The organism is Pseudomonadota bacterium (assembly GCA_026388275.1).
Lineage (GTDB): Bacteria > Desulfobacterota > Syntrophorhabdia > Syntrophorhabdales > Syntrophorhabdaceae > JAPLKB01.
On the sequence record JAPLKB010000011.1, the window covers coordinates 1 to 57,671 of the forward strand.

Here is a 57,671-nt window from a genome sequence, read left to right on the forward strand (position 1 = left end):
GTCCATCTGACCCACGAACTGGCCATCTGATAATGACCGTTCACGCCTTGACCGACCTGACCACCCACACAACCTACCTTTTAAGAAACCTATCAAATTGTATTCCCTTTGTCTATTGGTGTCTTGTATAATAGTACGAGGTCTTGTTATTTGCACCAATGATGTTGTTCATAAAATAACGTTTCTTCCCGAAGTACTTTCTTCTGGGAAACCACGCAGTGTGTGCATTTGTACCTGCAGTTAATAATTCTTCATAAAAAATCCTATTATTAAACAGTTGGTACAGGGAGTTTAAGGTACATGCTTGCCCCATAGAAAAATCATAAAAATCTTGACACATTGTTTCTAAATTTCTACAATAAAAACAGCGTTAATGGGGACTCAAGACAGTGAATAGTTAAAAAGCAGTGAATAGTGAATAGTATATAGTGTACGGTTTAATCCCGCTTAATGCGGGACATAGTTAAAAAGACAGAAAATATGAGAAGGCAGTGAATAGTGGTAAAGGCGGTAAACGGGTTATGACTTTTGAGTATCCCAACTTTTTCTGTAAAGTTACTCCTTGATAAATCACCCCAGCAAGGGGGGGTGTTGCTACTCACTATTCACTGTTCACTAACGACTATGTCCCGCATTGAGCGGGATTAAACCGTACACTGCCTTTTAACTATTCACTGAATTTCAAAAAAGGGGGAATAATATGGCAACAAAAAAGATAAGCGTAAATCCTGAAGTTCTGTACATTCCCGTAGACAAGATTGTGGTAATGGAACAGGTGAGATCAAGCATCAGTATTGAAACGGACTCATTCAAATCACTTATGCAGTCCATCAAAGACAAAGGTATCTTAGAACCTCTTATTGTAACAGCTCAGGATGACGGGACATACCTCCTCATATGCGGGGAGAGGCGACTTGTAGCTGCCAGACAATTAGGCCTTGAATCCGTACCAATAAGAATTATTGAAGCAGGCAAAGAATTAGGTGAAACCGTAGCTCTTCAGCTCACTGAGAACTTGCAGAGAGAAGACTTAAATCCCATAGATCAGGCTAAAGGGATATTATTATATATACAAGCTAAACACCCTGATAAAGGGTATGATGTTGGTGGAGTGATGAGTGAATTGGTGAATGTCATGCGGACGCCAGATTATGCTTCAGAAGGATTTTCAGCAACTGTTGCTGAAACTCTTGAAATTGTCGGAAAGTCAATAAAGACGCTGTTTAACATAATTTCACTTTTAAAACTTTCTCCTGAAATTCAGGCCGAAATACGTACAGGAAATCTCCCTGTTTCCCAGGGTTATCTCTTCGCCGCAAACCTCGAATGCCCTGATCTTAAGAATATATTCGATGCTGTCATAAAGACACCGGTAACCAATGCTACATTGGAGCGGATGCTCACTGCATACAAAAAAGTCAAACCTGCTTCTGTTGATACAAAACCCATACCCGTAAAAAGACAGGTTAAAGATCTTGTATCCATAAAAACAAATTTTGATAAAGGCATTGGAACTTATATACGGGAAGATGTTGAAAAATATCTCTATGAACTGCAGGTTTTCTGTAATCATGTGCAACAACAGATGTTTATAACCCCATATGGAAAGAAAAGACCGCCGCAAGTATAAAAACAGTGAATAGTAAATAGTGAACAGTGAATAGTTAAAAAGGCAGAAAATGTGAGAAAGCCAGTGAAGTGAATAGTAGATAGTGTACGGTTTAATCCCGTTTAATGCGGGACATAGTAGAAGAGATAAGAGGACTTGTGAAGCGTGAAAAAATCCCCGCCAAGCGAGGACAGGCGCCTTTTCATTTTCCGGATTCACATAAGCGTATATGTGAATCCGGATTGAGTGGGCAGCGGCATGTCGGGGATTTTGCAGATGTGGATGGGCTGCAATATGTCAGTGACTTTGCAGATGTGGATGGGCTGGAAGCTTTGCAGGCCGCAGACGTACTGAACGCACGTCGGAGGATCGCAAGGCGAAGCAGACCGCCGCAGATCAATATCCCCGACATGCCGCTGCCCGACCAGGAGAAAAGAGCTAAAGATGCTCAATAAGAAATTAAAAAAGAGAGGAAATTATGAGTAGACTGGAAAAGGAAAAATCTGCTTACCTGCAACATGCAGCACAACATAAAATAGATTGGTATCCCTGGTCTGAGGAGGCATTTGAACGCGCGAAAAAGGAAGACAAGCCTGTATTCCTGAGTTCAGGTGCTATCTGGTGTCATTGGTGCCATGTTATGGCAAAGGAGAGCTTTGAAGACGAAGAGGTGGCAGCTCTGCTGAATGAATATTTTATTGCTGTCAAGATTGATCGGGACGAAAGACCGGACATTGACAGGAGGTATCAAAGGGCTCTTGCAGTAATGGGCTTAAGCGGCGGCTGGCCGCTGAGTATATTCCTGACTCCTGAAAAGAAACCTTTTTTCGGCGGTACATATTTTCCGCCTGTTGAGGGATTTGGAAGGCCCGGTTTTAAATCCCTCCTGAAGGCAATCGGAACTATGTATCAGCAGAAAAAAGAATCGGTGAATGAGAACAGCCAGGAAATTCTCCGTCATATGAAACAGGAGAAGCTTGAACCGGGTAATCTGGATTTATCGATGCTTGACGAGGCGAAAAAAAGCATCCTTTCAGATTTTGATCCAATTCATGGAGGATTCGGAAAGGCACCTAAATTCTCAATGCCCGGGGCAATGGAATTTCTCATCAGGAGGTATTCAACCGATAAAAACAGTGATCTTGAAAATACGATTAAGAAGACCCTTATATCTATGGCAAGGGGTGGTATTTATGACCAGCTTGCCGGCGGCTTTCACCGGTATTCGACGGATGAGGAATGGATTATCCCACATTTCGAGAAAATGGCCGATGATAATGCCTGGCTTTTACGGAATTATGTCCACGCATATAACCTTTTCGGCGATGAATCCTTTAAGGAGGTTTCGGAAGGCATAGTTGGTTTTTTATTAAACGAGCTTTCAAGCCCGGACGGAGGGTTTTTTTCGAGTCAGGATGCGGATATTACGCCTGATGATGAAGGCGGGTATTTTCTATGGAAAGATGACGATTTCAGGAGAATCCTGAATGACGATGAATACAGGATTCTGTCCCCTTATCTGCTTCACGAAAAGGGTGCCATGCGCCATGATGTTTTAAAAAGGGTGCTTTATATTACAGAAGAAATGGAGGGAATTGCCCGGAAAGACGGTATAGATATTGAAAAGGTAAGTAAAATTATTGAGATAGGAAAAACAAAACTGCTTTTGGAGCGCGAAAGGAGGGAGAAGCCTTTTGTGGACAAAGCTTTATATACGTCGCTCAATGGTATGCTTATTTCAGCTTTTTTTGAAGCATACAAAGCCTTTAAAGACGAAGAAATAAAGGAGTTTGCATTAAAAAGCCTTGAAAAGATTCTGGCTGTTAATTTTACTGACAAAGGACTTTTCCATGCTGAGGGCATCCATGCTCTCCTTGACGATTATGTCAATCTTATTGATGCATTCATAGGAGCGCATAAGGCCACCGGAAACATCGTATATCTCAATCAGGCAGATGAGTTCATGAAGGTATGCATCGCCAAATTCTGGGATGACGAAACAGGGGGTTTTTTTGACACCGAAGAAGATGTGATCGGCACAAGGCTCAAAGTACTGGAAGATTCCCCGCATCCTTCAGCCAATTCTGTGGGCATTATAAATCTCATTGAACTTTCTAAAATGCCGGGAAACGAAGAATATCTTAACTATGCGGAGAAGGCTCTGAAATGTTTTTCCATGATTGCCCAACCCATGGGAATTCATGGGGGTTATTACTACTGCGCGCTGGATATGTTCTTTCATGAAGGCAATTGAAATATTTGCTAAATCAACGGGTATTCAGGGGTTCGATTGCTGTATCAACTCTTCTAAAAACTTGCATATATTGAAAAAAATATTTATATGTTATAATTAATGTTTGTAATTCCAATGTCAGGAGGTAAACAAGACTTTTTTGGAAGAAAACACTGAAGAAGAGTATTTAAGACTGTCATTTGAAAATATAAATATAGCCCGTAATTTGTTTGGCACAAGAGATGAAAACATAAAGCACCTGAAAAAGTGTTTTAACATTAAAGTCAGCGTCAGAGGAAACCATCTTACTATCATCGGGAATAAAAGCGACCTCGAAAACGTTAACAAAGTTATAACAGAACTCCATGGCATAGCAAAGAGAGGTCATGCCGTAAAGCCTTCAGACATAGACCAGGCAGCGGGATATATTGCTAATAGGTATAGCGGCATCGATGAGCTCTACAAAGACCAGATTTATATATTTCCATCCAAAAAAACTATTGCTCCTAAGACAAAAAACCAGAAGACATATGTTGACGCCATAAAAAAACTTGACATGGTCATAGGCATAGGTCCGGCCGGTACAGGAAAAACATATCTTGCCATGGCAATGGCGCTCTCTTCCTTTTTTAAAAAGGAAGTGTCGAGGATAATCCTTACCAGACCAGCCATTGAAGCAGGAGAAAAACTCGGTTATCTTCCAGGGACCATGTATGAAAAGATAAATCCTTATCTAAGGCCGCTTTATGATGCGCTCTATGACATGGTGGATATGGAAAGGGCAACCAGGCTTGTAGAAAAGGGTGTTATAGAAATAGCACCCCTTGCATTTATGCGCGGGAGGACATTAAACGATGCCTTTGTCATTCTTGACGAAGCGCAGAATACCGGATCGGAGCAAATGAAAATGTTTCTCACCAGACTGGGTTTTTCTTCTAAGACGGTTATTACCGGTGATATTACCCAGATTGACCTGCCCGATAAAAAAACAAGCGGCCTTGTGGAAATTCAAAGCATTCTTAAGGGGGTTAAAGGAATACAATTCGTATATTTCACTGAAAAAGATGTGGTAAGGCACCCCCTGGTCCAGAAGATTATAAGGGCTTACGAAAAGAAGAAAATAACGGCAGAGGGCATAGACAATGCAGAACGGAAAGGGTAAACCTTCTACTTATTTAAAATACGGTAAGTTTGCTATTTTTCTTGTCCTTTCAATAGTTTTATCGTTGATTATCAGCATAAAAAGCCAATATGGCATAACCGAATACCAGTACGGCGATATAGCAAGAGAAAATATCAAATCCCCGGTTGATACTTATATACCAAAATTGGATATTACTATTAAAAAAGGGGAGATAATTATAAGAGAAGGTGAAAGGGTAGGGGAAGATCATCTGAATAAACTCTATGCCTTTAAAAACCTTGAAAAAGAAAAGCCTTCAAACCTTGCAAAAATTTTTTATCTCTCTCTATTGCTTTTCCTTTTCATGGTAATAATATACGAATATGCAGACAGAAATATCAAAAAATTCGCACTTTCAGAAAAGGACCTCATTTTTGGCGCAGTCCTGCTAATTTTTACAACAGCAATGGTAAAATTACCTTTTTTTGTTTTCGAGTATTTTACCCAGAAATATGCCCCTGATATTTTTTATATTGTGCCCATATTCCTGTTCGGAATAATAATGCGTGTTGCCCTGTTCTCAGAAGCAGCAATTGTATTCTCCATCTTTTTTGCAATTATTATGGGTTTTGCCTTTGAAAACAGTATGCCTATTTTCCTTTACACATTCATTGGAAACGTCCTTGCATCATATTTTTCAGGCAAGTGTGAGAACAGAAACACAATACTCAAGGCAGGTCTTTATACTGCATTTATTATGAGTTTTATCATGCTCCTTTTCAATCTTATTACCGGCCATGCCCTCTCCAATCTCCCTGCGAGAATTGCATTTATACTTCTCAGCGGCATCGGAAGCAGCTTCATTGCTCTGGGTCTTCTTCCAGTGATAGAGCATATATTCGATTATACTACAGACGTAAAATTATTAGAGCTTGCAAACCTTGAACACCCCCTTCTTGAAGATATGATGGTCAATGCTCCTGGAACATATCATCACAGCATAATTGTTGGTAATTTATCAAAGGCAGCAGCGGAAAGCATTGAAGCTCATCCCCTGCTTACAAGGGTTTCTTCCTATTACCATGATATCGGAAAGTTGAAAATGTCCCATTATTTTATCGAAAATCAGAAAGGCTTCGAAGATGCCCATAAAACATTGTCTCCGAATATGAGCGCTCTTATTATCCTTTCCCATGTGAAGGAAGGCGTGGAGCTTGCTGAAAAATACAGACTTGGAAAAAAAATAAAAGACATAATAAAGGAACATCACGGAACAAGCCTTGTAAGCTATTTCTATAACAGGGCAAAAGAAATGGAGGATCCGGAACTGCATATAATTGAAAAACAGGATTTCAGATATGCGGGTCCAAAACCGCAGACAAAAGAGGCCGGTATTGTAATGCTGGCAGATTCAGTGGAAGCATCTTCCCGAATGCTGGCCGATCCGACACCAAAAAGGATAGAAAACCATGTCCAGAATGTGATAGAGAATATCTTTCTTGACGGTCAGCTTGACGATTGCGAGCTGACATTAAAAGATTTACATGCAATACAAAAAAGCTTTATAACAATACTTTTGGGTATATTCCATCACAGGATCGAATATCCGGAAAAGGCAGAACATGATGATACTCATAAAAGACTCACAAAGGTCTCTGAAAACGGACAAAAGGCGCATAAAAAAGATCATGGAAGACCTGTTGATATCTTTAAAGCTGCAGGATAAATCCTTAAGCATCCTTTTTATTAACAATACTGCTATTAAAAAGCTTAACAAAAATTACTTCAATAAAGATAAACCTACAAATGTTATATCTTTTTCGTATATAGACGATCTCTCCTGTGGAATGAATCACCCCAATGCAAGCCTCAATATATCGACAAGGAATTTTGAACAGATTTGCTTTAATACCCAAGGAGCAATTATGGGGGATATTGCCATATCACTGGAAAGGGCGAGAGAAGAAGCTGAAGATATAAACTGCCATTTTTATGAAAGGGTTTTTGCCCTCATAGTACATGGTCTTCTTCATGTTTTAGGGTTTGATCATGAAAACGGGAAGAATGAAGCCCGAAAGATGAGATACAGAGAAAATAAACTAATGGATTATATCCGGTCACACAAGCTGTATAAAGAGCTTGTTTTCCAGTACCAGCCTTGAATAATAGATTATGCCTGATGATTTAAAAAAACAGGATGCGGTGTTTAAAATAAATTCAACATTCAACATTCAAAATTCAACATTGCAAACTTATCGGTTCCTGCCGATATTTTCCGGTATTCTTATAATACTCTGTCATCCTCCCATCTCCCTTTCCTCCATCGCATATATTTCTCTTATACCGTTGCTCTGTTCATTGAAAAAAGACAATTTCCGTCAGAACTTCATTTCAGGTTTTATCACAGGCATCGTTTCCTATCTCGGACTTATTTACTGGGTCGTTATTGCAATGAACAGTTATGGCGGGATAGATATATACACAAGCTTTTTAATACTGCTCCTTTTCGCTCTGTATCTGTCTTTTTACAATGCAATTTTTGCCGTTTCATTGCCCTACCTTGAAAGTAGATTGTCAATCCCTCTTTTTGTGTCCGCACCTGTTATCTGGGTGATCCTGGAATACTTAAGGGGTATTGTATTTAGCGGTTTCCCCTGGTATTTGTTGGCATATTCCCAGCATAAATTTCTTCCTTTTATACAGGTTGTGTCTGTTACGGGACCGTATTTTATATCGTTTCTGATAGTAGCTGTTAATTGTATTTTTTATCAAATTTTTGTCGGGAAGCAAGAAAAAGCTGAACAGATAAAAGGTCATGCTTTTTTTATATATATGCTTTTGATATCAGTACTATATACAGGAACGCTGGTCTATGGCTATGGAAGGATAAAATTTAACGATGAAGGGGATATGAAGGCTGCCATCATACAGGGCAACATATTACAGAATGTTAAATGGGACGAAGCCTTTAAAGCAAAGATTATCAGAACGTATTGCCTGAAAACACTTGAAGCAGGAAAGGATGTCGACCTTGTTATCTGGCCTGAAACTGCAATGCCTTTCGTTTTTAACGACGAAATATATGTAAAGAGGATTATCGGGGAACTGTCTGCTACCCTGAAGACCAACATTCTATTTGGAACAGTCTCAAGGAACAGTATGGGGAAATACTGTAATTCTGCATATGTTTACGACAAAACCGGTGGATTGACCGGAAGTTACAATAAGGTACATCTTGTACCTTACGGTGAATATACCCCTCTTTTGAAATATTTGCCTTTTCTTGCGAAGTTTACTGCAGCCGGTGGTGATTTTGTTTCGGGAGAAGCCCATAAACCGATTGAAACTGCGGTTGGAAAAATAGGTGTACTTATATGTTATGAGGGCACATTCCCTTATATAACCAATGATACGGTAAGAAGGGGGGGGCAGGTACTTATAAATATAACTAATGATGCATGGTTCGGGAAAACATCGGCCCCTTACCAGCACCTTGTTTTTTATGTATTCAGAGCCATTGAGACGGACAGGTATGTTCTGAGAGCTGCCAATACAGGAATAAGCGCAATTATAGATCCGAGAGGACATATAAAACAAAAGACGGACATATTTACTGAAGATGCTATAAGAGGTAAATTTTCTTTACGCAACGGACAGACATTTTATGTGAGATACGGAGATTACTTTGTCCTGATGGCATTCCTGTTTCTTACAGCTTTGTGTATAATAAAGTATTTAAAAAATAATAAAAAAGGAGCTAACGATTCATCATCTTTGCCATGATATGTAAACAGAGAATCACGGATGGGCTATGAACATATTCAGCCTTTTTTTAATTGGATTTATACTTGGACTGACCGGCGCAATGGCGCCCGGCCCTCTTTTAACAATAACCATAGGTGAATCTGCAAAACGCGGCGGCATAGTTGGCCCCATGGTTGTACTTGGCCATGGTATTCTTGAATTTTTTTTGCTTATTTTAATTATATTCGGCCTGGGGAGTATTCTCAATAATAAGATTATTTTTTCCATCATAGCCTTTGCAGGCGGCATTATCCTTATATATATGGGTTACAGCACTATTAAAGAACTCAAGAATTATCAATTATCGGCAACATCATCATCTTCACAAAAGGGGCTGCATCCTGTTATTTCAGGTATTGTTGTGAGTCTTTCAAATCCATACTGGTTTATATGGTGGATTACAATCGGCATGGGTTATGTGATGTTTGCAAGAGGCCTTGGCATCAAAGGCGTTCTCGCTTTTTTTGTCGGCCACATACTTTCCGATCTTGTTTGGTACAGCTTTATCTCCTATGGTATCCAGTTTGGAGGCAGGTTCTTCAGCATAAAAGTAATCAAGACCATCCTGCTGGTATGCAGTATATTTTTGATATGCTTCGGGGGTTACTTTATTGTTAAGGGCTGCGGATTACTATTACCTGGGCTTACGTCGCCCCCTCCGCCAGCCAAGCTGTCGGAGCCTCCCCTTCTCGCTCACCGTGTGAGCTATTTAGCACTTGGACGATTTGCTCATTTACCTGGGCTTACGTCGCCCCCTCCACCAGCCAAGCTGTCGGAGCCACCCCCTCTCACTCACCTTGTGAGCTATTTAGCTCTCGGACGATTTGCACATTTACCGGGACACCCACAAGCGGGTACCCGGTCGCCCCCTCTCTTTTCTGTATACACGAAGGATGTCCGCTCACTTATGTTCGCTTGGACGTCCGCTTGTGCTGGGACGCAAGTAAATGCATTTACGTCCTGCGTCCGAAGGAGTATAGCGACTGAACGTCCTTCGTCCGTCGGGTGGTAAATGGGAGCCTCCCGCACCCGCAAGCGGGTACCCGGCTCACCGTGTGAGCTGTGTAAATTCCGATGAGCAATTTAAGTAAGTACCTTGTTTAAAGTGTTTTTTGCTGGTTACCCGTTGGAATGCAGGCAGGGATTAAATTTGGAAGAGTTTTTTGGAAACAAATTTAAGTTAATTGGTTTTTGAAAGGAGAAAGTATAAATGGAAGATCAAAAACAATATTTTAAAGGAACTGTTCCGCCGCCGGTTATCTTTTTCGTATTTTTAATACTCGGTTATGCGGCAAACCGGATAATGCCTTTTGATTTCATATTTTCTGCATGGATTGTACGCCTGCTTGTCGGGACGCCGATACTTATAATATCCGGCATCATTGCTTTTGCTGCTGCAATAGTTATGATAAAAAACAAAACATCCATCAATTACAATAATCCCACAACAAAGTTCCTATCAAAAGGACCTTTCGGCTTTACAAGAAACCCTCTGTATCTGTCTCTCTTACTGCTTATGTGCGGAATTGCTGTCACCACAAATTCCTTATGGTATTTCATTTTTTTTATTATTATGTTTTTTATTTTTAATTTCGGCATAGTAGCACGCGAGGAACGTTATCTTACAAAATGTTTCGGAGATGAATATATTCAATATAAAAATAATGTCAGACGCTGGATTTAAAAAAACCTGAAGAAATGCTATATTTAGGTAGAGTTTATGATACCGACATTATATAGCGATGATTTCCTTATAGACTATCCGACGGTAGATTGCGAAAACCCCGACAGAGTTGGTGTGGTTATCCCCCAGATCAGCGATATCGCCCAAATTATTGAACCTGAACCATGCAGTGTCAATGATCTTCTCCTTTGTCACAGTGATTCCATAATAAAACTGGTGCAAAAAAACAGCAAAGTATACGATGTTGCCATAAAAGCTGTTGGAGGAGCGTTTCGTGCCGCTGAAATAGGTCTCGAAAAACCGGCATTTGCCCTCATCAGGCCGCCTGGTCACCACGCAGGATCTAACTTCAACGGCGGATTCTGTTTCTTTAACAACATGGCAATAGCAATCAAAAAGCTCCTTTCTCAGGGATGTATTAAAAAAGCCCTTATTGTCGATATTGATCTTCATTACGGAAACGGCACTGAAGATATCGTAAGAGAGGACAGCCGCATTACCTTCAGAAATATTGATTCCAACAGGAGGGAAGATTTCCTTGCCGATCTCGAAGAAGCTCTGAAAGATGCCGGGAATTTCGATATTGTAGGCTGTTCCGCAGGTTTTGATACTTATGTACACGATTGGGGCTCCATACTTCTTACGGAAGATTTTTTTAGTTCCGGCAAAATGTTCGTGAAAGCCAACCCCCGTTTTTTTGCCATACTCGAAGGAGGTTATTACATCACCGATCTCGGTAAAAATGTCCGGGCATTCTTCAGGGGTATGATGGAATCCTGTTCACCGGCTTAAGCCGGCGCAGGTTTTAAAAGCAACGATGAAGAGGAGGGATTTTTATGAGCGACGCAAAAGATCATAATTCCATGAATCGAAGGGATTTTCTGAAAATTGGAGTTGTAGGAGCTGCTGCAACGGCAGGCTTGGGTGGATTAAGCAAAATTGTGGAAGGCGTTACTGCCTCAAAACACGACATAATGCCGGTTTACCGTACATTGGGGAGGACAGGCCTCAAAGTGACGATTGTGAGCTTTGGCGCTATGCTTACCCCGGACCATGAACCAATGGAAGCTGCCTTTGACCTTGGCGTAAACTATGTTGATACTGCCCGTAGGTATATGAACGGCAGAAATGAAGAGATCGTTGGAAAAGCGCTCAAGGGTCGCAGGGACAAGGTCTATGTTGCTACAAAAAGTCTTCCGTCATCAACAACAAAAAAGGATATTCTTAATGATGTGGAGACGAGCCTCTCCAAGCTCCGGACAGATTATATCGATGTAATACAACTCCACAGCCTTACGAGCGGCGACCGTGCATTTATGCCTGAAATACGGGAAGTGCTTATGGAACTTCGTAAACAGGGCAAAGTCCGTTTTTTCGGCGTCACGACCCACACGAATCAAGCCGATGTTTTGAAGGCCATTGCAGATGACCCTGACAAGTTTTTTGATACGGCACTGGTATCGTACAATTTCAAGAGCGAAATGTCGGTAAAGAATGCCATTGCTCTTGCTGCAAAGAGCGGCATTGGTATTGTTGCTATGAAAACTCAGGCTGGAGGATATAAAACAGATGCACTCGGTCCAATTAGCCCCCATCAGGCAGCGCTTAAGTGGGTTCTTCAGGATACCAACGTGGCATGTGCCATTCCAGGCATGAAAGATATGACCATGCTTCAGGAGGCAACGGCGGTTATGGGGATGAAGATGACCCGCAGGGATGAACGCATCCTCGAACGTTATGCCGAAGCCATCACCCCGTACTACTGCCATCTATGCGCTCAATGTGAGCCTACATGCCCGCAGAACATTGCCATAAGCACCATTAACCGCTCCATCATGTACGCTGAAGGGTATGAGGACATGGAACTGGCCAGAGCAACTTATGATGAAATACCCCCTCATAAATCAGTCTATGCGTGTTCCAATTGCACAGAGTGCGTAGCGCGTTGCGTAAACGGTCTGAATATTGCCGCTAAAATACAGAAAGCTAAAACGTTATTTGCGTAAAAAATGAAGAGACATAATATGATCTTATGGTTTTTGGTTTTACTCGCATTCTTTGCTGTGGACACACATGCCTTGCCTGTCGATATATTGCCGGAAAATGTATTACCAATAACAGGTTTTTCAGAAGGCTGGGTTGTTGAAGGCAAAGTAAAGACATTCAACCCGGATGACCTTTATAAACACATTAACGGTGAAGCCGAACTTTATCTACCATACGGTTTTGAAATTCTCACGGCAGCCACCTATGTGAATAAAGATAATCCAAATAAGGCGCTTGCCGTGGATGTTTACAAGATGGGCTCGCCGCTCGACGCCTTTGGAATATTTTCACGTTACCGCGATCCTGATGCAGCAGAGGCAAAGATGGGGAACGGGAGTTTTATAAACGATTCTCAATTGATGTTCTATAAAGGCCGTTTTTTTGTTCAATTAGCTGCTTCAGGTTCTATGACCCCGGAAAGGAATGTATACACAGATTGTGCAAGGGAAATTTTAAAAAATATTACAGGAGAGCTTTTACGTCCAAAGGAACTTGATTTCCTGAATATTCCAGCTCTTATTCCCCAAACAGAAATGTACATTTCACAGAGTGTCCTCGGGTATGCATTCTTTAAGAAAGGACTGACGGCAAGGGCAAACATTGACGGCGAATCGGCGAGGATATTTGTTGTTTTTAATGAATCCGAAAAGGACGCACTGGATGCAATTGCCCGGTATATCGATTACCTGAAAAGGGCGGGTGTTGAGCCGCAATTTAGAAAAAATACAAAGGATATAAATCTCCTTGCTCTGGATCCGCTATATAAAGGTTTTGTCATTCGGCAATCCGGGCGTTATCTCATAGGTGTTACAAACCTTGCAGACCCTGCCAGGGGTATTACTTTTATAGAACAGATACAGTTACGTATCACCGAATAGCAAAAAATAGACAAAACCATTTAAGACAGCACCCGCTTTCCCGTTGAGAGTTCTTCAGGACTGCAAGTCGATTTGACAAAGTATATCAGATTGTTGTAAAGTGTCCTTTATGAAATTTAACCATAAAATTAAACTATTATCGATCAGCCTTGTTGTAATGATGTTTATACTTGTGTACGGTAGGTTTAATCCTGATTCCATGTTCTCATGGAGTAAGTCTGCCGGTCAGGAAAGGATCGTAAAAAAAATAACCGAATATATGGAGAAAGAAGATGCCACTGTTAGCGATGATGAATTAAAAGACGTGGCGACTATGATATACAAAGAATCCGGTCAAAACAACTTAGATTACAGACTTATTCTTGCCATCATGAAGATTGAGAGCAATTTCAAACACAAAGCCGTGTCTTCCAAAGGGGCAAGAGGACTCCTTCAGGTTAAACCATCACATGCAAAGTTTATTGCCCGTGATATGGGAATCGCGTGGCATGGGGCAAAGACCCTTGATGAGCCGGACAAAAACATAAAAATAGGTATCCATTTCTTCTCAGAGCTTATGGAAGATTTCGAAAATATCAATATGGCACTTCATGCGTACAATATGGGACCGACAAGGCTGAAGGAAATTATGTCGGAAAAGAGCAAACAGGAAAAGGGTTTTTCAAAACTCGTTTTGAGAGAATACAGGAAGAATATGATAATTCTGCCTGATCCGCAATAATCCGGCAAAACATATCCAGAATTTTATTTGATTAACCCGCAACATATAACTTATAACATTTACCATGTATCATCTTGATAGAAATGGTTTTATCTATATAACCGGCAAAATAGGTTCTTTTGTCTCTTTTCTCCTCTCGAACACCTGCAGAAAGACCTTACTGTTTTACGATACTGAGGATGAGGCGCTTTTAATAAAGGAAGAGATGGAATTTTTTACCAAAAAAGAAGTCCATCTTTTTCCTGTCTATACTGACAGGGTTTTTGAGAAAGAAGATGAAACAAAAAGGATCAGTTTTTTATATCATCTGGCTGCTGATGATACATTTACCGGTATATTCCCCTATAGTGCCATTACACGACCTTTGACAGCGCAGGGTTCCATACTTGCACATACAAAAGATCTGAATTTCGGCGATACGGTTTTCCAGGAAGAACTTGTTTCATATCTTGACGAAAATGGTTACGAAATTACTTCGCTGGTACGGGAAGAAGGCGAGTACGCAAAAAGGGGAAGCATTATTGACATCTTCCCTCCATCAAGCGATAAGCCTGTCAGAATTGAATTCCTCGGCGACCAGATATTTTCTCTGCGTATTTTCAACCCTGCAACACAGAGGTCTCACGATGAGATAGAAAAAATCAGCATCACACCGGCAAAAATTTTGAAGGATGAGAAGATTACCCTTCTGAACTATCTTAAAGAGGAGATGATTTTTGTCCATAACGGGCTTGATTCAATCCTGCGGATAGTACTGGACGATGCCAGGACAGCCTGGAATATCGAAAAGCATAAGGCTATTTTCCATTCAAGCCTCAACATAGATATATCTGGCGTTCAGGGTAATGAGGAGGGGGAAATTATAGAAGCAGTTTCAAATGAGGATTTGAAACACCTTTTCGAGACGAAAAAAACAGGAATATTCAAAACCTTCTCCGATAAAATCAAAAGTGATTGGAAGGAATACAGATTTATCTATGTATTTGCAAATAGCCTGCATCAGGGAGAAAGAATGCAGGAAATCCTCAAAAACTACGATATATTGCTGCCGATAATTCACGAAATAGCTGTTTCCGGCAAAGAAAGAGAATGGGCTGTTGTCATCGGGCCGTTAAGGCGTGGTTTCAGGACAGACAGCATTATTGTGCTTACTGAAGAAGATATAGTAGGACCCAAGAAAAGGATAGTAAAAAAAAGATGGGACGGTCTTGATGATTTGCTCAATTCATTCAAAGACCTGAATGTGGGGGAATGGGTAGTACACATTGACCATGGGATCGGGGTATATAAAGGTATTGTAAAATTGATGATAGACGGATCTGCCAAGGATTTTCTTCTCATCGAATACCAGGATGGAGACAAACTATATGTTCCGATCGACGACCTGCGACTTGTTCAAAAGTTTATGGGTGGCGAAAAACATAAGCCGAAAATAGACAAACTCGGTTCCCAATACTGGAAAAATACAAAAAGCAGGGTAAAAAAACATATTGAGGATATTGCAAAAGAGCTTATCGGGATATACGCGGAGAGGGAAATGGCTGAAGGCTATGCATATCCGCCTGAAGATGAAGCATTCAGAGAAATGGAGTCACGATTCGAGTACGAAGAAACAGACGGCCAATCCGAAGCAATCGAAAAGGTGCTTGATGATTTGAAGAGCACAAAGCCCATGGATAGGCTTGTCTGCGGAGATGTGGGTTTTGGAAAAACAGAGATTGCTATACGGGCGTCCTTTAAGGCGGTTATGGACAGTAAACAGGTTGTGCTCCTTGTTCCAACAACGATACTTGCACAACAGCATTACAAAACTTTTATTGACCGATACAGGGATTATCCCGTAAACATTGAAATGTTAAGCAGGTTCAGGACAAAGGAAGAACAGAAGCGGATAGTTGAAGCAGTAAAAAAAGGCTCAATTGACCTTGTTATCGGCACACACAGGCTGCTCCAGAAAGACCTGGCATTTAAAGATCTGGGACTGCTTATTATTGACGAGGAGCACAGGTTTGGAGTCAAACACAAAGAGGCATTGAAGCAGATCAAGAAAAACATTGACGTCCTTACTCTCAGTGCAACCCCTATCCCGAGAACGTTGTATATGGCAACAATGGGCATACGGGATTTGAGTGTTATAAATACACCCCCCCTTGATAGGCTTGCTGTAAAAACTTTTGTTGTTAAATCCAAAGATGAAACAATAAAAAAAGGTATCGCGAATGAACTGAACAGAGGTGGACAGGTCTTTTTCGTGCACAACTATATTTACAATATCGGCATAATATATGAACACCTGGAGAGACTCTTGCCTGATGCAAGGATAGCTGTTGCCCATGGAAGGATGGATGGAAAACAACTTGAAAAAATTATGCTCGATTTTATAGACAAAAAATATGACATCTTGCTTTCTACCAACATTATCGAATCAGGCCTTGATATTTCGAATGTCAATACTATATTTATCAATAACGCACACAGGATGGGCCTCGCCGATTTGTACCAGCTAAGGGGCAGGGTCGGCAGGAGCACAAAGCAAGCCTATGCTTATTTGCTTGTCCCGAGAGATGAAGCCCTTAATAAAGACGCAACCTTAAGATTAAAGATTATAGAAGAACTTGCCGATCTCGGCTCAGGTTTCCATATTGCTAATTACGATCTTGAAATAAGAGGTGCAGGGAATCTTCTTGGCAAGGAACAATCGGGCAATATAAACCTTATCGGGTTCGAGCTTTACTGCAACATGCTTGAAAATGCGGTAAATGAATTGAAAAATCAAACAGAAATTAAAGAAGAAGAGGTCATAACTGAAATAAATATTCCTATAGATGCATTCATCCCAGATGCTTACATCGAAGATCCTGCACAGAAGCTTCTTGTATACAAGAGACTTTCAAAAATAAAGGAAACATCGGAGCTCAATGAAATGGGAGAAGAGCTCAAAGACAGATATGGTGAGACACCGGAACCGTTAAATAATCTTCTTAAAATCATATCACTTAAAATTTTCCTTACAGGCCTGAAAATCAGAAAGCTGGAATATTCGGCAAAACGTATTATTATTCAAACCACTAATGATACACCCTTTAATATGAAAAAAATGCTGAGACTTATACAAGAAGGCCGGTACGGATTAAAGCTTTTGCCTGACGGGAAGATCATAATGCCAACCGACAAAAAAACAGAAGATATTATAAGTTCAGCAAGAAATGTCTTGAAGGAAATAATTTCAATATGATATAAGAGAATCAATATCCGGTTATCAGCAATCAGCATGCATTTGATTCGTGTAAACTTTTCAGTTATCTGATTAGGCACCGTATGCTGAAAACTGATCACTGAGAGTCTAAACCTAATGAGGTGATTTGATGAAAAAAATTTTCATTTGTATTTGTTTGCTCTTTTTTATTTTTTCCTGTTCAAAAAAGGAAAATGGCACAACCCTTGTAACTATCGATAATGACAGCATAACCCTCGAGGAATTCAATAAGGAACTTGATAAAATTCCAACAAATATGAAAATGCTTGTTGCCACCCAGACCGGCAAAAAAAATTATCTTGATAGATTAATCGTCAAAAAACTCCTTCTCAGGGAGGCAAAGAAAGAAAAGATTGACAGCGAAAAAGAGTTTCAAGACAGACTGATCGATATAAAAGATCAGCTTCTTATAGAATCTGTATTAAAAAAGAGATTAAATTCCGATACAAGTATAACAGATGCGGATCTGAAAAAATATTACGATACCAACAAAGAAAACTTTAAAAGGGATAGGGAAATAAATACCCGCCACATTCTTGTTAAAACGGAAGGAGAGGCAAATCAGATACAGGCAAAACTTCAAAAAGGTGAAGATTTTATAGAGCTTGCAAAGAAATATTCAATTGATCCTCAGGCCGGGGCAAACGGGGGAGAATTGGGGTATCATCCGAAAGGAACACTTGTGCCTGAATATGAAACAGCAGCTATGAAGCTTGCAAAGGTTGGCCAGGTGAGCGGGATTGTCAAAACTAAATTTGGCTTCCATATCATAAAACTGGAAGGTATAAAACCGCCGGCTTATGTTTCATTTGAAGAAGTAAAAGATTTCATAAAGCAGAAAATGGCCCAGGAAAAACAGGCGGAGCTTTTGGAAAAATACATAAATGGTTTGAAAAAAGAATCTAAAATTACAATAAAAGAAGAGCTTCTAAAAGAGGAAAAATCAGATTCAGCCGCCAAACCGGAAGCTGGAGCCAAACCTGAGGCCAAACCGGAAGCTGGAGCCAAACCTGAGGCCAAAACGGAAGCTGGAGCCAAACCTGAGACTCAGGAAAAAGTTGAAAAACAACAAACCAAAGAAATTGCACCAGCTAAAAAATGAATCGTTTTATTGTAACAATCCTTGTTGTTCTGACAATTATCTTTCCGTGTATTTCTAACTGCGAAGTAGTCGACAGGGTTATTGCCATCGTTAACGATGATATAATAACCCTGATGGAGTTGGAAAAATATGTTCATGTTGAGAAACACGGTAAATTTGTATCTGTAAATGAATATTTCAGGAACATCAAGATGCTTGAAAAGATAGACACACTGATAGAGAACCTGCTGATGAAACAGCAGGCAAAAAAATTGAAAATTGATGTGTCTAATAAAGAAATTGATTCCATAATAAATAATATTAAAAAACAGTATCTAATTACCGAAGATGAATTAAAAGAACAGCTTAAAAAAGACAATGTCAACTTTAAAGATTTTGTTGAAGGCATAAGATCAAGCACGCTTAGGACCAAAGTGCTTTCGCAGGTTATTTCTCCGGAGGTTCTTGTTACAGACAATGATTTGATAGAGTTTTACAACAAACATATAGCTGATTACAAAGAAGAAACATACCGGTTGAGACAGATATTTATTTCCAATAATCAAAGTAATCCGCAAGATAAGGCAATGACTGCATACAACCAGTTGAATGAAGGAAAGCCCTTTGAGTTGATTGCCAAAGAATTTTCTGATGATCCTTCCAGCCCTGAAGGTGGTGATATAGGATTTGTTAAAAGCGAAGACCTTATACCTGAATTGAGGGTAGCCGTAAGGACTCTCACGCCTGGGTCATATACCAATGTTGTAAGAACTCCCTACGGGTTTCTTATCCTGAAGCTTATCGAAACAAAAAAGGGCGACACCATCGCCTTTGAGGCAGTAAAAGATAAAATTCATGAAAGGATGATCCAGGAAGAAAGTGACAAAAGATACAAAGATTATATCAATAAACTACGAAAATCTTCTTATATTGAGGTTAAAATCTGAAAAGAATCGCAATAACCATGGGCGACCCCGCAGGAATAGGCGGGGAAGTTGCTTTGAAATCTCTCCTTAGTATCTGCAAAAACAGTATTCCTGTCCTGATAGGCGATAAAAAACATATTGACTATCTGTCAGAGCATTTTTTTGGCAACAGAGTTTTAAAATTTAAAAAGTTTAAGCAAGGTGTGTCCGGAGATATTGAACTTATTGACCTTGGCCTGATAGACAATGTCCGGTTCGGCATTATTGATGCGACATATGGCCATGCATCTTATCAATATATCATAGAGGCATTAAAGCACATTTTTTCGGGGGATGTATCGGCAATTGTTACGTGTCCGATTAATAAAATGTCTATCCGTTCCGCAGGTATTCCTTTTATAGGGCATACGGAACTCCTTGCTCATTTTGCAGGAGTTAAGGATTATGTTATGATGATGGCCAACAGGAAAATGCGTGTATCCCTTGCGACAATTCATATTCCTCTCAGGGATGTCCCCGGTTCTCTCAGCGTTGACAAAATATTTAAGTGTATATCCATTACTTCCCGTTCCCTGAAGGCGTATTTCAACATAAAAAAACCACGCATTAAAGTATGCGGCCTCAACCCCCATGCTGGCGAGCACGGCATTATGGGTGACGAAGAGATTGTGATCCATGAAGCAATTTCTATGGCAAGGGCTTTAAGCATAGATGTAGATGGCCCGTTTCCTGCGGATACATTATTTCATAAAGTAAATTGTGATGCCTATATTGCCATGTACCACGACCAGGGGCTTATCCCGGTAAAAACAACCGGTTTCGAAAAGACAGTGAATATTACGCTGGGATTGCCCTTTATTCGCACCTCGCCCGGACATGGGACAGGCTATGATATTGCCGGCAAAAGCGTTGCGGACCCATCAGGCTTAATCGAGGCATACAGGTTAGCCGAAGATATGATTAACTGATATTTACCGCACTCAACGATATAAATTTATTTGTGTTTTAATTAATACAATATTGCTTGACAGAAAAAAGGTATTTTGTTAATAGATTACCGGCATTATGGAAAAAGATAATGATGTTTAAAATGGTTTTGGCGGTGGCGGTAAAAGAAGATATTGCTGTGAAGCCGTAAACCAGGGCTATGTAAGGTTTTACACCATCCATAGCCCTTTATTGTTTATGTTGCTTTGCAAAGAGGTAATAATAATGCAGCTGGTTTATTGTATTATTTGCTGTAATTCCAGAAACTTCTTGACAAAAATCTGTCGATACAGTAGAAGTGCATTAAGGGGTAATATTTTTTTAGATACTATAGATAATGTATACAAAGTTGCTCTGGTCTGCCCACTCTTTAAGAGGGGTAATAAGACTGTTCAATCTTTATAGACAAGGGGGTATTTCATGAAAGTAAAATATTTTTTATTAATTTGTGCCGCATTTGTTCTCCTATCCGGTTTTTATGTTGCAACACCTAAGGAAGCATACAGCCAGGCTGTAATAACGCTTAAATATGCGAACTTCCCGCCTGCTCCGACTTTCCCTTGTGTCCAGATGGAAAGATGGGCGAAAGAAGTGGAAAAAAGGACTAACGGAAAGGTCAAGATACAAACCTTCCCCGGTGGAACATTGCTGCCTGCTAAAAACATATTTGACGGGGTTATTTCAGGAATGGCAGACATCGGGAACTTCGCGATGAGTTATCAGCCAGGCCGTTTCCCCATATCAGAGGCTATTGACCTGCCGGTTGGATTTTCCAGTGCAAAAGCAGCAAGCCTTGCTCTTCTTGATCTTATCGAAAAATATAATGCCAAAGAATTTGAAAAAGTAAAAATCCTTACAATGTTTACGTGTCCACCTGCAAATATCATGACAAAACTACCTGTCAAATCATTAAAAGATTTGAAAGGATTGGAATTGAGAGTAGGAGGAACTCAGGCAGATATAATAAAAAATCTGGGCGGCATACCGGTTGCTATGCCGCAATCTGATACACCGGAAGCAATTCAAAAGGGTGTAGTTAAGGGGCATGTATCTTCAATGGAAGTCCTTAAAGATTTTAATTATGCTGCTTATACTCCCAATGCAACAATAGCAAATCTGTGGGTTGTTACATTTGCCGTTGTTATGAACAAAGATAAATGGAACTCACTTCCTGCGGACGTGAAGAAGCTTTTTGATGATATGAAACGTGAGCAGGCAGAATGGACAGGCAAATATGTGGACGACCATGTACAGGAATCGCTTGCCTGGTCAAAAGAGAAATATAATCTTCAGATCTTTGAACTTCCGGCTGCTGATAAAGCACAGATTCCAAAGCTCCTGAATCCCATCATAGATGCATATGTAAAGAAGGTAAATGCCCTGGGTCTGCCCGGTGAGCAAATAATCAAAGATGTTCTGGCATTAAAGGCAAAATACGAAAAACAATATAAGTAACAGAAAACACAAAAAGGCGTCTGAACTTCGGGCGCCTTTTTGTGTCCCATGAACAATTGTATACAACTATATCAATCAGCGGAGGAAAACAATGAAATATCTTGAAAAGATAGAACGCTACCTTAACAAGATCATGCTGATTTTAGGTGGTATAGCGGTAATTTTACTCATGTCTATCGCCACGATTAATGTGACTTTGAGAATGTTCCATATCCCCTTCAGGGGTGCATATGAACTCGTGTCGTTTTTGGGAGCAATTGTAATAGCCTTTGCCCTTGGTTACACCCAGAAGAGAAAGGACAATATCCTTGTGGATATATTGACAGAGCGGTTCCCGAAAAAAGTAAACAGGATACTTGACGGCGTGAACTATTTTATTACTATGATATTCTTTGCTGTCGTTTCCTGGCAAATATTGGTATGGGGCATGAAGATATGGGAATCTCATGAGGTCTCAGAAACTCTGAAAATTATTTACCATCCTTTTATTTTTTCTGTATCGTTGGGGTTTGCGGTTTTATCCCTTACCCTTATTGTTGATTTTCTCAAGACCCTACTAAATCCAAAGGAGCGCTGAGCATGGAAGGTCCTATTGTCGGAGTATATGGCATTGTTATCATGTTTGCTGTTCTGTTTCTACTCAAGATACCCGCGGCCTTTACCATGGCGCTGATAGGTTTTCTTGGGGTGGCGTATGTGACATCCATGGAGGCTGCCCTTGGAATGATAGGCATAGACCTGTGGAATATTTTCTCGAGTTATGGGCTTACAGTTATCCCGATGTTTATCCTGGTCGGTGAATTTGCCCATTATGGCGGGTACAATACGAGCCTGTACAGTGCCACGCACAAGTGGTTCGGTCATTACAAGGGCGGTCTTGCAATAACAACAATCATGGCGTGCGCCATCTTTTCGGCCATAAGCGGTTCGAATACAGCAACAGCCGCAACTATGAGCACTGTCGCAATACCGGAGATGAAAAAGTATAACTACCACCCTCAACTAAGTGCCGGCTCTGTTGCTGCCGGCGCAACTTTGGGTGTTCTTATACCTCCAAGTATAGTGCTTGTTGTGTATGGAATTTACACGGGTCAGTCTATAGGCAAGCTCTTTTTTGGAAATGTGATACCAAGTGCTATACTTACTGTTTTAATAGCGGCAACGGTTATTTATATTTGCTGGCGACATCCTGATTGGGGCCCAAAAGGACCTAAGAGCACATGGCTTCAAAGAATAAAAGCTATTCCTGATCTGCTCGACATTTTTATTCTTTTTGCCCTCATCATGTATGCCCTCTTTACGGGCGTTGTTACTGCCACAGAAGCAGCAGCTGCAAGCTGTGCAGTTGCCCTGGTTTTGTGCCTTATAAGGAGAAAGCTCTCCTGGAAAGGCTTTCTTGCATCTATAGTAGATACGTTGCGTATCTCGTGTCTCGTATTTATGATAGTTGCCGGCGCTGTGGTGTTCAGTCGTTTCCTTGCTGTCACAAGACTGCCCTTTGAGGCAGCAAACCTGATTAGCTCTTTGGCGTTACCAAACTGGGTTCTCTTCTGGATAATTATGCTGTGCTATATCATAGGTGGATGCGTAATGGATGCACTTGCTTTTCTACTCGTATCCCTTCCCATATTCTATCCGATTGTTATGGCAATGGGTTATGACCCAATATGGTTTGGACAGGTCATCTGTATTGTAACGACAATGGGCTCGATCATGCCGCCTATCGGCATCTGTTGTTATGTTGTGGCAGGCATGGCAAAGGACATCCCTCTTGGAACAGTTTTTAGAGGAAGTTTGTACTATTTACCTTCATATATCATTTCAATAATAATCCTGATGCTTTTCCCTTACGCAACTGTGCTGATTCTGTCAAACCTTGTGAAGTGAAAAATAGTTAGCCACAAAAAGTTTGCAAGTCTGTATCGGGAAAGGGGATTAATTGTAATCCTCTTTTTCTGCTTTATTTTACCGGTGTTTTCCTATAGAATTATAAGATTATGTTATCTTTAAGAAAATATTTTAATAAGTTACTTCTGGTTTATTTCATTATAATGATAGTTTGCTTAGCTGTCTTATACACCACTGGTTTTCTTTTTGCGCAGGAAAATCCGATAGGGATTTTTGTGGAAAAACTGGCAATTGATAAAGAAACAAGGAAAATTGATAAATGCAAGTATTGCGGCAAGTTTATAAAGTTTGGAAAGATACACACAGATGCAAATATAGTTGTAGGCAACCAGATAGGAGAAGAACTGGATTACAGGAAAATACAATATGAATGGGGCAGGGGAAAAAATAAATATCTTCATGTTTATATATACAGATTTGAGGAAAGAAAGGGCGGCAATTTTGCTGTTGAGAAACCTGCCGGTGTTGGTTTCCATATGCATGTTATAGAAAATGGCATTATAAAACGCATTTTTGTTTTTGATGAGGATCAGCGTTCGTTAAGCGAAAACGTTCTTGATGTAGGAAAGTTTTTAAAGAGGGGTGGAAAGTGGATTACCGTGGATGTACTGTCCCGGGAAGGAATAGAAAAAGGTTTGAATTTTCTTGCAGACGATCTGAAATGAAGTACCCCGCGGTATGCTACGGGGCATCAAAGGCAGGACAAAACAGTACAAACCTTCCCGGAGCAAGCTCTGTGGTATTGATCCGCGGGGCAATGAAAATGCTCACTACCCGGAGTCTTTTATGAAAGCACTTTTTGCAATGGATTTAATAGACAGCAAAGCTGTAAGACTGATAAAGGGGGACTTTACAAAGGTAACTGTTTACAGCGAAGACCCTGTAGCTAAGATCGAAGAAATGGTTGAGAAAGGAGCGCGTGATTTCCATATCATTGATCTTGATGGTGCAAGGACAGGAAAACGTGTCCACCATGAGATAATTAAGAAGATCCGGTCTAAGGTGGGCGGCTATATGGAAACAGGCGGGGGGATTAGAACTGAAGATGATATTAAGTATTATTCCGAGCTGGGTTTAAATGGTATAATTGTAGGTACTCAGGCACTTGAGGATGAAAGTTTTTTTCAGAAGTTGTCCGGATTGGAAAATATTATCCTCGGCCTTGACCTCCTTGAAGGCAAGCCTATGTCGCGTGGATGGAAAACCGCAGTCGATAAGAATGTGGCAGAGATTCTCAAAGAATCTGAACGCATCGGTATTATGGCTGTTCTGTGTACGAGCATAGCAAGGGACGGCATGTTATCAGGTCCTGACTACGAAGGTATGGAAATGCTCCTGAAGATGACAAAGCTCCCCGTTATTGCAAGCGGAGGCGTGACAAACATTGACGATGTAAAACGATTAAAAGATATGGGCGTATGGGCTACTATTCTGGGAAAGGCAGTATATGAAGGATTAATCAAGATTGAAGAGGCAGTAAAATATGCTGACTAAAAGAATTATTCCCTGTCTTGATGTAAAGGAAGGCAGGGTGGTTAAAGGAATAAACTTCTTAGGGCTTAAGGATGCGGGAGATCCTGTTGACAACGCAAAGATGTACGAAGAAGAAATGGCAGACGAACTCTGTTTTCTTGATATAACTGCTTCACACGAGAGGAGAAAGACGATTATAAAAGTTGTTGAAAAGGTTGCCAACGAAGTATTTATGCCCCTTACTGTAGGTGGAGGAATACGGACGATTAAGGATATCAGGGAAATACTCCTTGCTGGTGCGGACAAGATTACGGTAAATACAACCGCCATCGAATCCCCTGACTTTATAAAAGAAGCGAGCGATACATTCGGGAGCCAGTGTATTTGTCTTGCCATTGATGCAAAGAGAAGCGGTGACGGTTTTGAGGTTTTTACATATGGAGGACGCAAACCAACCGGTGTTGACGCTGTTCAGTGGGCAAAAGATGCGGAAAAACTCGGTGCCGGCGAAATTCTGCTAACAAGTATGGATAGAGATGGGACAAGAATAGGATACGATATAGAACTTACAAAGGCAATTTCTGAAGCTGTGAATATTCCGGTAATTGCTTCAGGAGGGGTTGGCACTCTGGAACACTTATACGAAGGTCTTGTTGATGCAAAAGCCGATGCAGTGCTCGCTGCATCAATATTTCACTACAGGGAGCATACGATTATCGACGCCAAACAGTACCTGAGAAACAGGGGCGTGGCAGTAAGACTTTGAACAAAATCAGCTTAATCCACATAGAGGAAAGGTTTTTGGACCCCCGGATTAAAATATGATATTGCAGCTTAAAAATTGTGTACTGTAAAAATTAATATTTCAGGAGAGAATTATGGAAGGTATAAAATGGAATGAAAAAGGGCTTATACCCGTTGTTGTCCAGGATGAAAAGACAAAAGATGTATTGATGGTTGCCTATATGAACAATGAGTCCTTTGAGCTAACCTTAAAAACAGGCAAAGCGCATTATTTTTCGAGATCAAGGCAGAAACTATGGCTCAAAGGAGAATCGTCTGGTCATACGCAGGAGGTAAAATCCGTACGCATTGATTGCGATAATGATACGATTCTTATCACTGTTGACCAGAAGGTTGCTGCTTGCCATACAGGCTATTGGAGCTGTTTCTACAGAGTATGGGAAAACGGATGGAATATATCAGGCACAAAGGTTTTTGATGAAAAAGAGGTGTATAGCGATAAAGACAACAAATAGTGGAAAGACAAAGGAGGCGCCCCTGCCCCCTTTGTCTGATTGCAATGTTTTCGAAGACATAATATACTATTGAGAAACCCTGCTATGCAATTGTGTCCTTTCCCGCCGAAATCCCATTACGCAAAACGTTTTACTATGATACCAGGTGAAGAATGTTTGAGCGTTGGATATGCCAATAACGGATAAATTATTAATAGTTACAGTGCCAGTTGCAGATCTCAGGTGTAAACCTGTTGATACAAAACCTGTATATATTCATGATGATTTGCAGGAAACACAGGTCCTTTACAATGAGATGCTGTTGTATCTTGATGAAATTGATGACTGGTATTATGTAGAAGCAATAGAACAACAACAATATACACGCAGAAACATCTGGCAGGGTTATACAGGATGGATCAGAAAACACAGTGTTGCCTTGATTGATGCACCATTACAATATAATGTGGTCGTAAGGTATAAGACGGTCCATGTTCTGAAAAACCGATCCGAAAAGTCAGGTACATTACTGATAGTCTCAATTGGGACAAGGTTGCAGGTTAAAAAAACAGCCGATGAAGAATATTACACTGTAGTAATGCTTGCCGGTAATCAAACAGGGTATATAAGCAAAAATGACGTAGCATGTACTACAGAGCATTCAGATGAGAACATGTTGAGAAAGGCAATTGTCAGTACGGGCAGACTTTTTATCGATGTACCCTATTTGTGGGGAGGCAGAAGTACGTGTATGGTTGAGCCTCCGGGAACAAAGAAAAAAACAAAAGACAAGAGGCAAATAGCTGACAATTCAATATTCAGCATCCAGCAACCGATACCTCGTACCCCTGTTATTGGCGTAGATTGTTCGGGTCTCACAAACCTTGTATACCGGGCAAACAATATCGACATTCCCCGTGATGCCCACGAACAATGGATGGCGGCACAGAAAGTTGAATATAAAAAACTTAAACCCGGTGATCTTATTTTTGTATCAACAGAAGACAGACCGGATTCTATTGTCCACGTAATGCTCAACATGGGCAGAGAGAGATTCCTTGAAGCGGCAGAGACGGGTGGTAAGGCAAAGATAAGCACCTTTAGGGATAGGTTCGGAGAAAGCCTTGCCCGGCTTGCAGAACATAATTTTTTCATCAATAACAAGCAGATACACTTCGGCAGGTTTATATCGAGACAATGAACGGTATTAAGCATATACGCTTTTATGAAATTATAAAACCACTCAGAACAACCTTTTCTACCTCCATGGGGAGGAAAGACACAATAAAAAGCGTTATTGTCAAAGTATCACTTAAAGACGGTTCACGCGGGACAGGTGAATGTCCTACAAGTTTTACCTTAGAAAATGAGACAATATCGGCAATCAAAGGGATAATAAGGGAGGTTTCTCCGGAACTTCTTGACATGCCTATAGATGATTACGCCGATAAGATCAGGCAACTCCGGAAAAAATACCCCGATAATCCCATGACGGTTTCAGGATTGGAAGTAGCGCTATTCAGGGCCTGGCTTCAAGAAAAACATATTTTGGAACTCGATTATCTGGGAGGCAAAGCGACACACATAGAGACGGATATTACAATACCGTACAGCACAGACAGTACCGCTCTTAAAAAGTGGCTGAAATACACAGTCAGAAAAGGCTTTTCCACCTATAAGCTGAAGGTAAGTGGTAATATTAAAGATGATATAAATCTCATATCCATTGTGCACCAAACCTTGAATGATAAGAGAGAAGACTTTATTCTGCGTCTTGACTGCAATCAAGGGTATACCGAAAAAACTTTTCTGAAAATGGTTCATCTCATCGAGCACAGGGGCTATAATATTCAGCTTTTTGAACAACCTCTGCCTAAAAACGACTTCAAAGGCCTGAAGGAGATAAAGAAATACTCAACCACCCCCATTATCCTTGATGAAACAATATTTACCAGTGAAGACATGAGTAGAGCCATTGCAGAAAATCTATGCGACGGTGTCAACATCAAAATTGCAAAAAGCGGTATTATTGAATCAGGAAAAATATATGAAATCGCAAAGAAACACGGACTCAAACTGATGATCGGATGCATGACGGAAACGATGATTGGATTGTCGGCAGGTATCTTTTTTGCCTCTGCCGCAGGTGGGTTTGACTATATAGACCTCGATTCAATCTATTTCCTGCATCACAAAAACCGTTATAGTGGAATCACTATAAATGGTCCGGTATTTATAACCTCTCAAGATTAATCCTGATGAGATTTTTTCTCAGTAGCATTCAAGTCTGTCATGTGTTATACTTCATTATATTCTCATAAACAATTAACTAACCTCAGAATAGTTTTAGGATCTTAAGAACAGCAGCAAAAAGTAATATTAAAGAAAAAGCATTAATGTGTATGTACTAATTTTGCGAACCAGCTTATGATTAAGCAGCATCAAATGTTGGCCAATGAACTGGAGCAGTGTTATTAAAGCAAAGAAACATTTATTGACATAGATTTCGGCGGCACAGATAAGGAATCAATAAAATTAATATGTTCGTTGTTCCATGAAATATCAATTGACAGAATTGTGAGTGAAACATATTTTTTTGATCATCTCAAAAAGGCCGTCTTTTAGTAAACAACGAGGGAAATGTATGGACATATTGTTAAAAAACTTTGTTTTTTAAATAAATAAGCAATTATAGGAGGATTGGTGTTAATAGGAAAAATTACAAGGAATGGAAAACAAAGGCTACTGGTTACAACAGAGGATCATAAAGGGGCCAAAGTTATTGATTTGCGAGCCTACCAGATTATTAATGATGGAGAGTTAGTACCTACTCCGGAGGGTATCTTTCTGGCGCCTGAAACAATAGAAACCCTTATAGGGCTTTTAAGAGAAGCGCAAAAGAATCTGTTAAAGGTATAAAAGCAAGACCTTTGCTTATGCAACGGTTTAATCGCGAGAGAAGTGTTGAGAGATAAATCAGCCTGTCCAGCAGTGTAGACAAAGCTTCTCGCGGGGAAGACCGATTGCTTGGATCATGTCGCTAATCCGCTGATATCTTAATGTTGTAACACCAAGCTCCCTTGCAATCCAGTCAATCATTTTCCGGTACTTTTCTGAACTGTCATCAAGATAATCCAAGATATTTTCCGAATCATGTCCTTCCATTGCCCATATTGCCCGGCGGGCAATCAGTTCGTTAATAGACCGGGTAGACAGTGCATATTTGCACGGGAACATAAGAGGTGGACAGGCCGGACGGACATGTATTTCCTTGGCACCGGATTCCCATAATTTTTTCAGTGTATAATTCTTAAGCTGTGTTCCACGGACTATTGAGTCCTCACAGAGAACAATGCGGTTGCCGGCAATTACGTCCTTAATCGGGATAAGTTTCATTTTTGCCACAAGATCCCTAATTTCCTGGGCAGGAGGTGTATAGCTCCTTCCGTATCCCGGTGTATATTTTACAAGTGGTCTCCGCAGGGGAAGTCCGGACTCCATGGAATACCCGGTGGCATGTCCAACGCCGGAATCGGGGACTCCTGCAACGAGATCTGCTTCAACATTATCTCTTTTAGCAAGAAAACTCCCGGAGCGTTCGCGGACAATTTCAACGTTAATTCCTTCATAACTGGAAGCCGGGTATCCGGTGTAGATCCACAGGAACGCACATATCCTGTTTTCTTTATTTCCTGGAAATTGTTCTTTCAATCCGTTTTTTCCTACAAGGATGATCTCACCAGGTTCAAGATATCGGTTGATTTTATACCCCAGATTCAGAAAAGAGCATGTTTCGGTGGCGACGACATAATCTCCGCCCCTTTCTCCAACAACAAGTGGCATCCGGCCAAGACGGTCACGGACTGCGTAAATTCCTTCTTCTTTCATGATAAGGATGGATGCAGATCCCTTGATTCGGTCATAGAGCCCAAGAATTCCATCAATCAGAGTCTCCCCTGAATTGATCAGCTTTGCAAGCAACTCAACTGAATTAACACCTCCGACCTGCATTTCACCAAAGGTTGCTCCTTGTCCAAGAAGCTCTGCAGCCAGTTCACTGGCATTTTCCACAAGTCCTGTAAACACAATAGCAAAGGTTCCGAATTTTGATCCTATAATCAGAGGCTGGGCATCCCGGTCACTGATCACTCCAATGCCCAGGTTGCCTTCCATATCCTTATATTCCTCGAAGAATTTGGATTTAAACTGGGATTTGCTTATATCATGAATTGAACGATAAAATTTATCTCCTAAAACGGCCATCCCGCCATATTCTGTTCCCATGTGTGAATGATAATCCGTCCCATAGAGTAAGCTACTTGCGCAGTTCTCCTTGGATACAATTCCAAAAATTCCGCTCATAAATCCTCCTTAAACGCTTGACCTGGATATATTACAACCTCCATGACATTTTCTCCACTATTAAAACTATGCTTCAAACAGGTTTTTTAAAGTAAAAAATAAGGAATTTTCTGACCGGTGTCCATTAAAAATACGTTTTATGGACAACTATAAGGAAATGAATATTTTTTTGCTTGCCACGCATTTTTTTATATTTAACGATGTGTTTGTGCAGTGTTTATGTTTATATGGTTGTCAGTTCAATTTGAAAGTATATCGAAAATCGTGCGTATTACATCTTTATCTCTATAGGGTTTATCAAGGAAGGCATCTACGCTGTATTCTTTCAGGTTGTTTTTCTGTTCCTCGCTCATAAAGCCACTTGATACAATAACCTTGATATCCGGCCTCATTGCTCTGATCTCTCTTAAAACTTCGTCTCCCTTTATCCCCGGCATAATCATATCAAGTATTACAAGGTCTATTTTATGTTGGTGTTCTTTGAATATTTCAATAGCTTCTTTGCCGTTACTTGCTTCAATAACTTGAGCACCTTCGTCCAAAAGGATGCCCTTAACAAATTCCCTGATAATATCCTCATCATCTACGATAAGCACCCTTCGTTTTCGGTTGATGTTTTCTTTAGTAATTTCCTCGGCAGGAGTATTTATCCATGTTTCATCAACTGCAGCAGGTATGTAGATGCTGAATTTTGTTCCATGACCAGGTTTGCTGTCAAGTTCTATAAACCCTCCGTGGTCACGGATAACTTTACTTACAATATATAAACCCATACCGAGATTCTTACCGTTTTCCTTGGTAGAAAAATAAGGCTCAAATATCCTTGTTTTTATTCCATCGTCTATACCCTTACCGCTATCTTCTACCTCTATCAATACAAGCGCTTTTTCGCCGACTTGTTGTCTCCGCTCAGTTCTTACCTTGAGCAACCCAATGCCGTTCATCGCATCTTTTGCATTTATGCAAAGATTTAGAAACACATTCTGCAACTCTGCTTCATCACCTTTTATCAAAGGAAGATACTCATAAAATGATTTTTCTATTTCAACATCTCTGAAGCTTTCTTTCAGAAGAAACAGAACATCTTCAAGCAGTGCATTGACATCTATAATACCTGTTGTCTTGTTTTGTCTCCTTGAGAAATTCAAAAGATGCTGAGTCAGCTTTGAAGCTCTCTGTGCCGAATGTTCGATTGCCTCGGCATACCGGAAAAGTTTTTCATCTTTCGGCAAAAAGTTTTTCATTAAAGATGCATAACCTAGTATACCGGTTAGAAGGTTGTTAAAATCGTGGGCTATTCCACCTGCGAGCAATCCAATGCTACCCATCTTTTCTTTCAGAAGGTTTTCCTCATTTTTGAACTTCTCTTCAGCGACATCAGTGAGCACTACAGCCTTCCAATTTGCTTTACTCTGTTTTTCAATAACAGGGAAACAGTTCATCTTGAAGATTTTAAATTTATCTCCCGATTTATATGAGACATCGCCCTGAAATATGTAATCTTTCTTGTAAAAATCTTCGTCAATCCCAATGATCAGGTTATCCAACCTTTCGCCCACAAAGAGATTTTTTCTGTTTTCAAACTCTTCTCTTGCCCTTTTATTGGCAAAATGAACAGAGCCACCCCTATCAATTAAGAACATGGCATTAGGGAATTCATTCATAACTAATTCGAAAATATTTTTATCATGCCCATTTTCTTTGTGGTTGTTAAAATTCGAGCTTAAAAGCAATGCCTTATTATAAATATTGCATACTATTTCAATCTCTCTAAAAATGGATTTATCAAGATTTAATTGAGATTTTTTCCCTAACACCATAAAACCTATGATATTTAAATCCTCTTTCAGTGGGTGTATATAAAGAGCGCTGTAACCATATACATTATATTGCATTAACGGCGACATTATGCCCGTGTTAAGCGATTTGATGGTTTCTATATTCAGATTATCCGGGGAATTATCAAGGCTGAAAAAGCCCTCTTGAACAGTGTTATTTCCTAACTTTAAGATTTTACATGTTTCAAAAGGTGATTCTCCGACAAATATTCTTGGTACATCTTTTATAAAACCGTCTTTGTTTTCAAGACAGTTTAATATTCTCATAATAATTGAATAGTTATTAACTGACCTTTCGTATAAGTTCCATTGAATGCCAAGAGATTCTAATTTTAGATCATCTTGTGTCATAATTTATGCCAGCCGTACAATATCCATTATATTATTCAATTCTTTTGTAATATTATCCTTTTCCTTGGTAAGTATGCAGCCCTCTGTGCCGGAAACGCTGGTCGGCGATACAGAATATCTATCTGCAGCACTTATCAGTTTTAGCAAAGATTCATACTTAGTATTATATGTATTTTCATGATGATACTGTATAATATCTGAAAATTCAAGAGGTAATTTCCATTTCATTGATATGGCATAGCCGATTTCCTGATGGTCTATACCAAAGTGTTCTTTTTCCATTTGGATAATGGATTTTCCTTCAGTGCCGTCCTCTCTAACAATTTCACCATATTTATTCGAACTCATATAAAAAACAATCTTCCCGATATCATGCAACAGTGCTATTGTGTAGACTTTTCCAGGGTCTTCAGTAAGTGTCTTTTCTGAAAGTATTTTTGAAGCGCAGGCAACATACATAGAGTGTTTCCATAGAGAAAGCAAGTCTTCTTCCTTGAGCTTTAATTGTTTCAAAATGCTCTCCATAAACAAAAGACACGTGATAATCCCTCTTACTTCCTCATATCCAATGTTTATCATTGCCCGCTGGAGAGTGTATATCTCTAACCCTCTGCTGTAATATGCCGAATTTGCAATGCTAATAATCTTTGAGGAGATAGCCTGATCGTATTTTATAATATCACTCAAATCTGAAAAAGACGCATTTCTATCGCCCAAAATGGTAAAGACTTTGTCAATTAGCGTACTCAGTGTAGGGATGACCTTTAAATCTGCTGCCCTGCTTAGAAGGTTACCCCGTAATGCATAATTTTCCATAGGTCACTCTCTATCTTTTCGGACAAAATCAAAAAAAATTAATTTTTTTATTATTTATGTAAGAACTTAGCATCTTGATATTATGTAATCAACATAATTTTATTCAAAAAATTAATTTTTTTAAAATATTTTCAAACTTTTTTCGGTTTTAATCAAAGTCTAATAGCGCGGTTCATTGATAACGGGTTGTAATTTAAATTGAATTGCTTATATTTTCACAATCTGTTATAAATTTAACCATATTTTATTGAGGATTATGGATTCCGGATTATTTGATTATATACTGCCAAAGGAAATGATTGCCCAGCACCCCGCCGAGGATAGATCATCCTCACGTCTTCTTGTTTTTAACAGGAATGGGGGAACGACAGAACATTGTTCATTCAGGGATATCACCCGTTATTTTCATAAAGGGGATGTTCTTGTATTAAACGACAGCAGGGTTTTTCCGGCGAGACTCAGGGCGATAAAAGATAGCGGCGGCAGCATAGATATTCTCCTTGTTGAAAAAATAGGGGAAAAAAGATGGCATTGTCTTGCCAATGGGATAAAGAAAGGTGTTGCTGAAATAATCGTCTCTGTCGGCAATGCTAAAGCAAAACTGACACGGCATCCTGATTTCTGGATGATCGAATTTTCATGTCCTGGCGACGAATTTGATATCATACGACAGTACGGACAAATGCCGCTCCCGCCCTATATAAAAAGAAAAGAAAAAAACAGCATTGATTTTGAGAGGTATCAAACTGTTTATGCCAGAGAAGAAGGTTCAATTGCAGCACCGACAGCAGGCTTTCATTTCACAAAGGAATTGATTGAAAATATTGAAAATATCGGTGTAAATATAGTAAAAATTACCCTTCACATTGGCATCGGAACGTTTTATTTGATAAAAAAACAATGTGTAGAAGAACACAAAATGTACAGGGAATATTATCAAATTACCAGGGATGTAAAAGAATATATTCAATATGCAAAAAATGAAGGGAGAAGGATTATAGCTTGTGGCACAAGTGTAGTAAGAACACTGGAGACGGCATATTCAGCAAATGGGAGTACCCCGCTAAACGCTTATACGGAACTTTTTATATATCCAGGGTACAAATTCAAAATGGTGGATGCCCTGATTACTAATTTCCACTTGCCAAAATCGACCCCGCTCTTGCTTGCCTCCGCTTTTGCCGGCAGGGATGGTCTTTTGAAGTGTTACATGGAGGCGATGGAGCGTGACTATAGATTTTACAGCTATGGAGATTCGATGTTTATCACATGAAAACCATAGAACTTTTGAAAGAAAACAACCATGCAAGACTTGGTGTTATCAGGACAAAGCATGGAGATATAGAAACGCCGGTATTTATGCCGGTAGGAACTCAGGGTACTGTTAAAGCTATTACCAATAAGGACCTGAAAGAAACAGGGGTTAAGATGATACTTGCAAACGCATATCATCTGTACTTAAGGCCCGGCGATGGCCTCATAAAAGAGATGGGCGGTATTCAAAAATTTGCAGGATGGGATGGACCGGTTCTCACGGACAGCGGGGGATATCAGATATTCAGCCTGGGTGTATTGCGTGAGATAAAAGAAGACGGTGTTTTGTTCCAGTCCCACATTGACGGATCTAAACATTTTCTTTCCCCTGAAAAGGTTGTGGATATACAGGAGAACATCGGTGCAGATGTATGCATGTGTCTTGATGAGTGTGTTCCCTATCCTTCATCGTACGAATACACCAGTGCTTCTGTCGGGTTAACCTCCCGATGGGCAAAAAGATGCATGAATGCAAAAAGAGATGATGGACTTTTGCTGTTCGGGATTATACAGGGCGGTTTTTATAAGGAATTAAGGCTGCAGTCGGCTCGCGAACTGGTTGATATGGGTTTTGACGGTTATGCCCTGGGTGGTTTAAGCGTTGGGGAGCCAAAGAGCATTATGTGGGATATGGTAGATACTGTTATAGACCTGTTGCCGCATGATAAGCCGAGGTATCTTATGGGTATTGGTTTTCCCGAGGATATTGTGGAAGGGGTAAAAAGGGGTATAGATATGTTTGACTGTGTTATTCCGACGAGACTTGCAAGAAATGGGAACTTATTTACTTGGAATGGGAGGATAAATATTAAAAATGCAAAATATGCAAGGGATGGAAGCCCTGTTGATGAGAAATGCAACTGTTACACGTGCAGGACATATTCCAAAGCATATCTCAGACATCTTCTTGTTTCCCATGAATTGACGAGTTTTTATCTGAATACGCTTCACAATATCTATTTTTATTCAATGTTTTTAAAAAAGATACGAGAGGCTATCAGTGAAGGCACCTTTGATAATTTCTATGAAGAGTTTAAAATGAGATGGAAGGGAGGTGAATTACAAGATGAATGCAGCGCATGCAATGGGTAATCTGGCAGGGTCCGGACAGGGAGGAACATCGCAGTTGATGGGTTTATTGCCTCTTGTTCTTTTGTTTGTTGTTTTTTATTTTTTGTTGATCAGGCCGCAACAGAAACGGGCAAAGCAGCAAAAGATGTTTATTGAAAACTTGAAAAAAGGTGATAAAGTTGTAACTTCAGGTGGTCTATATGGTACAATAACAGGTATTACAGATGACGCAGTTACACTGGAAATTGCAGACAAGATTAGAGTAAAAGTATTAAAAGGTGCAATCGCAAATACAGCGAAAGGAGAATAAAGTGGGAAGGTATGAAAATATTATTGTGATAAGCCCGGACTGTACAAAGGAAGAGGAAGAGGAATTACTCAAAAGAATACGGGCTAATCTGGAAAAATTCGGTAGTACAATGCTGAGGATGGATGATTGGGGAGTAAGGAAACTTGCCTATCCGATTAAGAAGAAGGAAAAAGGCCATTATTTCTTTTTACTTCTTGATGCAGATGAAGCAAATATGGCAAATATCAATAAGTTTTATAAAACGCTGGATGCTGTTTTAAGGCATATGCTTGTAAGGGTTGACGACAAAGAAAAAGGTCTGGAAAAAGCACCGGATCATGTTGTTTTTGACGAATTGGAGGGCGAATTTTCCAATTGACAAAGCTTCCTTAAATGTACAACTTGTTTCAAGATAAATGAAAATCAAATAATATGGATGGAGGATATAGATGCCAAGACCAACAAGACCTGCAAGAGGACAGGACGGGAAAAAAAGGGTTTACATGCGGACGAGAGTTTGCAAAATCTGCCAGGACCCAAATATACCGAATGATTACAAGAACCCAAAACTCTTGAAATATTTTATTTCGGAACGTGGAAAGGTGATGCCGCGAAGAATGACAGGAACCTGCGCCAATCATCAGAGGAAGCTTAAAGAGGCAATAAATATGGCAAGACATATTGCCTTCCTCCCTTTTACAACACTTACAAAATGACGGGGGCACTGTATGAAGGTTATTCTTACGGAAGATTTACGAGGTACAGGTAAAAAAGGTGAAGTAGTAGATGTTAAGGAAGGATATGGAAGGAATTATTTGATCCCGGGAGGCCTTGCGCTCCCCGCGACTGAAAGCAATCAGAAGAGATTTGAGAATATCATAAAGAACCTCCTGAATAAAAAAGGAAGGGTTCTAAAAGCTGCTGCAGATATTAAAGAAAAATTGGAAGAGATTACGCTTGTCATAAAGAAAAAAGCCGGCGCAGATGGAAAACTTTTTGGTTCTGTAACGCATAAAGATGTGGCTGATTCGATAAAGGAGATCCTTGGTGTTGAGATAGATAAAAAGAGTGTGAGGATAGATGAGCCAATCAAATCAATAGGCGCACATACCCTGGAAATCCATTTAGAACAAAATATCACTGCCACCGTGAAGGTTGAAGTGGAAAAAAAGGACTAAATGACAAGGGCTCTGCAGAATCTTTCAGAGAAGAAAAAGCCACCAGCAATTCGTATCCCGCCGCAAAACCTGGAAGCAGAAGAGTCACTTCTCGGCGGCATCCTTATAGACCCTGATGCTATAAACAAGGTAGTAGATATGGTCAGCCCTGAGGATTTTTATAAAGATGTCCATGGCAGGATATATGATATCATGGTAAGTCTCTACGAAAAAAACGAGCCGATAGATATTGTTACAGTCGGCAGTGCCGCCAGGGATAAAAGGGTTATAGACAAAATAGGGGGCGTGACATACCTGAACACGCTTGTAGACCATATGCCGAGTGCGGCGAATATTGTACAGTATGCAAAAATGGTTAGGGAGAAAGGCCTTTTAAGGAATCTCATGAATGCTGCTACGGAGATTATCGAAAATGGGTACGAATCGGATGCAGTAGAAGACTATATAGACAATGCAGAAAGGATGATCTTTCAGGTTTCTGAGAAAAAATTCAAGCCCTCATTTTTTCCTGTTAAAGATATTGTTATGGATAGTGTAAAAACTATCGAGAGGCTCTATGAGAAAAAACAGTCTGTTACCGGCGTGCCTACAGGTTTTTCAGAACTTGACAGGCTAACGAGTGGCCTGCAGCCCTCTGATTTAATCGTTGTTGCAGGCAGACCAAGCATGGGGAAGACTGCCTTTGCTATGAATATTGCCCAGTATGCTGCTATGTTGAAGGAATCGGCTATCCCTGTAGGTATATTTTCGATGGAAATGTCAAAGGAGCAGCTTGTTACAAGGCTGTTGAGTTCCGAGTCGGAAGTGGAGCACTCGAAATTGAGGACAGGCACACTGTCAAGCACAGAATGGCCAAAACTTGCCTATGCTGCAGGAAAGCTTTCTGAAGCGCTTTTTTTTATCGATGATTCTCCGTCCATGAGTGTTCTCGAACTCCGGGCCCGTGCGAGAAGATTAAAAAAAGAGCATGGTCTTGGACTGCTTGTAGTCGATTATTTACAGTTAATGAGAGGCGGGCGAACCGCTGTTGAGCGGAGAGAGCAGGAAATATCTGAAATATCAAGATTTTTAAAAGCACTTGCAAAAGAATTGTATATACCCGTAATTGCCATATCGCAGTTGAACAGAATGGTTGAGCAAAGAGAAGATAAAAGACCGAGGCTTTCTGATCTCCGGGAATCAGGAGCCATAGAACAGGATGCAGATGTAATTATGTTTATATACAGAGATGAAGTTTATAATAAAGACAAGGAGAATAATAAGGGTATTGCAGAGATCATCATTGGAAAACAAAGGAATGGCCCGATAGATACAGTTGAGCTTGCCTTTCTGGACAAATTTGCAACCTTTAAAAATCTTTACAGAGAATGAACCTGCCTAATCTACTATCAGTATTTCGTCTTTTTGTTACAATCTTTTTCATCATTGCAATCAATCACGGCAGGCATGACATCGCGCTTATACTGTTTATTATACAGGCATTAAGTGATGTACTTGATGGATTTCTTGCAAGAATCATGAAGGCAAAAACGCATCTTGGTGCTTTTCTCGACCCGGTTGCCGATAAGGTGATGATTGTATCCTCTTACATTGTTCTATCTGTTTATAGCATAATCCCTTTTTGGCTGACATACATTGTGATTATCAGGGATGTAGTTATTTCCACAGGTTTTTTTATTCTTTATAAGCTTTCATATAAGGGAAAACCCACCCCGATTATTTTGAGTAAAATTACAACCTTATCGCAGATGTGTACTGTTATTTATATTCTGTGGCCAGGCGACAGAATGTATTCGAAGCACTTTTTCTATGCCACAGCAGTCCTTTCTGTATTTTCCGGTTTTCAGTATGTTGTTGATGGAATGAGAATTTATCTTAAAAAAGAATCCTAACATATCTTCCGAACCAACTGCACAGAGCAAGAAAATGATTATATTGTCCCATATTTGCCAATTTAGCCTCCTATCATATACCCGCTTGTAGTATCAGGTGGTATCATGAGGTAGTACATTTTCAGTCTCGTGTATGCATATATCCATAACGGGGTATGAGAGCACCTGCAAGCCCTTCCTGGAGGAAAAAAGCTTCGCAGATGCGGTAATCTCTGATCGAACCTCTCAATCGTTTTATTGCTTTAGTCATTTTCTTGTGATAAATTAGGAATCTGAAAAGATAAGCTAAATTCTTGTTTTCGAATTCTATTGAAGATAATCCTGTATGGCTGGATTTGGTCTTGCGGGTTTTAAAGAAATGAATATCAGAAATAAATTAGAACAAAAGGAAGAAATAACTCTGTCGCCCTTTGCACAGAAAAGCAGCAAAACAAAGGGAAGGCTGAAAGAAGAAGCTGAATGCGATATAAGACCGGCATTCCAGCATGACAGAGATCGTATTATACACAGTAAATCATTCAGGAGGCTCAAGCACAAAACGCAGGTTTTTCTTTCGCCCGCAGGAGACCATTATAGGACAAGGCTTACCCATACACTCGAGGTCTCGCAGATCGCCAGAACAATAGCAAAAGCCCTTTTCCTTAACGAAGACCTGGTAGAGGCCATTGCCCTTGGTCATGATCTGGGACATACACCTTTCGGTCATGCAGGAGAAGCTGCTCTGAATGAGATACATGGAGGCGGGTTCAAACATTACGAACAGAGTCTCAGGGTTGTGGATCTGCTTGAAAAAGAAGGTGAGGGTTTGAATCTTACCTTTGAAGTAAGAGAAGGCATACTTAAGCATTCAAAAGGTAAGGGAGAGATTATCTCAAGGGTTGAAACAGATAGACCTACCACCAGAGAGGCCGAAGCTGTGAGGGTTTCAGATATTATTGCCTATATAAACCATGATATTGATGACGCCATAAGAGGCAATATCATAACAGAAGAAGATTTACCAATTGACAGCAGGAATTTTTTGGGCAATACAACCTCCGACAGGATTGACAGCATGGTTAGGGGAGTAATTCTCGAAACATTAAAACAGGATGATTTAAACATAAGTCTCAGTAAAGACCTTGAATACCAAATGGTAAAACTCAGGACATTTCTATATGAGATGGTTTATGATAGTCACATTGTTCATGATGATTTTATAAAATGCTCAAGGATAATAAAAGATCTCTATTTTTATTTTCTGAATAACCCAGATGCACTCCTTGCAGAAACCGGCAAACATGATTTTTACGATGAACAGGCAGCATGTGTGTGCGACTTTGTTTCAGGCATGTCTGACAGGTATGCCTTTAACCTTTTTGAAAAGTTTTTTCTTCCACTGCCATGGAATATACCAGGATGAAGCCGGGGAAGTGCAATGTTTAATCCAGCTAAAGGCTGGGCAATTGAAAATCTGAATATGAAAGGGAGTTAATATATGATGGATAAGGTTTATGATCCGCACAGAATAGAAGAAACATGGTATGCATATTGGATTAAGAAAGGTTTTTTCACAGCAGACAGCCATGCTTCGAAACCGCCTTTTTCAATTGTTATACCGCCGCCGAATGTGACCGGAATGTTGCATATGGGCCATGCATTGAACAATACTTTGCAGGATATTATGGTAAGGTTTAAAAGGATGTCAGGTTTTAATACGCTCTGGGTGCCGGGCACGGACCATGCGGGTATTGCGACCCAGAATGTTGTGGAAAGAGAACTTGTAAAGGAAGGACTTAGCCGTGAAGCCCTCGGCAGGGAAAAGTTTGTTGAAAGAGTCTGGGATTGGAAGGAACATTCCGGAGGGGTAATCATCAGTCAATTGAAAAGACTCGGTTCGTCATGCGACTGGTCCAGAGAACGCTTTACCATGGACGATGGTTTATCAAAAGCCGTCCGTGAAGTCTTTGTAAGGCTCTTTAACGAAGGCCTCATATATCAGGGCGATTATATTATAAACTGGTGTCCGAGATGCAAAACCGCACTTTCCGACCTTGAAGCAGAACATGAAGAGACAAAGGGTTATCTATACCATATCAAATATCCCCTCGCAGAAGGCAACGGACATTTGATTGTTGCTACCACAAGACCGGAAACGATGTTCGGGGATACGGCCGTTGCCGTTAACCCGGACGACGTAAGGTACAAACAGTATATTGGTAAGTTTGTGGTACTTCCTATTGCAGGGAAAAAGATCCCGGTTATCGGCGATAGTTATGTTGATGTTTCATTCGGTACAGGTGTTCTGAAAGTCACTCCTGCTCATGACATAAACGATTTCGAAATAGGAAAGAGACACAACCTTTCCATAGTAAAGGTGATGGATGATGGCGGAAAGATGAACGAAAATGCCGTCCATTATGTTGGTATGGACAGGTTCGAGTGCCGGGAAAAGGTTGTTGAGGAACTGGAAAAGGAGGGTCTTTTTGAAAAGATTGAACCTTACGCCATGGGTGTGGGAAAATGCTACCGGTGTAAAACGGTTGTAGAGCCTACATTGTCGAAACAGTGGTTCCTGAAAATGAAACCACTTGCAGAACCTGCGATCGAGGCGGTAAGAGCGCACAACGTCAGGATTATCCCGGAAATGTGGGAAAAGGTCTATTTTGAATGGATGGAAAATATACGGGACTGGTGTATATCCCGGCAGATATGGTGGGGGCATAGAATACCCGTCTGGTACTGTGACAACTGCGGGAAGATTTACGTCAGTGTGGATGACCCTCATGTGTGCAGCGAATGTAAGGGCGAACTGAGACAGGAATCCGATGTGCTCGATACATGGTTTTCTTCAGGGTTGTGGCCTTTTACCACACTTGGCTGGCCTGAAAAAACAGACGATCTGAAAACATTTTATCCGACAGCACTCCTTATAACAGGATTTGACATTCTGTTTTTCTGGGTGGCGCGTATGATTATGATGGGAATCAAATTTATGGGTGATGTGCCCTTTAGAGAAGTATATATCCATGCCCTTGTGAGGGATGCCGAGGGTAAAAAGATGAGTAAATCAAAGGGCAATGTTATTGATCCTTTGATCGTGATAGATGAATACGGAACAGACGCATTCAGATTTTCACTGGCCATGCTTGCAGCTCAGGGCAGGGACATACTCCTTTCCGAGGAAAGGATCGAAGGGGTGAGAAACTTTGCAAACAAGGTATGGAATGCCTCCAGATTTGCGCTGACATTTCTTGAAGATATGCCGGCAACATCTGAAAAGTCTGAGGCGGGTTCATTTTCATTCCTTCCTGATAAATGGATACGCTCAAGAGTGCAAAAGGTTATCCGTGAAGTAACGGAAAGCCTTGATACCTATAAGTTTAATGAGGTTGCAAGTACACTGTATAACTTTATCTGGCATGAGTTCTGTGACTGGTATCTTGAGCTTATTAAACCGAACCTCTACGGAAAGGTGACCAGATATGATAATAATATCACAAAGAATGTGCTCAATAATACGCTGACAGATATATTGAAACTCCTGCACCCGATTATGCCCTTTATTACTGAGGAAATATATCAGAAACTGCCGCATCATTCCTTCACAGATTCCTCTTTAGATGGAGATAAGGAAGGATTATACGAAAGTATTATGGTCTCGACTTTTCCAATATACGATGAAGCACAGGTGGATGAAAAAAGCGAATCCGGTATGGACATGATCATGGGAGTTGTTGATGTAATAAGAAATATCAGGGGTGAAACAGGGATTGCACCGAACACAAAAGTTGAAGTCATGATCCGCGCAAACGACAACCGCGGCCTTCTTGAAGAATATGAATATTATATCAAGGAGTTGGCAAAGGTCGGAGAACTTGTTTTTATAACCTGTGAAGCGCCTGAAAAAGCTGCTGTTGGTATTTATAGAGAGGTGGAGATTTTTGTTCCCATAAAAGACCTTATAGACGCACCTAAAGAAATTGCACGGATAGAGAAGGAACTGGCAAAGATAGAGGAAGATATGGGAAGAATCTTTAATAAGATAAACAATGCCTCTTTCAGGGAGAAAGCCCCGCCTGAAGTAATAAGTAAAAATGAGCTTAATTATAATATATTACAGGAAAAAAAGGATAAATTGACAGGAAGCAGGAAAATTCTTGAAGGACTTACAGGCAAATAACTGCATGCCTCCTATGAACGTTGTCAGGAGAGTAAATGCTGCTTGATTTTTCAGTTATAGAAAAATTTATATCCGATAATCAGGAGGTCCTGAAGGATAAGCTTTTGCTCAGGAGCGAGCGGTATAGCATACTTGCCATGCTGCGGGATAAACTCCAGACTCTGTTGGAAAATTACGACATTTTTGAAAAAAATATTTCATCACGTCTGTTCAATAAAATTGGAAAGGCGGCAACTTATGAAAAACTCAGGAAATACCATATAAAGTCGGTTGAAGGAGTCAAGGAATTTTATTTGAGCAATCAGACAGTTCCGGATGTTCATGATCTGTTCCGTATAATCAGGGACGCAATAACAGTGAGAGTATTGCAGTTAGTAGAAGAAGAAATGAAAAGCGACGGATTTGAATCACCCCCGACGGAATACGTCTGGATAGGACTCGGCAGCGAAGGCCGTGATGAGCAGACACTGCTGACAGATCAGGACAATATGATTGTCTACGATACAGGCAGCGGCCAATATGGATCGGATATTGTAGATCAGTATTATGAAGCATTTTCAAATAAGGCTATGGAAAGACTTAATGATGTGGGCTTTGAAAAGTGCAAGGGTGGGGTCATGCCATCCAACGAAAAATGGAGAGGGTCAATTGAGGCGTGGAAGAAGCGGCTGGAAGACAGACTGATCTTTGAAAGGGGCGCCTTCGAAGATCTTGATATTATAATCCTTACAGATGCCCGTCCCATGAAGGGTAACAGAAAACTCCTTGACGAGGTTATGGCATTCTTTTTCAATTCTCTCAGCCATAATAGCAATATTATGAAAGAATTCATCCGTTCGGCGGTTCTCATGCCCACTGCAATTACCTTCTTCGGCAACTTCAAAGTTGAAAAAAGCGGCGATTACAAAGATATGCTTAATATTAAACTTCTTGGCTGGGCGCCCCTGATATTGTCCGTAAGGATGCTTGCCCTGTCAAACGGCATATATGAAACAAACACATTGAAAAGAATACGGTTAATGAAAGAAAAAGGCGTGATAACAACAGAGATGGAAAAGAATCTGATAGATGCGTACCTTACATTTGTAACCTTCAGAATTATGAACCAGATTGAAAAAAGCAAGGATAACAACAATAACATTTCCGATGCTAATCATATAAAACCGGATATGCTTGGTCAGAAAGCACGGGAAGAGATGCGCAGGGCTATGAAGTCAGTCGAGGCTTTGCAAAAATATATTGAAGAAGTTTTATTATTTGGGCAGCCAATATAAAGGAGGAAGCAATGAAGGTTGTAGAGCTTATGAACAATAATGTGGTTACCTGCCGTCCTTCAGAATCGCTTACCGTTATTGTGAACAAATTTGAGCTTTTTAATATTGCAGGAATGCCTGTTGTAGAAAAAGGAAAATTGGCCGGCATGATCTGCCAAAGCGATATTTTGAAGAACTTGAGAGAAGAGGGCGTAAGCCTTAAAGACCTCACAGTTAAAGATGTTATGGTAGAGGAGGTTATCACGGTTTCTCCAACCGAGTCGGTTGTAGAGGTTGCAAAAATAATGATTGATAAACAAATAAACAGGATACCCGTTGTAGAGAATAACGTTGTTATTGGCATTGTAACAAGAACCGATATTGTACGGGCTGTGGCAGAGTGCGGATAAAAACAATTTTGAGTTATGAATTATGAATTTTGAGTTAAACTTGAACCGTAAACAATAAGCACCATATAAAGAAGTGAGGGGTATTTATGAAAATTACAAAAGAAGATGTCAAGTATATAGCCCATCTGGCAAGACTTGAAATTGACCTTGGAGAAATTGATGCTTATACGCTGCAATTAGACAATATACTCCAGTATATGGATAAGCTCAATTCTCTCAATACGGAAGGCATTGAACCGACAAGTCATGCCATGCCGGTCATGTGCGTGCTCAGAGAAGACAGGGCAGGAAGTTCTTTCAGTGCTGACGAGTCAACCCTAAATGCACCTGAAAAGAAAGGCGGTTTTTTCAAGGTCCCGCCGATTATTGAAGTGGAAGAATAAAAAGCGAGGAGAGATTGCCGTGGAATATTTACTTGATTTGGACATTAAAACATTAAGGGAAATGCTCAGAAAAAAAGAAATTTCTTCTGTTGAACTTACCGGTTTCTATCTGGACAGGATTAAAAGATATGATGGGGAACTGCTCTCCTATATTAAAGTTACAGAAGATACGGCCATGGATATGGCAAGGCAGGCCGATGCAAAGATAGCAAAGGGTGAGGAGGGAAGGCTTCTTGGCATCCCGCTGGGTATGAAAGATATTCTGTGTACGCAGGGTATGGAAACTACCTGCGCATCTCAGATATTAAAAGGTTTTGTACCTCCCTATGATGCAACCGTTATAAAGAAATTGAAAGAAGAAGGGTTTGTTCTTCTTGGAAAATTGAATATGGATGAGTTTGCAATGGGTTCATCTACAGAGAACTCATCTGTTCAAATCACAAAAAATCCTTGGGACCTTACGCGTATTCCCGGTGGATCAAGCGGGGGTTCGACCTCTGCAACTGCTGCAGGGCTTTGTGCAGCTTCCCTTGGAACAGATACAGGCGGCTCTATAAGACAGCCTGCAGGGCTATGTGGTGTTGTCGGTTTAAAACCCACGTATGGAAGAGTATCCAGATATGGACTTATTGCTTTTGCCTCTTCTCTTGACCAGATAGGGCCTGTTACACGAAGTGTGACAGACTGTGCTGAAATAATGAATATTATTGCAGGATATGATCCAATGGATTCTACCTCTATTCCCGAACCTGTGCCGGACTATACGGAACATCTGGGCAAGGACGTTAAAGGCATGAGGATAGGCATACCGAAAGAATATTTCATGGAAGGTATAGAACAGGATGTAAGGTCTGCCGTTGAAAATGCTGTCTCCTTTTTTGTAAGGAATGGTGCCTCTGTGGTGGATATAACGCTTCCCCATACCGAATATGCCGTTGCCGTATATTATATTGTTTGTACCGCTGAGGCTTCTTCAAACCTTGCACGGTATGACGGGGTTAAATACGGATTAAGGGTTGACGGTAAGGACATTATTGATATGTATAAAAAAACAAGACTCAAAGGATTCGGCAAAGAAGTTGTAAGGAGAATTATTCTTGGCACATATGTACTGTCTTCGGGGTATTACGATGCATACTACCGTAAGGCAGGGCAGGTAAGGACACTTATCAGAAAGGATTTTGATGAGGCATTTAATGTCTGTGATATTATTGTGACCCCTGTTTCACCGACTACAGCCTTTAAAATAGGCGAAAAGATGGAAGATCCTTTGACGATGTATTTTTCCGATATATTTACCATTCCCGTAAATCTTGCAGGCTTGCCGGCCATGTCGGTGCCCTGCGGTTTTGATAATGCCGGTCTGCCAATAGGGCTGCATATTATCGGAAAGCCCCTTGGTGAAGCCGGAATAATGCAGGCGGCCTATGCACTTGAAGCAGAACTGAAGCCAAAGAAGATACCGGACAGTTTCAGAAAATGACAGCATAGGGATTATTCTTATCTAAAATGACTGAACTTAATGTAAAAAGATTCCTAACTGCCATGAAAAACATGGGAATTGATTCCTATGTTTCCGGCAGGGAGAATATGCTCACGCTCCCTCTTCTCCATAAAACAGTAAAAGGGTGCAGAAAATGTTCCCTTGCTGATACCCGACAGAAAGTGGTATTCGGAGAAGGTAACAGTAAATCAAGGATTGTATTCATCGGAGAAGCTCCGGGTGAAGAAGAAGATATCAAGGGAAGGCCCTTTGTAGGAAGAGCAGGAAAACTTCTTGACAAGATGATCGAAGGGATCGGATTAAGGCGCGAAGAGGTATACATTTGTAATGTTCTGAAATGCAGGCCGCCAAACAACAGAGACCCCAAACCGGATGAGGCTGAAGTCTGCAAACATTACCTTATATCCCAGCTTGAGATTATAAGCCCTAAAATTATATGTACGCTTGGTAAACATGCCTATAATACATTGCTTGGTGTCGATGAAAGCATAATCAGGATAAGAGGAACACTTACCAGATACAAGGGGATAAAACTGCTTCCCACCTACCACCCCTCCTTTCTGCTTCGTAACGCAGGCAGGATGCAGGAAGCTATCGGAGATATGGAGACGCTGAAGCATCTCCTCAGGGAGTAATTCCATGCAGCCCTTTTCCCATTAGAAGTCATTTCAATTCTAAATCAAGGATGAAATCAAGGCGGCAAGGAAGAGGCGACGTAGGCGTACGGTAATAGTACGTCGTAGGAGCAGATGACGAAGCCAACGATGATAGCGCCTTGATGTAGAATTGGAATAAGAAGGTTGGAAGTTGGGAACTGAGAACCGCATAAAACTCCAAAGCGTGGAGACATTCTCAGGCAGCCTTTAAATACGCCAGGGGAGTTCTGTCTTGATTGACTGACGTAAGGACTGCCACTAACCGTAGGCAATTCTCTATGGAATGATCCATTCTCGCGGCCGGAAATATTCCGAATGATATAATCCATGGTGATCTGACAAAGACCGCGTTGCTGCGGTTAAAACCACCCTTGCGAGCACGAGAGTTTGGAGCCGCTACTGTTTTGTATAATGGAATGTTCACTGTAAGAGCTCCCGATGTAATCCATGATGATTTCACAAAGATCCTTGGAGCCTTAGCTGTTTTGTATAATGGCATATTCACCTTAAGAGCTCCCGTTTTAATCCACGGTGATCTCACAAAGACCTTTGGAGCCGCTACCTGTCTGTAACCAAGCATGTTCACTGTAAGAACTCCTGATGTAATCCATGGCGATCTCACAAAGACCTCGTTGCTGCCGTCTGATCTTTTTGTCTTTTCCGGCAATGCGACCTCCGTATGTATCGCTTTTTGGCCCAGTCTGCTATAAAAGTCAGCCAAATAGTCGATGTTTTGGATGTGTGCCATATGACCGTTTCCATTGCCTCCGATCTTTATCTCTGTGGTTTCGTTTAATGCTCTGATTTGTGTTCTCATGATATCCTCCTTCTTTGTTCTATCTTTCTATTATGAAGTATAGAAGATAAAACTTGACCGTGCAAGGCAATTAGTGTTAAAAGCTATTAACATAATATTAATACCTAACCTGGAGGTCAGTTATGATTGTGAACATGAATCAGCTTCGTTCCTTCTATACGGCAGCTAAACTAAACAGCATTACGAAAGCTGCTCAGGCCCTTATGGTGACGCCACCGGCGATTACCATGCATATCAAAAGGTTCGAAGAGAACATCGGGGTTCGGCTGATTGTCCGGGATGGGAACTCCATTCGGCTGACCGGCACCGGAGAGGGCGTGATGGAAAGAGCAGATCTGATTTTTCAAGAGATCCATGAAATGGAGGGCTATCTGGAGGACGTGTCCTCCGGCAGGTCAGGAGATCTGCACGTGGGATGCCCTGAAGCCCCCTTGAGAAATCTCATGCCCCTTATTGAGACTTTTAAGAAAACCTATCCAGGCGTAAGGATAATCCTTGACCAGGGTTCTAATGCGGAGATGATTAAAAGCATAATTGATCACCGGAACGAACTTGCAGTTATCCGGTACAGCCCCAACAACAGCAGGCTTAAGACCAAGGTCTTGTGGCAGCATGATATTGTCCTCATTGCCTCACCGAAGAGCGTCCATTGGCCGGGTTCTGAAATCTCTGTCATGCAATTATCGCAGATTCCGTTGGTTATCAAACGTGAAGGATCTGCAGCAAGAGAGGTGGTTCTTGAGTATCTCCGGAAATTCAAAGTGACTCCGTTGATTGCGGCGGAATCGGCAAGTACTGCCCTTCTCAAGGAATTAGTACAACAGGACAACGGTATAGGGTTCATACAACGAGGCGCTGTAGAGGAGGAACTGGAAAACGGAACTCTGAGATTGATCCGGATTATTGAAGGATTTCCCGTCATCGAAGATGGGATTGCCTATGCAAACCGCAGGGAACTTTCACCCGCGGCTTGGGCCTTTCTCAGGCTCATTGATACATCATGGCCATTTAAGTCATAGTTGAATTTACCCCATTTACCATCCCTCCTTTCTGGCAGGATGCAGGAAGCAAAAGGAATGCGGATTACGGAAAGAAATGTAACTAACTGTATTGCCTTGTTCTCTGCCTCTACTTAGATATTCAGGTCTTCGAACATAATCTATACAGATGACATCACATTTTAATATTCCATAGTATGAGTATAAAGTCTCGAATTTCACTCTTTAATGATTTCTATCTCGTTTGATAAAGTTATAGTTGGCATTTGTTCAAATGGTCTTCTGCAGAAACCAAATCGAATCCTGTATCGACCCGATTCCAATCCTGCGGGTAGCGTTGCATATATTGATCGCGACGCATTCCTATCGTTGATTAGAATGCACTCTTCTTCGTCCTGGGCTTGAATTATTAGCGCTGTCGCATCATTTTTTCCTTCAATATCCTTGAATAATGTAGCTATCTTGTGGATTCCGAATTGAAAATCACTTAATGATGTGAGGAAGAAACGAATCTTTTCCCCTGGTCTGTAACGATCATATTCAGTTGACAGATAGACCTTGCGGTTGAATTCACTTTCCCTGGTGCCGATCTTTGATGTTGCTGCCTCCCAAAAGCGAGGCTTCCCGGAATCGATGTGGATGCTTTTGCCTCCATAATGGCCAACTCCGCAGCAATTCTCTTTGCGAACAGCCTCCCACAGGACCTTGCCGTTAATCCCCTCTATGTAAAAATCTATTGCCATACCGTCCATATGTGTACTTGTACTGGCCACGTTACCACCGGATTTCTTCAGCTTTTGGTTATAAGCAGGGCTTCTATAGCCTGAAATGAGATGGATCATTTTACCGGGGGCAATCATGTCAGAAAAATAGTCTAATAAAAAAATAAGCCTTAGAGAGATATGCTCTCCTTTCAGATTATCAGGAAAATTGAATACCGTATCGATTTCATTAAGAGCTTTTTCGTTCAATGTTCCACCGGGATCAAAGAGATTTACCTTTGCTTCTCGTCCATTATGTTCGTTCCGTATGTTTATCTCGCCGTCACCCAATCGAAAAAAACGGACAGGATCCGAGGATGACATGCTCAGACAAGGAAAAAATATTATTAGTGAAATAGCGATTAACAAAGATCGGTATATAAGCAGAAAGCGCGAGTCCGGTATTTTGGAAGGATTCATAAAGTATTATAATAAGCCACTAAAGGATATGCAACCCAAATAAATGGTGCGAGGCGTTCGCTTGCAAGTCCGGTAATGGGCCTCCCAGGCGCACCGAATCGGGTGGCTGCGGCGGGTCGGGTTCTGCCATTGTTGCGGAATGATGAGATTGAATTGGGTAAAAACTGGATAAGGAAAAATATGATGTAACTAACTAAACCACCACTGGCTAAAGCTGGCGGTGGTTTAGCATCAACAGGCTTTTCTTGTGTACGCAAGAACCTGATGAACCACAAATACACTTAGTCTGACAATAATTATGATGAAGGTTTATCTTTTTATTTTTCAATTTCCTGATCATGCCGTACTTTCCCTCGCGATAGGGAGGCAAAGATGCCTGCTATACAGAGCACTCCAAAAAAAATAAAAGCAGCACGGACACTTTTTAAAAAGTACGGATAATGGGCAGGAAGAATCTCGACTTTCCCGATATATAATAAAAAAATCAACATGACGATGCTCATGCTGAACGTTTGTCCCAGAAGCCGCATTGTAGAAAGTACAGAAGATGCTATCCCGTAAAATCTGCGCTCCACAGAGCTCATGATCGCATTAACATTAGGAGATGAAAAAAAGGCAAAACCAAAACCCAATATTACCAGGCTCATAATGATAAACCACAGGGGTGTTGTATCGGTTATAAAAACAAACAGGAAAAGTCCAAGAGCCGATAGCGCCATGCCCACAGACGCAACAATCCTCGGCTCCACTTTGTCGGAAACCCTTCCGGCAAGGGGTGAAAAAGCTGCCATAACAATCGGTTGAGATACAAGCACAAAACCTGCAGCTTGCGGGCTGAGGCCCTTTATATATTGAAGATAAAGGCTTAAAAGAAAACCTACTGCAAAGGTGGCGCTGTAGTTTATAAGGGCTGCTATGTTCGAAAGCGCAAAAGCTCTATTGGACTTGAAAAGGTCTATATCCAGAATAGGGGTTGTTATTTTTCCTTCCCTGTAGACAAAAAAAACTGCCCCGGCAAAGCCGGCAACAATAATTACAATGCCTGAAGCAGAGGTAAGGTGGGAAAAACCGTACATGATAGCAAAGATCATAGCGGAATATATACATGATCCGATAAAATCAAACTTCTCCCCCCTTGAATCTGCCCAGTCTCCTTTAAGCTTCCACAGAGTGGAGACAATGATCATTATTCCCAGCGGTACATTCAGAAAAAATATACTCCTCCAGCCAAGATGCTGCGTCAGTATACCGCCGATAAAAGGACCGAAAGACAATCCCAGATAGACTGATGCCACATTGATCCCGAGAACCCTGCCGCGTTCCTCTAAGGGAAACACATGGCTGAGTATGGCCACTCCCGTACCGAAGAGCATTGCTGCGCCGATTCCCTGGACAACCCTGAAGATGATAAGCATGAGGGGCGTACCGGTAATGCCCATAAAAAACGAGCTAAGAGTAAAAATGCATGTACCTATTAAAAAAACCCTCTTCATCCCGTATATATCCGCCAGTCTCCCGAAGGGCACAAGAAAGATTGCAGCAGCCACGATGTATGCCATTGCTACCCAACTTAAAGAAATTGCATTCATGGAAAATTCTTTGCCGATAGATGGCAGGGCTACATTTACTGTAGCAAGAGAAAGCGGTGTAAGAAAGGCTGACATTGCGGTGATTATCAGGGCAGTTGTTCTACCGGCGGTATTATCGGGTTTATCCATCCTCCCGGTCCTTCCGGTTGTAGCCCATAACAGTATAAAATGCTGCTTTATCAAAAAAATAGACGAGTCGCTCGCCAAGCTCAAACATACGGTAGATATCAACCATTTTATCCCATATCCCAAAAGAATAGGTGAACATCCATATGTGTTTCTTGAGCAGACTCAAAGAACTTATGAGGTCTTCAAGGGGGATGCCGTCTTTTTGTCTTTCAAACCCGAGATCCTGATAGAATGCCTTATATTCGCTTTCGCTTTTTGTCCCCTTTAACCATGCCTCGAATTGGCCAATTATGAACATGGCCCTTGAAAACAGCTCATTTTTATCAAAACCACGGTATGCCTTTGTAGACGGATTCGACGATATTTCGTCAAACCAGAGTTCGATAATCTTTTTCGAATTGTTTTGAACAATATTCACAAGCTCATCGGACAGGAGGTTCCCGGGGTAGACGATTTTGTCATGTATCGTGCCCTCGATAAAAGTATCGAAGGAGTCGCGCATGCTCCAGAGGTCTCTTTTGAGTTCAATAAACTTCTGGATCGCCTTTTCCTGAGAATCAAAGGCAAGCTTAGGGAGGTTCATGATCGGGAAATACCGGCAATCCATCGCATCATCGCCTGCTGTCTCTTCCCCGCCTGTTTTGTCTACTTCAAATATCACTACAAGGACATCGCCGTAAAAGGAATTATATTCTGACCCTACATGTACAAGCTGGACAATCTTTCCCTCTACACCGGCCTCCTCCTCGAGTTCCCTGAGCGCGGCGTCTTCTATGCTTTCACCGATTTCAGCAAACCCTATGGGCAGGCACCACATGCCTTTGGATGGCTCCCTTTCCCTCTTTACAAGGAGTATTTCCCGGTTATGGTTCAGAAGAATAACGGCTGCAGCAGGCAAGGGGTTTTCATAAAATATCTCCCCGCATTTTCTGCATAACTGTCGTTCCTTCCCTTCAAGCACATCTTTGCCAAGAGGACTCGCACATATGCTGCAAAACAGTTTAGCCTTCATTTTTTCGCTATAAAGATCCTGTCGTCCTTATTAAATTTCACATTGCCTCTTTCTTTCAACTCTGCCAGCATTTTTTCCCTGACAACCTCAGGGTTGACATCCTTCGATATAAATTCTTTCTTAAAATCGATGTATTGTGCAAGATGGCTACTATCATTTTTTGTGAACATCAAAGCGTTCGGGTAATCAATTGATTTTATTCTGCTGAAATATTTTTTTAGAATGGTCTCTCCGTTCTCTGCGGAAAAATGCCTGATAACCTCTCTTAAATTGCTGAAATTAAAGAAATCTTCTCCTTCTATAAGCATGGATTCGCTATGAGTTATGACAAGAAATACCCCTTCGGGGCAAAGAAGCCTCTTTGCTTCGGATAGTGCTCCTGGAAAAAAATAGAGCGAGTATGCCGACACAATCAGATCAAAGGAGTCCGGGGGCATTTCGATTGGTGAAGGCAGTTGTATCCTTTCAAAAATTGCTTTCTTTGCAATTTTATCGGCTGCTTTTAAAAAACCTGCTTTGTTTTCATCAAGACAGTCGATACCGAAAGCAAGGTCAAGTCCTTCCTCGAGTCCTTCCTCAAACCAGCCGTAACCGCATCCGAGGTCGAGCATGGTGTGGGTTTTGTCCCATTTAATCTCATTTTTTGCAATATTTCTTATATCTTCCTTATTTTCGGAATGTTCCTTGATAAGATCGCTGATTTTCCTGTGGAACGCCAAATTTGCATAGCTTTTTATCGTCTCGTTCATCCTTGGATTTATAACGCAGCGGTCTGCTTTTGTAAATAAAAAGTTGCTCACAGTAAAGCAATGCGTGAACGGGGTATCAGTTTTCATTGAAAAAGTTATTTCTTTTCTTAAGAATGTTTCTGCCCCTAACGTGTCCGAAAGGAATGTAAAGCTGTATCTTATTTTTTAATGATATCTACTTGGTCTTCCTAACAATAAAAACAGTTTAAGAAATAAGCATATGCATGTTATTTGAAAATTTATCGAATGAGCTGCCCCTTCCGGTTATAGAGCCGCAAATCCAAAATGGATCCTTTACTGTCGAGATAGGTTACGGCTTTTGCTAAATCTTTCTCCCTGTTATAACCTTCAATAAAGTAACGCTCCACTTTTATTCTCTTACCATTAGCGTCATAGTAGGTGATTTGCTTTTCTATACCATTCTTTCTAACAGGCTTTTCAGGGTAATGGACCTCTACCTTTTCCTTCTTACCATGGCCGTCGTAGTAAACAACCTGCTTGGTTATCCCCTTTTTTTCGATATAATTGTGGTCATAGTGAGTTTCTTCCTTAACTTCTTTTCCATCGCTGTCATAGTAAAGAATGTTTTTTACTATCCCATTATCTTTGCTGTAAATATCGTTGTAATAAGTCTCTGATTTTACCTCCCTCTCATCACTGTCGTAATAACCAACAGATTTTGCTATCCCCTTATCTTTGCTGTAAATGTCGTTGTAATATACCTCTGAGCTTATCCTCTTGTCTTTATCGTTGTAATAAATGATAAACTTGGCCAATCCATTCTTGTAAGTTTCATCATTTACATTCAAAACAATTTCTATTGTTTTTCCTCCATGCTCATTTCGCGTGTCTATAGTCCTTGTAGTCTCTGCCGCTGCATGGCTTGACATGGTAAGAAGCAACGCCGCAAATGCTAATGTAATATTTTTCATCATTTCTGTTTTTTAAATTTAGATAAATGTTATCACACATTATCTTTCAGATAATCAAGCTCAAGATTTTTCTGAACGTGTCTTTGCTAATTTTAACAGGCGGCAGACAAATTATTTGAGAATGTGATTAAGGGTAGAATTGAGTGGAAGAATGTTGGAAACGTCTTAACAAATTAAGAAATTCCAATCCTACCTGCTGTGTTTTTTAAACGTTATTTACTTTTTTACGAGTGCCCCAAAGATCCCCCCTGATGTCCTGTTTCAATCATTGTAAAGTTCTGCTCTTTGAGGCCCTCTCCTAAAACCAGGGTGTTACATATAAAGTTGACTTTTTATTTTCTTGCCGTTAATATAACGTATGCTTGACGAAACAATAAAAAAGTATGGTCTTGCCATACTTATGATTGCATTGATGTTTTCACTGCTTTTTGCTGACGGTGGTATTATTGGATATATTAAAACGAAAATGGAAATAAGAAAGGTAAATGGCGAAATACAAAAGTTTGAAAAAGAGAATATTGTCCTGATGCGTGAGATGGAAAGACTCCAGAAGGACGACAAATATCTTGAAGATGTGGTAAGAACGAAATACGGTTTTTTGCGTGAAGGCGAAAAACTTTACATGGTTGAGAAAGAAAAATAGTATGAGGTACGAAGGTGCAATATACAGACCGCCCAGCGAGGCAGACAGTCTAATCCTGCAGGTAACTATAGGATGTTCTCATAATAAATGTACATTCTGCGGGTCTTTTAAAGATAAAAAATTCAGAGTAAGAAGCTTTGATGAAGTTAAAGAAGATGTTGATGAAGCCAAAGTATATGCAAGGTATATCAAAAGAGTCTTTATTGCTGACGGGGATGCCCTTATAATACCGCAGAAAAGGCTTATTCCCATAGTAGAGCTTATAAATGATGCTTTCCCGAAGCTTGAGAGAATAGGTGTTTACGGCAACACAAAATCCATTTTAAAAAAATCAGTGGAAGATCTGAAGGCACTGAAAGAACTCGGGGTAGGAATCATCTACCTTGGTGTGGAATCAGGGGATCAGGTCACACTTGACAGGGTATGTAAGGGGACTGTTCTGGACAAAACTGCTGAGGCAGCAAAAAGGGTAAAAGACGCGGGCATTATACTTTCGGTGACTGTGCTGCTGGGCCTTGCCGGGGTTGAACGAAGCAGGATACACGCTGAGGAGACAGGAAAATTCTTAAGCAGGATTGACCCTGATTATGCAGGCGCCCTGAGCATTATTCTGGTGCCGGGGACCCCGCTGGCAGAAGAAGTGAGAAAGGGCACATTCAAAGCCCCTGATCCTTATCAATTGCTTGAAGAACTGGCCATTATGATTGAAAATATCGATGCAACACATATGTTTTTTGCCTCCAACCATGCCTCAAATTACCTCCCTGTTAAGGCATGGCTTCCCGAAGAAAAAGAAAGGACTTTAAATGCAATCAGGCATGTCCTGAAACAAAAAGACCCCTCCATGCTGAGACCCGAATCCATGAGGGCTCTCTAATGAATAACCCGAAAAAATCGGAAAAGGTCAAGGATTTTGAAACTATTGACATGACTGTTCGCGTAAGGTATGCGGATACGGACAAGATGGGAATCGTATATCACGGAACATACCCCGTATATTTTGAGGTTGGAAGAAGCGAGTATATAAGAAAAAAAGGTTTTACATACAGAGATTTTGAAGAAATGGGCTATCAACTTGTAGTTGTCGAACTGGAGGCAAGATACTATGGTTCCGCAACCTACGACGACCTGATTACTGTTAGAACCGGCATATCCGAGCTAAAATCAAGAGGGCTTACATTCCATTATGAGATATACAAAAACGGCAACATGATAGTGGAAGGAAGGACAAAGCACATCTGTTTAAACGCAGGTAAAAAGCCTGTATTAATACCCTCGCCCCTTGTTGAAATCCTGAAGGATGTCAAACCCCGATAATATTCTGGTGATCCGATTAAGCTCCCTGGGCGATGTACTTATGAGCATCCCCGCTGTTATGGCTATCAGAAAAACATATAATGATGCCCGTATTTTATGGCTTGTTGAGGGTTCTGTCAGCAAGTTTCTTTCATATCAGAGCTTTATCGACGGTGTGATAGAATTTCCAAGGCAGAGTATTGTTAAAGCCATTAAAAAAAGAGATCCTCTTCGGGCAGTGAAAGAGATGAATGCCTTTTTAGAGAGGCTGAGACAGGTAAACTATGATATTATTGCCGATTTTCACGGAATAATCAAAAGTGCAATATTTTCGGTTCTTGCCCGTGGAAACAGAAGGATTGGTTTTGGAAAGATATATGCAAAGGAAAAAAGCCACCTTTTTTACGGTGAAAAGGTTACTGCC

General features: G+C 40.7%; 56 protein-coding genes (1 of these 56 running past the window's edge). 47 read left to right on the forward strand and 9 right to left on the reverse strand.

The genetic code is table 11. The features are described 5' to 3' along the window. The first annotated feature begins 700 nt into the window (after positions 1-700). From NT010_02480 to NT010_02610, 27 genes are all read left to right on the forward strand, one after another. A complete protein-coding gene (locus NT010_02480) occupies positions 701-1,630 on the forward strand; it encodes a ParB/RepB/Spo0J family partition protein (protein ID MCX5804924.1) in 930 nt (309 codons plus the stop codon). A 104-nt stretch (positions 1,631-1,734) separates the two neighbouring features. Beyond that, positions 1,735-2,064, forward strand: a complete 330-nt coding sequence (locus NT010_02485) for a hypothetical protein (protein ID MCX5804925.1) — start codon at positions 1,735-1,737, stop codon at positions 2,062-2,064. A gap of 23 nt (positions 2,065-2,087) precedes the next feature. Then, positions 2,088-3,863, forward strand: a complete 1,776-nt coding sequence (locus NT010_02490) for a thioredoxin domain-containing protein (protein ID MCX5804926.1) — start codon at positions 2,088-2,090, stop codon at positions 3,861-3,863. Positions 3,864-4,002: 139 nt separating this feature from the next. Continuing rightward, complete coding sequence (locus tag NT010_02495) at positions 4,003-5,004, forward strand: PhoH family protein (protein MCX5804927.1); 1,002 nt, start codon at positions 4,003-4,005, stop codon at positions 5,002-5,004. Next, positions 4,985-6,691, forward strand: coding sequence for an HDIG domain-containing protein (locus NT010_02500; GenBank protein ID MCX5804928.1), 1,707 nt, complete (start codon positions 4,985-4,987; stop codon positions 6,689-6,691). The genes NT010_02495 and NT010_02500 overlap by 20 nt, the downstream gene beginning before the upstream one ends. Beyond that, positions 6,654-7,127 (forward strand): rRNA maturation RNase YbeY, encoded by a 474-nt coding sequence (gene ybeY / locus NT010_02505; GenBank protein MCX5804929.1) that lies wholly within the window; start codon positions 6,654-6,656, stop codon positions 7,125-7,127. The genes NT010_02500 and ybeY overlap by 38 nt, the downstream gene beginning before the upstream one ends. 10 nt (positions 7,128-7,137) lie before the next feature. Beyond that, positions 7,138-8,748: an apolipoprotein N-acyltransferase gene (gene lnt / locus NT010_02510; GenBank protein MCX5804930.1), complete on the forward strand. Its 1,611-nt coding sequence runs from the start codon at positions 7,138-7,140 to the stop codon at positions 8,746-8,748. Positions 8,749-8,776: 28 nt separating this feature from the next. Next, a complete protein-coding gene (locus tag NT010_02515; protein MCX5804931.1) occupies positions 8,777-9,781 on the forward strand; it encodes a LysE family transporter in 1,005 nt (334 codons plus the stop codon). Between the two features lie 198 nt (positions 9,782-9,979). Next, positions 9,980-10,453 (forward strand): hypothetical protein, encoded by a 474-nt coding sequence (locus NT010_02520; protein ID MCX5804932.1) that lies wholly within the window; start codon positions 9,980-9,982, stop codon positions 10,451-10,453. A gap of 36 nt (positions 10,454-10,489) precedes the next feature. Continuing rightward, entirely contained in the window at positions 10,490-11,245 is a 756-nt protein-coding gene (locus tag NT010_02525) for a histone deacetylase family protein (GenBank protein ID MCX5804933.1), read from the forward strand. Positions 11,246-11,289: 44 nt separating this feature from the next. Continuing rightward, positions 11,290-12,459 (forward strand): aldo/keto reductase, encoded by a 1,170-nt coding sequence (locus tag NT010_02530; GenBank protein ID MCX5804934.1) that lies wholly within the window; start codon positions 11,290-11,292, stop codon positions 12,457-12,459. A gap of 18 nt (positions 12,460-12,477) precedes the next feature. Then, on the forward strand, positions 12,478-13,377 hold the full coding sequence (locus NT010_02535) for a hypothetical protein (GenBank protein ID MCX5804935.1): 900 nt from the start codon (positions 12,478-12,480) through the stop codon (positions 13,375-13,377). 109 nt (positions 13,378-13,486) lie between these two features. Then, positions 13,487-14,098, forward strand: coding sequence for a lytic transglycosylase domain-containing protein (locus tag NT010_02540; protein MCX5804936.1), 612 nt, complete (start codon positions 13,487-13,489; stop codon positions 14,096-14,098). Between the two features lie 64 nt (positions 14,099-14,162). After that, positions 14,163-17,333, forward strand: coding sequence for a transcription-repair coupling factor (gene mfd / locus NT010_02545; protein MCX5804937.1), 3,171 nt, complete (start codon positions 14,163-14,165; stop codon positions 17,331-17,333). A gap of 130 nt (positions 17,334-17,463) precedes the next feature. After that, complete coding sequence (locus NT010_02550) at positions 17,464-18,456, forward strand: peptidylprolyl isomerase (GenBank protein ID MCX5804938.1); 993 nt, start codon at positions 17,464-17,466, stop codon at positions 18,454-18,456. Continuing rightward, the gene (locus NT010_02555) at positions 18,453-19,382 is read left to right on the forward strand and encodes a peptidyl-prolyl cis-trans isomerase (GenBank protein MCX5804939.1); all 930 of its coding nucleotides are present in this window, start codon (positions 18,453-18,455) and stop codon (positions 19,380-19,382) included. The genes NT010_02550 and NT010_02555 overlap by 4 nt, the downstream gene beginning before the upstream one ends. A gap of 11 nt (positions 19,383-19,393) precedes the next feature. Then, complete coding sequence (gene pdxA, locus NT010_02560) at positions 19,394-20,329, forward strand: 4-hydroxythreonine-4-phosphate dehydrogenase PdxA (protein MCX5804940.1); 936 nt, start codon at positions 19,394-19,396, stop codon at positions 20,327-20,329. 439 nt (positions 20,330-20,768) lie between these two features. Beyond that, positions 20,769-21,803 (forward strand): TRAP transporter substrate-binding protein, encoded by a 1,035-nt coding sequence (locus NT010_02565; protein ID MCX5804941.1) that lies wholly within the window; start codon positions 20,769-20,771, stop codon positions 21,801-21,803. A gap of 91 nt (positions 21,804-21,894) precedes the next feature. Beyond that, the gene (locus NT010_02570; protein MCX5804942.1) at positions 21,895-22,380 is read left to right on the forward strand and encodes a TRAP transporter small permease; all 486 of its coding nucleotides are present in this window, start codon (positions 21,895-21,897) and stop codon (positions 22,378-22,380) included. Between the two features lie 2 nt (positions 22,381-22,382). Next, positions 22,383-23,690, forward strand: a complete 1,308-nt coding sequence (locus NT010_02575) for a TRAP transporter large permease (protein ID MCX5804943.1) — start codon at positions 22,383-22,385, stop codon at positions 23,688-23,690. A 236-nt stretch (positions 23,691-23,926) separates the two neighbouring features. Beyond that, entirely contained in the window at positions 23,927-24,376 is a 450-nt protein-coding gene (locus tag NT010_02580; protein MCX5804944.1) for a hypothetical protein, read from the forward strand. 121 nt (positions 24,377-24,497) lie between these two features. Next, on the forward strand, positions 24,498-25,205 hold the full coding sequence (locus NT010_02585; protein ID MCX5804945.1) for a 1-(5-phosphoribosyl)-5-[(5-phosphoribosylamino)methylideneamino] imidazole-4-carboxamide isomerase: 708 nt from the start codon (positions 24,498-24,500) through the stop codon (positions 25,203-25,205). Continuing rightward, on the forward strand, positions 25,195-25,950 hold the full coding sequence (gene hisF, locus NT010_02590; protein ID MCX5804946.1) for an imidazole glycerol phosphate synthase subunit HisF: 756 nt from the start codon (positions 25,195-25,197) through the stop codon (positions 25,948-25,950). The genes NT010_02585 and hisF overlap by 11 nt, the downstream gene beginning before the upstream one ends. Positions 25,951-26,062: 112 nt before the next feature. Beyond that, entirely contained in the window at positions 26,063-26,443 is a 381-nt protein-coding gene (gene hisI / locus NT010_02595; GenBank protein MCX5804947.1) for a phosphoribosyl-AMP cyclohydrolase, read from the forward strand. Positions 26,444-26,612: 169 nt separating this feature from the next. Continuing rightward, positions 26,613-27,623, forward strand: a complete 1,011-nt coding sequence (locus tag NT010_02600) for an NlpC/P60 family protein (protein MCX5804948.1) — start codon at positions 26,613-26,615, stop codon at positions 27,621-27,623. Then, complete coding sequence (locus NT010_02605; protein MCX5804949.1) at positions 27,620-28,675, forward strand: dipeptide epimerase; 1,056 nt, start codon at positions 27,620-27,622, stop codon at positions 28,673-28,675. Before NT010_02600 ends, NT010_02605 begins: the two co-directional genes overlap by 4 nt. A gap of 450 nt (positions 28,676-29,125) precedes the next feature. Next, positions 29,126-29,341, forward strand: coding sequence for a PC4/YdbC family ssDNA-binding protein (locus NT010_02610; GenBank protein MCX5804950.1), 216 nt, complete (start codon positions 29,126-29,128; stop codon positions 29,339-29,341). Between the two features lie 57 nt (positions 29,342-29,398). Here NT010_02610 and NT010_02615 read toward each other — a convergent pair whose 3' ends face one another. From NT010_02615 to NT010_02625, 3 genes are all read right to left on the reverse strand, one after another. Next, on the reverse strand, positions 29,399-30,784 hold the full coding sequence (locus tag NT010_02615; protein MCX5804951.1) for an amidophosphoribosyltransferase: 1,386 nt from the start codon (positions 30,782-30,784) through the stop codon (positions 29,399-29,401). Between the two features lie 239 nt (positions 30,785-31,023). Further along, positions 31,024-32,973 carry a response regulator gene (locus NT010_02620; protein ID MCX5804952.1) on the reverse strand — a complete coding sequence of 650 codons (1,950 nt, stop codon included), beginning with the start codon at positions 32,971-32,973 and terminating at the stop codon, positions 31,024-31,026. A 3-nt stretch (positions 32,974-32,976) separates the two neighbouring features. Then, entirely contained in the window at positions 32,977-33,789 is an 813-nt protein-coding gene (locus NT010_02625) for an HDOD domain-containing protein (protein ID MCX5804953.1), read from the reverse strand. 256 nt (positions 33,790-34,045) lie between these two features. Between NT010_02625 and queA the strand changes: the two genes are divergently transcribed. The 15 genes from queA (at position 34,046) to NT010_02700 (ending at position 47,880) form a co-directional block, all read left to right on the forward strand. Next, on the forward strand, positions 34,046-35,062 hold the full coding sequence (gene queA, locus NT010_02630) for a tRNA preQ1(34) S-adenosylmethionine ribosyltransferase-isomerase QueA (protein MCX5804954.1): 1,017 nt from the start codon (positions 34,046-34,048) through the stop codon (positions 35,060-35,062). Continuing rightward, the gene (tgt, locus tag NT010_02635) at positions 35,059-36,195 is read left to right on the forward strand and encodes a tRNA guanosine(34) transglycosylase Tgt (protein MCX5804955.1); all 1,137 of its coding nucleotides are present in this window, start codon (positions 35,059-35,061) and stop codon (positions 36,193-36,195) included. The genes queA and tgt overlap by 4 nt, the downstream gene beginning before the upstream one ends. Continuing rightward, positions 36,170-36,484 carry a preprotein translocase subunit YajC gene (gene yajC, locus NT010_02640; GenBank protein ID MCX5804956.1) on the forward strand — a complete coding sequence of 105 codons (315 nt, stop codon included), beginning with the start codon at positions 36,170-36,172 and terminating at the stop codon, positions 36,482-36,484. Before tgt ends, yajC begins: the two co-directional genes overlap by 26 nt. Position 36,485: 1 nt before the next feature. After that, the gene (rpsF, locus tag NT010_02645) at positions 36,486-36,842 is read left to right on the forward strand and encodes a 30S ribosomal protein S6 (GenBank protein ID MCX5804957.1); all 357 of its coding nucleotides are present in this window, start codon (positions 36,486-36,488) and stop codon (positions 36,840-36,842) included. Positions 36,843-36,912: 70 nt separating this feature from the next. Continuing rightward, positions 36,913-37,179: a 30S ribosomal protein S18 gene (rpsR, locus tag NT010_02650; GenBank protein MCX5804958.1), complete on the forward strand. Its 267-nt coding sequence runs from the start codon at positions 36,913-36,915 to the stop codon at positions 37,177-37,179. A 12-nt stretch (positions 37,180-37,191) separates the two neighbouring features. Next, positions 37,192-37,641, forward strand: a complete 450-nt coding sequence (rplI, locus tag NT010_02655; protein ID MCX5804959.1) for a 50S ribosomal protein L9 — start codon at positions 37,192-37,194, stop codon at positions 37,639-37,641. After that, positions 37,642-39,012 (forward strand): replicative DNA helicase, encoded by a 1,371-nt coding sequence (gene dnaB, locus NT010_02660; protein MCX5804960.1) that lies wholly within the window; start codon positions 37,642-37,644, stop codon positions 39,010-39,012. Next, positions 39,009-39,533, forward strand: a complete 525-nt coding sequence (locus NT010_02665) for a CDP-alcohol phosphatidyltransferase family protein (protein ID MCX5804961.1) — start codon at positions 39,009-39,011, stop codon at positions 39,531-39,533. Before dnaB ends, NT010_02665 begins: the two co-directional genes overlap by 4 nt. Before the next feature lie 325 nt (positions 39,534-39,858). After that, positions 39,859-40,935 (forward strand): deoxyguanosinetriphosphate triphosphohydrolase, encoded by a 1,077-nt coding sequence (locus NT010_02670; GenBank protein ID MCX5804962.1) that lies wholly within the window; start codon positions 39,859-39,861, stop codon positions 40,933-40,935. A gap of 75 nt (positions 40,936-41,010) precedes the next feature. After that, positions 41,011-43,695, forward strand: a complete 2,685-nt coding sequence (locus tag NT010_02675; protein MCX5804963.1) for a valine--tRNA ligase — start codon at positions 41,011-41,013, stop codon at positions 43,693-43,695. A 35-nt stretch (positions 43,696-43,730) separates the two neighbouring features. Next, positions 43,731-44,969 carry a DUF294 nucleotidyltransferase-like domain-containing protein gene (locus tag NT010_02680; GenBank protein ID MCX5804964.1) on the forward strand — a complete coding sequence of 413 codons (1,239 nt, stop codon included), beginning with the start codon at positions 43,731-43,733 and terminating at the stop codon, positions 44,967-44,969. 11 nt (positions 44,970-44,980) lie between these two features. Continuing rightward, on the forward strand, positions 44,981-45,358 hold the full coding sequence (locus NT010_02685) for a CBS domain-containing protein (GenBank protein ID MCX5804965.1): 378 nt from the start codon (positions 44,981-44,983) through the stop codon (positions 45,356-45,358). Between the two features lie 86 nt (positions 45,359-45,444). Further along, positions 45,445-45,741, forward strand: coding sequence for an Asp-tRNA(Asn)/Glu-tRNA(Gln) amidotransferase subunit GatC (gene gatC / locus NT010_02690; protein ID MCX5804966.1), 297 nt, complete (start codon positions 45,445-45,447; stop codon positions 45,739-45,741). 61 nt (positions 45,742-45,802) lie between these two features. Next, on the forward strand, positions 45,803-47,224 hold the full coding sequence (gatA, locus tag NT010_02695) for an Asp-tRNA(Asn)/Glu-tRNA(Gln) amidotransferase subunit GatA (GenBank protein ID MCX5804967.1): 1,422 nt from the start codon (positions 45,803-45,805) through the stop codon (positions 47,222-47,224). Positions 47,225-47,250: 26 nt separating this feature from the next. Continuing rightward, the gene (locus tag NT010_02700; GenBank protein ID MCX5804968.1) at positions 47,251-47,880 is read left to right on the forward strand and encodes a uracil-DNA glycosylase; all 630 of its coding nucleotides are present in this window, start codon (positions 47,251-47,253) and stop codon (positions 47,878-47,880) included. Positions 47,881-48,097: 217 nt separating this feature from the next. Here the strand turns inward: NT010_02700 and NT010_02705 are convergent, their stop codons facing one another. Beyond that, a complete protein-coding gene (locus NT010_02705) occupies positions 48,098-48,718 on the reverse strand; it encodes a hypothetical protein (GenBank protein MCX5804969.1) in 621 nt (206 codons plus the stop codon). 122 nt (positions 48,719-48,840) lie between these two features. On the opposite strand from NT010_02705, the gene NT010_02710 reads away from it, so the two are divergent. Beyond that, entirely contained in the window at positions 48,841-49,737 is an 897-nt protein-coding gene (locus NT010_02710) for a LysR family transcriptional regulator (GenBank protein ID MCX5804970.1), read from the forward strand. A 197-nt stretch (positions 49,738-49,934) separates the two neighbouring features. On the opposite strand, the gene NT010_02715 is transcribed toward NT010_02710, so the two are convergent. The 5 genes from NT010_02715 to NT010_02735 form a co-directional block, all read right to left on the reverse strand. Then, positions 49,935-50,801, reverse strand: a complete 867-nt coding sequence (locus NT010_02715) for a DUF882 domain-containing protein (GenBank protein ID MCX5804971.1) — start codon at positions 50,799-50,801, stop codon at positions 49,935-49,937. A 413-nt stretch (positions 50,802-51,214) separates the two neighbouring features. Then, entirely contained in the window at positions 51,215-52,615 is a 1,401-nt protein-coding gene (locus NT010_02720; GenBank protein ID MCX5804972.1) for an MFS transporter, read from the reverse strand. Beyond that, positions 52,608-53,627 (reverse strand): NUDIX hydrolase, encoded by a 1,020-nt coding sequence (locus NT010_02725; protein ID MCX5804973.1) that lies wholly within the window; start codon positions 53,625-53,627, stop codon positions 52,608-52,610. The genes NT010_02720 and NT010_02725 overlap by 8 nt, the downstream gene beginning before the upstream one ends. Continuing rightward, positions 53,624-54,463, reverse strand: coding sequence for a class I SAM-dependent methyltransferase (locus NT010_02730; protein MCX5804974.1), 840 nt, complete (start codon positions 54,461-54,463; stop codon positions 53,624-53,626). Before NT010_02730 ends, NT010_02725 begins: the two co-directional genes overlap by 4 nt. Before the next feature lie 152 nt (positions 54,464-54,615). Beyond that, a complete protein-coding gene (locus NT010_02735; GenBank protein ID MCX5804975.1) occupies positions 54,616-55,311 on the reverse strand; it encodes a hypothetical protein in 696 nt (231 codons plus the stop codon). A 355-nt stretch (positions 55,312-55,666) separates the two neighbouring features. Between NT010_02735 and NT010_02740 the strand changes: the two genes are divergently transcribed. The 4 genes in view from NT010_02740 to NT010_02755 are tightly spaced (at most 1 nt apart) and all read left to right on the forward strand, a layout consistent with a single transcriptional unit that may run on beyond the window. Beyond that, positions 55,667-55,951 carry a septum formation initiator family protein gene (locus NT010_02740; GenBank protein MCX5804976.1) on the forward strand — a complete coding sequence of 95 codons (285 nt, stop codon included), beginning with the start codon at positions 55,667-55,669 and terminating at the stop codon, positions 55,949-55,951. Between the two features lies 1 nt (position 55,952). Beyond that, on the forward strand, positions 55,953-56,828 hold the full coding sequence (locus NT010_02745; protein MCX5804977.1) for a radical SAM protein: 876 nt from the start codon (positions 55,953-55,955) through the stop codon (positions 56,826-56,828). Next, a complete protein-coding gene (locus tag NT010_02750; GenBank protein MCX5804978.1) occupies positions 56,828-57,268 on the forward strand; it encodes a thioesterase family protein in 441 nt (146 codons plus the stop codon). Before NT010_02745 ends, NT010_02750 begins: the two co-directional genes overlap by 1 nt. Further along, a protein-coding gene (locus NT010_02755; protein ID MCX5804979.1) for a glycosyltransferase family 9 protein crosses the window boundary here: on the forward strand, positions 57,252-57,671 show its beginning. Its footprint extends 648 nt past the window's final position; only the first 420 of its 1,068 coding nucleotides appear in the window; its start codon is at positions 57,252-57,254; its stop codon lies beyond the right edge, outside the window. The genes NT010_02750 and NT010_02755 overlap by 17 nt, the downstream gene beginning before the upstream one ends.

Excerpts from the sequence above, each read along its gene's own strand:
- NT010_02715 (MCX5804971.1), bottom strand. The coding sequence starts at position 50,801 with ATGTCATCCTCGGATCCTGTCCGTTTTTTTCGATTGGGTGACGGCGAG.
- NT010_02540 (MCX5804936.1), top strand. The coding sequence starts at position 13,487 with ATGAAATTTAACCATAAAATTAAACTATTATCGATCAGCCTTGTTGTA.
- NT010_02485 (MCX5804925.1), top strand. The coding sequence starts at position 1,735 with ATGCGGGACATAGTAGAAGAGATAAGAGGACTTGTGAAGCGTGAAAAA.
- NT010_02600 (MCX5804948.1), top strand. The coding sequence starts at position 26,613 with ATGCCAATAACGGATAAATTATTAATAGTTACAGTGCCAGTTGCAGAT.
- hisF (MCX5804946.1), top strand. The coding sequence starts at position 25,195 with ATGCTGACTAAAAGAATTATTCCCTGTCTTGATGTAAAGGAAGGCAGG.
- rplI (MCX5804959.1), top strand. The coding sequence starts at position 37,192 with ATGAAGGTTATTCTTACGGAAGATTTACGAGGTACAGGTAAAAAAGGT.
- NT010_02720 (MCX5804972.1), bottom strand. The coding sequence starts at position 52,615 with ATGGATAAACCCGATAATACCGCCGGTAGAACAACTGCCCTGATAATC.
- mfd (MCX5804937.1), top strand. The coding sequence starts at position 14,163 with ATGTATCATCTTGATAGAAATGGTTTTATCTATATAACCGGCAAAATA.
- NT010_02675 (MCX5804963.1), top strand. The coding sequence starts at position 41,011 with ATGATGGATAAGGTTTATGATCCGCACAGAATAGAAGAAACATGGTAT.
- ybeY (MCX5804929.1), top strand. The coding sequence starts at position 6,654 with ATGGAAGACCTGTTGATATCTTTAAAGCTGCAGGATAAATCCTTAAGC.
- NT010_02670 (MCX5804962.1), top strand. The coding sequence starts at position 39,859 with ATGGCTGGATTTGGTCTTGCGGGTTTTAAAGAAATGAATATCAGAAAT.
- NT010_02615 (MCX5804951.1), bottom strand. The coding sequence starts at position 30,784 with ATGAGCGGAATTTTTGGAATTGTATCCAAGGAGAACTGCGCAAGTAGC.
- NT010_02680 (MCX5804964.1), top strand. The coding sequence starts at position 43,731 with ATGCTGCTTGATTTTTCAGTTATAGAAAAATTTATATCCGATAATCAG.
- yajC (MCX5804956.1), top strand. The coding sequence starts at position 36,170 with ATGAATGCAGCGCATGCAATGGGTAATCTGGCAGGGTCCGGACAGGGA.
- NT010_02570 (MCX5804942.1), top strand. The coding sequence starts at position 21,895 with ATGAAATATCTTGAAAAGATAGAACGCTACCTTAACAAGATCATGCTG.
- gatA (MCX5804967.1), top strand. The coding sequence starts at position 45,803 with ATGCTCAGAAAAAAAGAAATTTCTTCTGTTGAACTTACCGGTTTCTAT.
- NT010_02745 (MCX5804977.1), top strand. The coding sequence starts at position 55,953 with ATGAGGTACGAAGGTGCAATATACAGACCGCCCAGCGAGGCAGACAGT.
- NT010_02585 (MCX5804945.1), top strand. The coding sequence starts at position 24,498 with ATGAAAGCACTTTTTGCAATGGATTTAATAGACAGCAAAGCTGTAAGA.
- NT010_02705 (MCX5804969.1), bottom strand. The coding sequence starts at position 48,718 with ATGAGAACACAAATCAGAGCATTAAACGAAACCACAGAGATAAAGATC.
- queA (MCX5804954.1), top strand. The coding sequence starts at position 34,046 with ATGGATTCCGGATTATTTGATTATATACTGCCAAAGGAAATGATTGCC.
- NT010_02515 (MCX5804931.1), top strand. The coding sequence starts at position 8,777 with ATGAACATATTCAGCCTTTTTTTAATTGGATTTATACTTGGACTGACC.
- NT010_02750 (MCX5804978.1), top strand. The coding sequence starts at position 56,828 with ATGAATAACCCGAAAAAATCGGAAAAGGTCAAGGATTTTGAAACTATT.
- NT010_02480 (MCX5804924.1), top strand. The coding sequence starts at position 701 with ATGGCAACAAAAAAGATAAGCGTAAATCCTGAAGTTCTGTACATTCCC.
- NT010_02530 (MCX5804934.1), top strand. The coding sequence starts at position 11,290 with ATGAGCGACGCAAAAGATCATAATTCCATGAATCGAAGGGATTTTCTG.
- NT010_02555 (MCX5804939.1), top strand. The coding sequence starts at position 18,453 with ATGAATCGTTTTATTGTAACAATCCTTGTTGTTCTGACAATTATCTTT.
- NT010_02520 (MCX5804932.1), top strand. The coding sequence starts at position 9,980 with ATGGAAGATCAAAAACAATATTTTAAAGGAACTGTTCCGCCGCCGGTT.
- NT010_02620 (MCX5804952.1), bottom strand. The coding sequence starts at position 32,973 with ATGACACAAGATGATCTAAAATTAGAATCTCTTGGCATTCAATGGAAC.
- NT010_02535 (MCX5804935.1), top strand. The coding sequence starts at position 12,478 with ATGATCTTATGGTTTTTGGTTTTACTCGCATTCTTTGCTGTGGACACA.
- NT010_02550 (MCX5804938.1), top strand. The coding sequence starts at position 17,464 with ATGAAAAAAATTTTCATTTGTATTTGTTTGCTCTTTTTTATTTTTTCC.
- NT010_02685 (MCX5804965.1), top strand. The coding sequence starts at position 44,981 with ATGAAGGTTGTAGAGCTTATGAACAATAATGTGGTTACCTGCCGTCCT.
- hisI (MCX5804947.1), top strand. The coding sequence starts at position 26,063 with ATGGAAGGTATAAAATGGAATGAAAAAGGGCTTATACCCGTTGTTGTC.
- NT010_02500 (MCX5804928.1), top strand. The coding sequence starts at position 4,985 with ATGCAGAACGGAAAGGGTAAACCTTCTACTTATTTAAAATACGGTAAG.
- NT010_02735 (MCX5804975.1), bottom strand. The coding sequence starts at position 55,311 with ATGATGAAAAATATTACATTAGCATTTGCGGCGTTGCTTCTTACCATG.
- NT010_02700 (MCX5804968.1), top strand. The coding sequence starts at position 47,251 with ATGACTGAACTTAATGTAAAAAGATTCCTAACTGCCATGAAAAACATG.
- NT010_02525 (MCX5804933.1), top strand. The coding sequence starts at position 10,490 with ATGATACCGACATTATATAGCGATGATTTCCTTATAGACTATCCGACG.
- tgt (MCX5804955.1), top strand. The coding sequence starts at position 35,059 with ATGAAAACCATAGAACTTTTGAAAGAAAACAACCATGCAAGACTTGGT.
- gatC (MCX5804966.1), top strand. The coding sequence starts at position 45,445 with ATGAAAATTACAAAAGAAGATGTCAAGTATATAGCCCATCTGGCAAGA.
- NT010_02625 (MCX5804953.1), bottom strand. The coding sequence starts at position 33,789 with ATGGAAAATTATGCATTACGGGGTAACCTTCTAAGCAGGGCAGCAGAT.
- NT010_02730 (MCX5804974.1), bottom strand. The coding sequence starts at position 54,463 with ATGAAAACTGATACCCCGTTCACGCATTGCTTTACTGTGAGCAACTTT.
- dnaB (MCX5804960.1), top strand. The coding sequence starts at position 37,642 with ATGACAAGGGCTCTGCAGAATCTTTCAGAGAAGAAAAAGCCACCAGCA.
- lnt (MCX5804930.1), top strand. The coding sequence starts at position 7,138 with ATGCCTGATGATTTAAAAAAACAGGATGCGGTGTTTAAAATAAATTCA.
- NT010_02710 (MCX5804970.1), top strand. The coding sequence starts at position 48,841 with ATGATTGTGAACATGAATCAGCTTCGTTCCTTCTATACGGCAGCTAAA.
- NT010_02665 (MCX5804961.1), top strand. The coding sequence starts at position 39,009 with ATGAACCTGCCTAATCTACTATCAGTATTTCGTCTTTTTGTTACAATC.
- NT010_02740 (MCX5804976.1), top strand. The coding sequence starts at position 55,667 with ATGCTTGACGAAACAATAAAAAAGTATGGTCTTGCCATACTTATGATT.
- rpsR (MCX5804958.1), top strand. The coding sequence starts at position 36,913 with ATGCCAAGACCAACAAGACCTGCAAGAGGACAGGACGGGAAAAAAAGG.
- NT010_02575 (MCX5804943.1), top strand. The coding sequence starts at position 22,383 with ATGGAAGGTCCTATTGTCGGAGTATATGGCATTGTTATCATGTTTGCT.
- NT010_02565 (MCX5804941.1), top strand. The coding sequence starts at position 20,769 with ATGAAAGTAAAATATTTTTTATTAATTTGTGCCGCATTTGTTCTCCTA.
- NT010_02605 (MCX5804949.1), top strand. The coding sequence starts at position 27,620 with ATGAACGGTATTAAGCATATACGCTTTTATGAAATTATAAAACCACTC.
- NT010_02725 (MCX5804973.1), bottom strand. The coding sequence starts at position 53,627 with ATGAAGGCTAAACTGTTTTGCAGCATATGTGCGAGTCCTCTTGGCAAA.
- NT010_02490 (MCX5804926.1), top strand. The coding sequence starts at position 2,088 with ATGAGTAGACTGGAAAAGGAAAAATCTGCTTACCTGCAACATGCAGCA.